This window comes from Vibrio sp. 2130-1 (assembly GCF_033339515.1).
In genome coordinates, this window is record NZ_JAWOUT010000005.1 from 288,101 (window position 1) to 345,771 (window position 57,671).

Consider the following 57,671-nt stretch of genomic DNA (forward strand, 5'->3'; position numbering starts at 1 on the left):
TGCCTCATTCCTAATTCTTAACTACCTTCCAACGAAACCATTAGAAGATGGTCCCAACAGCTTTAAATTTGGGCAGCAATTAGCTCACCTACACCAGTGGGGCGAGCAAAAAGAGTTTGGTTTTGATACCGACAACTATCTCGGTTCGACTCTACAGCCCAACAAATGGCACAAGAAATGGTGTGTATTCTTTGCTGAGCAACGCATAGGATGGCAATTACAGCTCCTTAAAGAAAAAGGCGTCACCTTGGTTGATATCGATGACTTTATCGATGTCGTAAAACAGCGGCTAGCAAACCATGCTCCGGAACCTTCTTTGTTGCATGGCGATTTATGGAATGGAAATGCGGCACTCACTGCATTCGGTCCTATCTGTTACGATCCTGCGTGCTATTGGGGGGACAGGGAGTGCGATATTGCGATGACGGAGCTTTTTGGTGGATTTCAACCAGAATTTTATCAAGGTTACGAATCGGTTATGCCACTTTCTTCAAGCTATGAAGAGCGTAAAGATATCTATAACCTTTACCATGTTCTCAACCATTGTAATTTGTTTGGCGGCCATTACTTGGAACAGGCTCAACTGGTTATTAATAAAATCATTTCTTATTAATTTGGAAGCCACTGCATATTTCAAGATGTAAAATCTCGAGGCACATCACTACAGAAAATCACCCTAAGCTCAAGGTTGAGTTTGGGGTCAAGTTTTGTACTTATTTCGACTCAATTAGCAACAACTCGACCTAATATCAAAGGAGACTTAACTTTGGATTGTGCCTATTTTCCTTGTAGGCAAAGTAAGTAAAGGGCTGTACTTCGTTGATGAATAGTGTGTTTAAAAGCCCTGCGAGATTAGGAGTTGTTGTATGAAAAATTATACCGAAAGGTATGTAAAGTGCCCGCATTGCGGACATTCTATCGGCATTACATTGGATGCAAGCAATGGTGACCAAGAATTTTATGATGATTGCCCAGCTTGTTGCCACGCTATCCACCTAAATATGCGAGTGGATGAGTTACAAGATAAGGTCGAACTATTTATCGATGACAATTACGAATAACAGCTCGAGCATGTGAACATCAGAAATATAAAAACGCTTAAATGAAAAAGGAGCATTAGGCTCCTTTTTCTCATTCTAAAGCTGTTTTGCTGCAAGAACGCGCTCAACAGTATCAACAATTGCTTGAGTCTGAGGATCAAACTCAATATTAACACGCTCCCCTACTTGTCTCACTCCGAAAAGCGTTCGCTGCAAGGTTTCTGGAATTAGGTGTACCGAAAAACGACACGCTTCAACTTCACCAATAGTTAGCGAGCAGCCATCTAAACCAATGTAACCTTTCGCTAATACATATTTCATTGATTCTTGCGGCAGTTGAAACCAAATCGTGCGGTTATTGGGCGTATCGATGATATCGACAATATCTGCCGTCAAACTAATATGACCAGACATGCTATGCCCGCCTATTTCGTCACCAAACTTAGCCGCGCGCTCAATGTTTACGCTATCCCCTTCCACCAGCCGACCTAAATTAGTAAGAGCCAATGTCGCTTGCATTAAATCAAAACTGATAAGGTTGCCTTCGATCTTAGTCACAGTTAGACAACATCCGTTGTGTGCAACGGATGCACCAATTTCTAACCCTTTACAAAGTTCATCGCTTAACTCGACAACGTGCGTTTGAAAGCGTTCTTTTTTATCAATTTTAACGACCTTCGCCGTACCCTGAACTATTCCTGTAAACATTTCTTTTTACCTATTGATTTCATACCAACTGTAGTTGAAGACTAAGCCTTAAACACTGCGCTACAGGCCGGAAATAAAGACCGCAGACGATAAAGCAACGGCTTAATGAACACTGGTTTGTTCTCATGCATGCTTCAACATTACCATGATTCGCTGCTGTTCTCAGTAAAAGCGTATCCTTAGCGTGGAGAGCGTCCAGTCAGTGTTATCGACTATTCGCTACCTAGCTATGGAATATAAACATACAATTGTTTATCATTTGCGCGGAGTTTCTCCGAGGCATTTTTTCACCTTATCGTGACTAAAATCAACCATCAGATCCGTTCACCACATCTTTTGCCCTCGAGTACTCTCATTCTTTCAACTTATTGTTCCGCTCTGGAGTATTTTTCGTGCATCGCTATAAAGAAGAAGCATCAAGTCTTATCAAATTGGCGACCCCGGTATTGATCGCATCTGTCGCTCAAACTGGTATGGGGTTTGTTGATACCGTAATGGCTGGCGGCGTTAGCGCCACCGACATGGCTGCGGTTTCTGTCGCTTCAAGTATTTGGCTACCATCCATTTTGTTTGGGGTGGGTTTATTAATGGCATTGGTCCCTGTTGTCGCACAGTTAAATGGCTCTGGTCGTCGAGTGAAAATCCCGTTTGAAATTCAGCAAGGCGTCGTTTTGGCATTGCTGATCAGTGTGCCGATAATTGCAGTCCTGCTTCAAACCCAGTTTATTCTCGGGCTGATGGATGTTGAAGCACTGATGGCAGAAAAAACGGTGGGATACATTCATGCCGTTATATTAGCAGTACCCGCTTTTTTACTTTTCCAAACGCTTAGAAGCTTTACGGATGGTATGTCATTGACGAAACCGGCAATGGTGATTGGCTTTATCGGTTTGCTGCTCAACATTCCTCTAAACTGGATTTTCGTGTACGGCAAGTTTGGTGCACCTGAATTAGGCGGTGTTGGCTGTGGTGTAGCAACCACGATTGTTTACTGGGTCATGTTTGCCATGCTATTGCTGTATGTGATGACATCAGAGCGATTGAAAAGCATCAACCTATTTGGAGAATGGCACCGCCCACAATGGAAAGCGCAAGTTCGTCTATTCAAGCTCGGCTTTCCTGTTGCAGCAGCGCTGTTTTTTGAAGTGACACTGTTTGCTGTTGTTGCACTGCTCGTTTCACCACTGGGTCCTATCATTGTGGCAGCGCATCAAGTCGCGATTAACTTCTCCTCGTTGGTATTTATGCTACCAATGAGTATTGGTGCAGCAGTAAGCATTCGTGTCGGCCATCGACTTGGTGAAGAAAACGTCGATGGCGCGCGCGTAGCGTCACGAGTCGGCATTATGGTTGGTCTAGCTTTGTCCGTTCTCACAGCGATTTTAACCGTCTTGTCTCGTGAGTGGATCGCCGAGCTTTACACTAGCAACCCAGAGGTAATCACTCTAGCGATGCAACTGCTCGTGTTTGCCGCTGTTTATCAATGTACGGATGCGGTTCAAGTGATCGCAGCTGGTGCATTACGCGGCTATAAAGACATGCGAGCTATCTTCAACCGTACTTTTATTGCTTATTGGATTCTTGGGCTGCCAATTGGTTACGTCCTTGGCCGTACAGACTGGATTGTCGAGCCAATGGGAGCACAAGGCTTCTGGCTTGGTTTTATCATCGGCCTATCTTCAGCGGCCTTTCTGTTAGGCGTCAGAATGCGTTGGATGCATCGCCAAGAGCCAGAAGTGCAATTGAACTTTTCAGTTCAATAAAAAGTAAAAAAAGCCAGCATCCGCTGGCTTTTTTGATCGAATAATCACACGGTTGAGTATACTTATAACAAGATTGCGAAGTGGTTGATTTTGCTCTCTAGACAACGGATACGAAGTTATAAAAAAGGATATTTGTGCGGTCTATTTTATTGTTCTTAATCTTGCTTCTTAATGGTTGTGATAACTGGTTCAATCCAGAGAACGCCATGTTTGATAAGTATCATCAACGTGTAGCCAATGTATTGGAAGCTCCTGCTATTCCAATAGAATTACAGTCTACGGTAACGATTCCTGCGAAACGCGTTTTGTTCGAGCCATTGCCAAGACTATCTATTGGCCTGCTAGAGAGCTATCAATTACGACAGTGCGGACTCTTCAATTTACTTGCTGAGAAAAACTCGCAACTTGGAAAGGTGCAGGATGCCTTTCATGATATTGATTATCAAACTGCCCTTTTAAGAGTCATGCATCGATGTTTATCCGAGTTTCCACTTAGAGATGAAGAACGCGCGACATTGACAGAGCTTTACTCAACCAAGTGGCAACATTTAGACATTCATCTCGACAACTTACTACTCGTAAGTGATGCCATGCAGAAGCAACTAACTGCCTCTGACTGGCTATCTCAAGACACGACGAATGATATTGCTCGCATTAACGATATCTATCGTATTTTCAGCGAAATGTATGATTTACCCCACCGCGCGGTCTCACGTCTACCCGATGTGGAAGTTACGCACTATCAAGAAGAGTTAGAGAAATCTCGTTTACTCGGACGACTTTACTATTCAATGGTAAACACATCCCTTTGGTTAAAAGCGACAACTCAGCTACTTGAGCAGAACCAGAGCAATGTATTGTGCGGGCCGAACAGAGACACCACCCAGTTCCGCTACTTAAGAAATGTCTTTCAATCCATTTACGTTGAAGAAGTGCAACCTTATTTGGCTTATTTAGACAGTACCTATCAACAACTTAATGATGGTGCCACTTTGGTGGAGAACCGTATGCAACTCCATGGTCACCAGTATGGCATCATTGAGGCACATAGGACATTTAGGCAAGAAACCCTAAACCACGTTCAGTTTTGGCAGGGTCTCTTCAAACGATGTGGCGTAACCGTTGGCAACTAGTAAGTGCAGAGCGTTCTATTCCTTCAACCTTTCACGCAAGAATCGAGCAAAACGTGGTTTACCAGTATGTGTAAAACCGTTATATCTAAAAGTAATGGTTGAACCAATTTTCGGAGGCTGGCGACGCACTTCATCGGTAAATCCGCTACCGATGTAAAACTCAATGCCATTTGGTAAGCGAACTAACATTGCTCCCATCATACCTAATAAGCGCCCTGTTCCTGGCTTATAACCCACAACTAACGCTTCATCATCTGCGTATCGTTTTAGTTTAAGCAAATCACTACCGCGTCCAGCCTGATAGCGGCTTGATACCTTCCGCAACATCACCCCTTCACCGTCGGATATTGAAATTTTATCCAACTGTGTAAACAGATGAGCTTCATTTTGAATCGCTCGGTGCTCGACATATTTGATATGAGGCTGGTCGACTTCAAGCACTAAGTCTTTGATGTTGTAATAACGCTTCCGATAATCACCAGCGGAATATGGCATATCAAAGATCATAAAGTCGATATGTCGCCAAGCAGACTCTACAGGAGTTTTATCTAATACCGTTTGCTGAACAAGATGGAAGTTACCTCTCCCAGCCCAAAGTTCACCGTCCAATGGATAGTCAGGTAAAGGTCCTGTAAACCAATCTGGGGCGTAGATTCGATTACCATTTCTCGTCACGAGATGTTGCCCAGTCCAATAAGCGCGAACACCATCAAGTTTTTCGCTATACCAATATTCAGACACATCAATGCCATCCTGATAGCTTTGTGCAAGAGAAACTGGTGGTGCGAGAGAAGTATCCGCTTGAGGCTGTGAAGACGCTGCCATAACAGCCAGCGCAATTAATGTCATTTTTAATGGCATAAGAAGACCTTGTACAAAAAATCGTCTTTATTGAAACGTAAGTCCTCTCGATGACCTATTTATTACTAGTTGTTCTTCGACTCATAACAATCAACATTAGTAATAATTTGCAAAGATAATCATAAACTTTATGACAGGTTTTGCATTTAGTCGTTACACGTTATTCACGTAAGGCGGATGGTTCGTCAATCGAGGTGGAATCTAATTATGATTCCCCCCGCTCTAACGACTTCTTTCGGCTCAACACCTCTTATAAGCAAACCATTTCTGTGTGCGTTTTTGATTCTCAATTTGAGAATCAGTCCTTTCTCAAATTGAACAATATCATTAACAATATTTAACTATTTGATTTTTAATTAATTTCAAATTGGCACGTTACCTGCTCTATATCCAATTAGAAAAACAAACGGAGACAGAGTCATGGAATTACGCAAACTAGAAATCAATCAAGACAAGTTAGCCATTGAGTTTTTTGGTGACTTAGACGCAAGTGGCTGTCGACAAGCACAACATCACATTGATGAGGTAATTCACAACAATCATCACAAAGAAGTCGAAATTAACCTACAGCACGTCCAATTTCTTGATTCTTCAGGGATTGGTGCCATTGTTTACTTATATAAGCGTCTAGTTGAACGTGAAAGAAGCATGAGTATTGAAAACGTATCAGGCCAACCTTTAGAAATCATGAGCTTGCTTCGTATCAACCATGCCATTCCCGTTAACTCAAAAGGACACTAAAAATACCGGTTTAAACGGAGGTTGGCATGGTAAATCTTATACGACGATATGCAGTAAGCGGTCTTGTTGTCGGCATGTTTGGTTGTTCGTCGTTTGACTACCCAGAACACGGGAAAGGTGGCTTGGCGGAAAGCTATCAAGATATCTCGATCGAGAATTATCAGTTTTCCCCAGTGATGCCTGACGAGCCTTTAGGTCCAGAACATGGGTTAAGGTTTGATTGGCAATTGACCAAGTTACATCTAGACGCACTAATCCAAGAGGGCGCGCGCTGGTGTTTTCCTGCGGCAGTTGTTCAGGCCCTTGAAAAACAAAATAGAATTGCGCGCGAGTTAGAAGGTGGGCTTTTACTCGACGCTGCCAACGACCTTGTGATTCAGCGTCGACGCTTAAACCAGCTCGAACAACAACTCGACTACGTACTGAGCCAAACAACTTGCACACCGCCCGATGATATTGAAGCACTACGTAGCGACCTAAACATAGTCTCGGATATCTATGCACTACTTAATATCGACAACCAGTTTGCTGTCGATTCAGCAGAAATCAACCCGAAGTACATGGGACATTTGGCAGAAGCAGCCTACATTTTACGTGACCATCCTAACCTATCTCTTGTAGTAACGGGGCATGCGGATGCAACTGGAACACCCGATTACAACCAGAAACTTGCTCAAGCGCGTGCGGAACAAGTAAAGCGTTACCTAACCGTATTTGGTATCACTTCAGAGAGAGTCACTACCAAATCTGTCGGGGATAACCTGCCACTCTATGAAGGTGAAACATCCGCCGTGCGTTTAACTAATCGTCGAGTAAGCATCGAGGTTATTAGCCCTAATTCAGATAGCGATAGCTCAATAAACCGCAACCCAACGGCAGGAGGCGCGCTATGAACACGATGAAACCATTTATCCTCTTAATGTTGTTGTGTCTGGTCGCGTGGGTACCTTCTTCCATAGCGGATGAGAGCAATACTGTTAAGGTCGGTGATTTAATACAGATTAACTTACCTGGAGAGGCGTCGTTAAACCAAGGGTTTCAGGTTGATCGTCGTGGACGAATTAATTTACCAGAAGTCGGCCCTGTATTAGTGGCCGGCTACAATGAACAACAACTCCAAGACGTGATTATCGACAGGCTAAAGACCGTGTATCGTGACGTTAACAACGCTCGAGTTTTTATTAAACAGCAACAGTTGTTAGTGTCCGTTCAAGGCTACGTGGTCAAACCCGGTGAGTATACCTTACCTTCTGGGTCCAACATTCAAATGTTTGTTTACGAAGCTGGCGGCCTGCGCGCAGGGGCTCAGCTTGATAAAATGATCGTGAAACGTGGAAATAGAAGCATTGAATTTGACTACAAACGCTTCCTTGATACGGGTGACAATAGCCAGCTGCCAAAACTAGAATCACTGGATGTCTTATTTGTTCCCGCTTCCCCACTCGTAGGGAATATTGAGCAAGAGTTTGATGCAGCAAAACTCGCGAATTCAGGTGACAGCGCAGATTCCGCTCGTGCAATCAAAGTCTTTGGTGAAGTCAACGCACCTGGCTCGTTCTCATACAAGCCAAACACCACGCTAGTTGATGTCGTAATGCGAGCTGGCGGCGTGACACGATATGCCAGTGTCGAGCAAATTCGCGTGATAACAAACAATAACCCAACCATGTTTAACCTGAAAAAGTACCTTGATACTGGAGACCAAAGCCTACTGCCGGAGATCCTGCCAGGTGCCACCATCTTTGTCCCAAAACAGGAAGAAGAAATCAAAGCAGGTGCAAATGTGGTTTACGTGATGGGTGAAGTCGCCCATCCTGGGGCATACGAAGGCAAGCAAGGCGCTAGCTTCATGGATATCCTCGCCAACGCTGGCGGGCCCACTCGCTACGCAGAATCTCGCCAAATTCGCGTTATAAAAGCCGATGGCAAAGTCATCAAATTCGATCTTACCGCGCATACAGAAGGACTATCTTCAGCCAGACCACCAAATGTTGGACCAGGAGACGCGATTTTCGTACCGGAGAAAACCGATTTCAATGAGAAGTCTTGGTTAAAAGTAGCACCTAGTCGAGCGGTCGCAGTGATGGGAGAAGTTGTTCGCCCTGGACGCATCGAGTGGTCAGACGAAATGGATTTGATTGATCTGCTTGCACACGTTGGTGGCCCAACTCGACGAGCTGATACCACCAAAATTGAAGTCGCCAATAACGGTCAAATGACACAATTTGACTTAGACCAATACATTCTGGATGGCTCACCAACATCAAGCCTACCTCGAGTTTCCGCTGGTACAGTCGTAAGGGTACATGCATTGCCTGACGACCCATCCGATAATAAGTCGCAATGGGTAAGCCAAAGCTCTGACGCATCGATATACGTTTTCGGGCAAATCAATGCACCTGGGCGCTATCGTTTCACCGAAGATATGCATTTTCTGGATATTTTATCTGCCGCCGATGGACCGACAATGGATGCAGATATTCACAACATCCGTGTCACACACCGAGGCCTAGGTTATGCCAAAGTGAGTAAATTGAATTTATCGATGTACTTTGAAACAGGCGATGAGTCAATTCTGCCCCACGTTCGTCCTGGTGATACCATTTACATTCCAGAAAAAAACAAAAACTGGTTAGATCGTTCAAAAGAGTCCACGGTACGCGTATTAGGTGAAGTAAGAGACCCAGGGCGATACGTATTCAATGACAACATGACTGTGCTTGATCTGTTAGCGGAAGCAGGAGGACCAACTGACAATGCCTACCTTGAAAAGATCAGTGTGGTCAATATGTCTTGCTGCCAGGGCCAAGCCCGAACATTTGATTTGGTGAACTTTAGTAAAACAGCCAACATTTATGAGCTGCCAGTCATTCGCGCAGGCGACACGATTTACATTCCCCATAAAGACGAAAGCTTTGTTGAAAAAGCGAGGGCCGGATTAAGAGATATTTTACAAATCACCACAACCATCGTGTTAATAGGAGCGTTGTAATGACTATTCCTGCAACTCACGCTGAGATTGAGCAAATTTATCTTCAGAGTGAACAGAAAGGCCACAAAACGATTTGTGTTGTGGGTTGTAAATCTGAAGATGGTGTCACTTCCGTGGCGTCATCTCTTGCAGAGCGCTTGGTTTTAGCAGGCCACAATACTTTGTATGTAGACCTTAACTTATTCAAACCCGCTTATCACACTGTTCACGAATTTGATGATGACGAGAAGGTTGGCCATTTGATCACACGAGAGAATACACATCAAACTTTAGTCGGCCTCCCAGCTCCATCTCTCGCCAGTACTCAGTTAGCGTACCGAGACCCAACAACGCTGAAACAAAACATTGCACAATGGTTAACGCAGTACGAGCGCGTCGTGATAGATACATCACCACTTCTTAGTGTCAACCGAAGTAATATTGCGCCTCAAGTGATTGCTGGCGTATGTGATGCTACTTTGTTAGTAGCGCATTATGGCTCTACGACTGCAACCCAGCTCGAGCAAGCCAAAAAGCTACTCGATGCTAGCGATGCGAACTTGATTGGTTCTGTACTGAACATGAAGCACACTCCAAGCCTGAAAGATGAGTTAATCCGCCAAGTTTCCAAGCTGCGTTTCTTACCAAAAAAGTGGAAAGAAAAACTGTCTCAGCAAATTAAAAAAAGCGAACTGTTTATGTTATAGGGAGCGCTATTATGACGATAAATAATACATTGACTATCGAGCAAGAATTAGTGGATGAGCATATTCTTCAGCAAATGATCAAAGATACGTGCGCCGAAATCATCCCTACCTTGATTGATCACTATGTCGAAGAGTCACGCGATCGCATGGAGAAAATAGAGCAAGCATTAAGCACAAAAGACCTTCAAACATTAGAGTTCGAGGTTCACACACTGGGCAGTTCTGCTCTCGCTTTAGGCAATCGAACGCTTTCAAGACAAGCAAGAATGATTGAGAAGTACTGTGTCGAAGGAAAAATACCAAAAGCATTGGAGCTTTGTGAAACACTTCCGCAACTCGCCAATGAATCGTTTGATGCGTTAGAAAAGCGAAAAGCTCAAGGGTTTGAGTAGTATCAGTGTCTTACTCCCTAGCGAAGCATCGCGTTTGATAAAGCGCGATGCCGACATCATCTCAGAAATTTAGGCTCCAAATTCAATCACCCTCGCCAAGCCACACACCTTGAAATTATTTGGGCATAACTTAATCAATTAAAAAGTATGGATTTTTCGCAAATTTCCTACCTTGTGCTAATACTTAAATAACGCTTTTCTCAAATTGAGAATTTTCAGCACTAGAGAGCTATAAACCACTCATAATGCCAAATAGTAGTGCTGACAAAAATCATAAAAAATGAAACAAACTACGTTGGGATGGGACTATGAGACCAAGGGTGTTACTGGTAGAGGACTCTACTTCACTAGCCATACTTTATAAGCAGTATGTGAAAGACGAACCTTATGACATTTTTCATGTCGAGACAGGTCGCGAAGCGATTCAATTTATTGAAAGAAGCAAACCTCAGCTCATCATTCTCGATTTGAAACTGCCCGACATGTCTGGCGAAGACGTGTTGGATTGGATCAACCAGAATGACATTCCTACGTCCGTTATTATTGCTACGGCACACGGCAGCGTCGACTTAGCCGTTAATCTAATTCAAAAAGGTGCGGAAGATTTCTTAGAAAAGCCCATAAACGCTGATCGCCTAAAAACATCAGTCGCATTGCACCTCAAACGCGCCAAATTGGAAGATTTGGTGGAAAATATTCAGTCCAAGTTTGATCGCCACAACTATCACGGATTCATCGGTTCAAGCCTCCCGATGCAGGCGGTATACAAGACCATTGATGCTGTTGCGCCAACTTCTGCCAGTGTGTTTATTGTGGGAGAAAGCGGCACAGGTAAAGAAGTTTGTGCTGAAGCCGTCCACCGCCAGAGCGACCGTAAAGACAAGCCTTTTATTGCAATTAACTGTGGGGCTATTCCACGAGATTTGATGGAAAGTGAGATTTTTGGTCACGTTAAAGGGGCCTTTACTGGAGCAACAACAGATCGAAAAGGTGCGGCGACGCTGGCACATGGTGGTACGCTTTTTCTTGATGAGCTGTGTGAAATGGAACTTGAGATGCAAAAGAAGTTGCTCCGCTTTCTACAAACGGGCACTTACACTCCTCTTGGTGGCACTCGAGAAATGAAAGTGGATGTGAGAATCATTTGTGCCACTAACCGAGATCCATTAACAGAAGTAGAAGAAGGTCGTTTTCGTGAAGACTTATACTACCGTGTGCACGTTATACCTATCGATATGCCTCCATTACGTGAACGAGGAAGTGACATCGTCACGCTTGCCAAGCACTTCTTGACCACTTACGCCAAACAGGACAAAAAGAAATTCTCAACAATCGACAGCGAAGCTCAACATATCATCAAGCATTACGAATGGCCGGGTAATGTAAGGCAACTACAAAACATCATACGTAACATTGTGGTGCTTAATAACGACGAAAAAGTCACGGTGAGCCACCTACCCGCTCAACTCACTAAAAAGTCAAAAGTTACGAAAACAACGACACCTGCGCATGTTGCTCAAGAGTCAGCAAACATTGCACCAATCACACCACCACCTGTTTATACTGAGGAACCTTCACCTTCTGCGGTCGAACCGTCGATTACCGCAGCGGAGCAGCCTGGTACACCGTCCTCTGCTGCTACCTCACCGTACTTTAACTCTGATGGAACCATTCGTCCTATGTGGCAAGTAGAGCGTGAAGCAATTCAAAACGCAATTGCGTACTGTGATGGCAACGTCCTCAACGCCGCTGTCATGCTGGAGTTAAGCCCATCTACGGTTTACCGAAAAAAACAAGCGTGGGAAGCGGATGAAATTAATCTCGAACAATCTTGATAAACCTGCCATTGGTGAAATTTGGATCTTGCTTGATAGCCGTCTATTCGGCGGCATTGAAAGTCACGTTATCGAGCTAGCTCGGGGATTAATCGCCTTTGGAAACAAAGCTCGAGTTGTGCTAACCACTGAGTATTCGCCAGCCGCTCAGATTGTACAGAAGGCAAAAGAAGCCGCGATCCCTGTGAGTTACTTAAACTATTTGTCTGGCGAGCCCAATAAAGCTTTAAAAATTAAACACCTAACAAGCGCCGTCGCCAATCACCAACCCTCAGTGGTTCACTCTCATGGTTATAAAGCGTCGATTTTGTCGCGCTGCGCCAAACTGCTCACCCGTACGTTTCCTCGTTTGATTTCAACTTATCATGCTGGTGAATCGTCCTCAGGGAAACTATGGCTATACGATTGGCTTGATAGAAGCTCAGGCAGCCTATCTGACCATTGCTTTGCTGTCAGTCCAAGTATTCAGCGCAAAGTTTTTTGTTCTTCAGAACTGCTGAATAACTTTGTTTCGATTCCCAACAGTCAACTCAACTATCAGGAGATCGCTTTTGTCGGCCGATTGAGTCAGGAAAAAGGCGCCGATCAATTTATTGAGGTAGCGAGGCTCTGTCCAACATTACAGTTTAGTGTGTACGGTGATGGCCCAGAAAAAGAGTCGCTTAATCAAACTGCCCCTTCAAACGTGACTTTCCTCGGCCATCAAACCGATATGGAAGGTGTTTGGGAAAATATCAGTGTACTTATCATTTCTTCTCGTTATGAGGGTCTTCCAATGGCGGCGCTTGAAGCCATGTCGAGAGGCATTGCCGTGATGAGCTTACGTGTAGGTCGTCTTCCAGATATTATCCAAACGGGTAAAAATGGTTTTATCGTCGAAGACATTCCCTCTCTTGCTAAATGTCTTCATGACTGGATGTCGATTGGTGAGGCGCAACAATCACTCATTCGCCAGAATGCTCGACAAACCATCATTGATGATTTCTCAGCGCAAAGTGTGATTCCCGTATTGCTACAAAAATATCAAATTGAAACGGATCACTAATCCATATTGGTTCTCAATATGAGAATGATGACTTCCAAACATAAATATCATATAAGATTCAATCACATAAACTAATGGCATATTTTGGCATCTCTATTGCAGCTCAGCAGTTAACGCAGATTAATGATGAGACAGAGGTGACTTATGACTACGCCAAAACGCATTCTATATGTTCATTATGGTGATAATTGGATTCGCGGCAGTGAAGTGGTGCTTCTGGATCTCATTTCAGGAATCGACCGCAATAAGTTTGAGCCATTCGTATGGTCAAACTGCCAACCATTAATCGATAAGTGCCAATCGCTCGGAATTGAAGCGGAACATTCAGCCTTCAATTTGGTGGGTGGTTGGAGCGCTCCACGCTGGGATATTAACGGGTGGAATAGCCTTATCAAACAAGGCTCAGCTTTGATCGAAAAGCACAGCATCGACTTGGTACACGTCAATAGCGGCGGCCCTTGTCAATGGATGTGTTTGGCTGCTCGCATGAATCATATACCACTTGTCACGCAACTTCATTGCCATTATACATTGCGCGATCGCTTCTCTCTCGGACTTCACCTCTCTCCAAAATTGATTTGCGTTAGCAAAGATGTTGGACGCGAAATTCTTCAGGACGGCTACCCGCAAAACCAACTTCATGTCGTACACAACGGCGTGTCACTTCAAGGCGTGGATACACCCATCGACATTAAAGATCGCCTCGGAATCCCATCACAGGCCTTTACCTTTCTGTCGGTGGGTTCGCTGATTAAGCGCAAAGGGTTCGACCGCCTTATTCGCGCAATGCGCATGCACAACTACCACCACCACAACCCTCACCTTGTTATTGTTGGTGACGGCGAAGAAAGAGAAGCATTGCAACAGCTTGCCGCGGATCTTGGTATCCAAGAACGAGTGCACTTTGTCGGGGAGCAACACAATGCCGGAGCGTGGATGTGTGGTAATGCAGACGCTTTTATTAGCGGCGCCTATGAAGAGGCCTTTGGTCTCGTGCTCGGGGAAGCGGCTTTAGCTCAACTGCCTATCGTGGCTCCTAAAACGGGAGGCATTCCTGAGTTGTTCGAGCATAATCACTCTGCATTGCTGTACCAGAACAGTGGAATGGCGAGCCTGTTAAACGCGATTCAACAAGTCATGCAAGACGCGGCATTAAGAAACAAGCTGGCGGAAAACGCTTACCTACATGCTAGCCAGAACTTAACGACGACTGCATCTATCAACGCTATTGAACGTATTTACGAAGGTGAACTTAATAACAACGCCATTACACCAATGCCAATGACTCACTGCATGAAGCCTCTTTCACGCTGGTTGAGCATCAATTGAGGAGCCCGGTCATGAAACGTGTATTGATGTTCGACGCCATCCCAATGCAAGGTGGATCCAAAATCGCGAATGCAGAGCTCCTTAAGCAGTGCGATAAGCTGAGCGTGATTGGTTACCTACTCACTACAAATCCAGAGCATTGGGCGTCACTGCTTAGTGATACACCGCGTGTGCAAGTTATAAAAATAAAACCGTCACCATTTAACTCGACTCATGGCCTGACCTACTGGTTGATGAACGCTTACTACTTTCTCCAACTTCTCTACGCGTGCATGAAGCTTCCAAAGATAGATAGCTTTTTGGGCCTATCTTGCCCAAGTAATGATATGCCTTTGTACTTACTACGATTAATTAGCAAAAAGCCTGTGGTACAGATGGTTCATGGCCCTATTGGACGATCGAGATCTGCTGGCTACTGCTTAGTAAAAGCATCGGCAATTTACTACTTGGCAAACACCCGCGAATCAATGGTAGAAGCATTACAGGCCTACCTCAAAACAGAGAAGCCAGCCACCGAACGCTATTGGTGTGGTTTGAATACATCTACGTTTGTTAATGGATTATCGAAAGATCGCTGGCCAAAACAAGCGAATCCGATTTCAAGCCGCGTTTTCTGGGCAGCTAGCTTACTAAAATGGAAGAACATCGATCTTTTGCTTGATGCTTTAACACTTGATGAGTCGAAAAAGATCAAATCCACCGTGTGTTACATCAAACCTAACGTGGCAGGTGTGGAATATTCAACACCGGACTTCAACACACAAGGTGTTGAATGGCATGAATGCCCAAACAACTTAGATGAATTGCGTTCACAGTGTGGTGTGTTTGTTTCCACCAGTCTCAACGAACCTTTTGGGTTATCTATTTTGGAGGCTCTCGCTGCAGGTATGTGTGTCGTCATTCCACATGATGATAGTTATTGGGACCGCGTGTTAACTCACGGCCGAAATTGTATTAAATACACGCCTAACAATGTGGCTTCGTTACACAACGCAATTCGCCTTTTGAATGAATCGCCGTGGATGAAAGTAACGATGGGTATCGAAGCACTCAATGTTTCTCAACTATACACAGCCGAACGTTGTTATTTGCCAATCGCCCAGCACCTTGCTAGCGAAATTGCTACCAACAATGATTGCGCACTCAAGACACCGCGAGACATCAAAGGATATGACCATGTCTAAAGCAATGACCAACATGACGCTATTTGCTATCGCCTTAGTGATCAATAAAAGCATCAGCCTAATCATGCTACCTGTATTGCCCCACTTTCTCTCACCAGAGCAAATGGGCAAGCTTGAGCTTCTAACAACCTTTGGTGTTGTTACGACCTTGTTCGTCAGTTTCGCTTTGCATGAAGCGCTTTATCGATTCGTCGGCGTTGAAAAGGATCAAAATACGCGCACAACCCTACTAAACCAGCTGTACTCACTTGCTTTACTCATCGCTGGCGTCGTCGCTCTTAGCTTGCTCACTATCATTTTAATCGCCCCCATTCCCGCGCCTTTTACGCGAGTCGAATTTGCTATTGTTATGTTTGCCATCGTTCTAGAAGGCAGTATTGCAATCGGCACTGCCTGGTTAAGAACACAAGACGACAAAGCAAGAACTCTGCTTAACGTCATGGTCACTACCACCATTTTTCAGGTCATTTTTATCGTCGCGGCGCTGTCTGTTCATCCCCATGTTATTTCTGTTTTGTGGGGTGGCTTGTTGGCTGCTATTACTCAATTTGTTTGGCTGCACATCGTTAACCGTTACAATGTCACCCTTCCTAAACTGACATTGGCAAAACAATACCTAAACTACTGCCTACCAATGATGATGGCCGGTTTAGTAGCATTTTGTCTCAATGGCGCTGAACGCTGGTTCATTGGTGCCAACACTTCTCTTGCGACGTTAGGGATTTACGCGATAGCGGTAAAATTTGCAGTGGGCATGTGTATTTTAGTGCAGCCATTTGGCATGTGGTGGATGCCACGTCGATTTAACTACTTAGAAGGACGCAAGAACACTGAAGCAGTGCGCATCACACACTTAGGTATGATTTACATTACAGGTTTGAGTGTGGTGGTCGGCACATTAGCAATGGTGATGATCACCTACTTACTGCCAGAAACCTATCATGAGGCGGTACTATTCAGCTTATTCTTGCTACCTATCGCCATGTTAAAAGAATGGAGTGAGTTGATTAACATCTCCATTTTGTACAAGCGTCGTACTCGCTGGCTACTGGGTATAAATGTCGTCTCTGCGTGCGTTGCGATTGCTTTGCTGTTTGGCTTATCTTCTCTGGGTATTTATGGGGTATTCATTGCGCTTTATTACGCACAACTGTGTAAGCTGGGCCTGACTTATGTAGTAGGCCAACAATGTATGACGTTGCCTTTCCACCTAAGTCTGATGGTTTTATTACAGATTATATCCGGTGTGGCACTGTTCCTGCTTCACTCTTCACAATCAATAGGCATCGCCATCGCAATTTGCATTTTGACATGCAGTTTGCTGGCAGGGATAGCCACTCGCTACATGAGTAAAGAGACGCTCAATGCTCTCACTCGATACATAGTGAAACGGCGTGGACAGGTGAAGAGATACTCGTTATGAATGAAACCAAGGTGAGAACAAAACAGTCCATCGCAGCACTGACGATCACTGTCGGTATCGGCCTGCTTTGGGTTGTTATGCCTCATCCCATTTTGATTGTTGCGTTGTGTTTCGCACCACTCGCGTTACTGTTTGTTCTCAATCAAACGTTTTGGCTTGTCACACTGTTCGTTATTTTTTCATTCTTTCGTATTCACGAAGCCTTTCCTGTTATCTATAACTTCAAGATCCCATTACTGTTATCATTGGGGGCACTCGCCGCACTCGCTTTTCACCTTCTTATAAGCCGCCAGATTACAGCTTTTTGGCACCCTTCATTAAAGTGGCTGTGTATATTTTGGGGTCTGGTGATCATCGGAATCATATTCGCTTCCAGTCGTGATATCGCAATAACGGTGTTCAAAAACACCTATTGGAAAATCATCATTATGACGTTGGCCATCACCTGGCTTATTACTAAACCTTCACAGCTCGCACAGATGTCAAAAGCAATTATTTTCGCCGGATTATTGATTGGTCTAGTGGCATTACAAAACGCAGCGAATGGCATTGATTTAGTCGAAGGAACGCGCGTGTCAATAGGACGATCCATAGGTTCAGTACTTGGCGATCCTAACGATTTGGCACTAGTGCTGATGTTTCCCCTTGCCTTTACCGTTAGTCAATTGATGGAGAAGCATTCCCCCAAGCATCTCAGACTCTTTGCCCTTATCACCTGTTTGGTTTTGTTCTTTGCGATCATTGAGACGCAGAGCCGCGGGGGGTTACTAGGTTCACTGTCTGTATTTGCCTACTTTGCTTTTAAACACATCAAAAGCAAAACATTAGTCTTGGTATTAGGCGCTATCGCAGCGATCGTACTCTACGCATTCGCTGGTATTTCAGGACGAGAATCGGGGGGAGCAGCTGAGGATGGTATAGATGCCTCTGCGATGGGGCGACTTTATGCGTGGGAAGCGGCATTTAAAATGGCGCTGCATCACCCGTTGACTGGCGTAGGTCTAGATAACTTTTACTTTAATTACTATTTCTACAGCCCACACTGGGATGGTATCAACCACGCCGTCCATAGTACTTGGTTTGGCGTGTTAGCAGAAACGGGTTTTGTCGGGCTCGCGGTGTTCATTACTTTAATTGTGTCATTGATCCGCACCTCTTTGCATTCCATCTCATTGTTGACACCAAAATCAGATTACACCCTCTCTGTAGGAGCAAACGCCGTGTTAAGTGGGCTTATCGGTACCATCGTATCAGGCACTTTTCTGACTCAAGGTTTCACCTGGCCAATTTACATTCTAGCGGCATTAACAGTTGTCGTTAGCCGAATTGTTCAAAGTGACTGTCAAAATGAGAAATCCTAGTTTCAAACATAAACAAAACCCATAACTCACTGTTTTAAAATGGCTAATTCCTTGGCACGCATTGTGATTACTCACTTAATTAGTAATCAAATAACCAAGACTCAAGGAGAGCCACATGACGGACATCGTAGTATTTGGAGAAGATTTTGGTGGGCTACCCTCTTCCACTCAGCATATTGTCAAGCAACTAGCAGCGAACCATCGAATCCTTTGGGTGAACTCCATTGGCCTTCGTCAACCTAAGCTGGATTCTAAAGACATACAGCGTGCGTTAAACAAACTCACTCGTGTATTTCATAACGTAGGCTCACACAAGCCAACATTGGACTCTGAAACAAACCCAAACATTCACATCATCAACTTGCTCACCATTCCTGCCCCTAGTTCTGCATTAGCAAGAAAAGTGGCCGCTAAGATGATGAAACACCAACTCAACAAACAATTACAAGCTCTTGGTTTTGATAAGCCTGTATTTTGGACGTCGCTCCCGACTGCTGCCGATCTTTGTGCAGAAATGAACCCACGTGGACTGATTTACTATTGTGGCGATGACTTTAGCGCTTTAGCTGGTGTTGACCACGACACGGTGGCCAAGCACGAACGTACTCTTGTTAATGCGGCCAGCGTTATCTTTACGGCAAGCGAAACACTCTCCACCAAATTTCCATCTGGTAAAACCGTCACTTTGCCTCACGGTGTCGACGTTAGTCTGTTTTCTGAGCCAGCACCTAAGGCTGAAGATTTTCCTAATAATGGTCGCAAAGTGCTGGGCTTTTATGGCAGTTTGTCTGAATGGTTAGACTACGACTTAATTGCCCAAGTCGCAGACCAAGCGCCTGACTGGGATCTCGTGTTCATCGGCCCTAACGAGTTCAGTGATAATCCACTTCCACAAAGATGCAACGTATACTACCTGGGCCCGAGAGCGCATCACACTCTGCCAAGCTACTCCCAACACTGGGATGCCAGTTGGTTGCCCTTTGTTGATAACGCTCAAATCAAGGCATGTAATCCGCTTAAACTTCTTGAGTACTTGGCAACAGGAACCCCTGTTATCAGCACACCGTTTCCTGCATTAATGCCCTACAAACATATGCTTCATGTGGTTCAAAATGTCGAAGACGTGCGTGCCAGTCTCGATCACCTCCTACCGCCACCGACAGATTCAAAGTCATTTGTTCAACAGCAAAGCTGGGAAGCAAGAGCCAACCAAGTTGATAAATTGGTGAGGGCGCTATGAACGATTTAAGAGAAAACCTCAGCGTACTGTTACATGGAGCTTGGAGACGTCGCTACATGATCGTTATTCCTATGCTTGTCTTGCCTGTGCTGGGTTTCATCGTAAGTAAACTGGTTCCGACGACTTATGTTGCTCATACCAGCATGCTTATTCAAGAGACAGCGAAAATGAACCCGTTCCTTCAAGACCTTGCCGTCTCAACAATGCTTAAAGACCGATTGAGCGCACTCAGTACTCTGCTAAAAAGCCGACACGTTTTGTATTCTGTCGCAAAAGAACAATCGCTGATCAATGACGAGATGAGTGCAAAAGAGCAAGAGTTCATCATAAAAGATCTTGCGTCGCGCCTGTCTGTTCAGCCACTCGGTAAAGACTTCATTCAAATTCAATTGCAAAGTGGTAAATCAGAAGGAATGGAGTCGATGCTGCTCTCTGTCAGAGAGCATTTTGTCGAACAGCTTTTGGCTCCTGAGCGTTCTTCGATTAAAGATTCGAGTCATTTTTTGACTATCCATATCAACAAACGCAGGGAAGAACTAGACAAGGCTGAACAAGCTTTTGCAGAGTATAAAAATACTTACTCAGACGCGACACCCGAAATGCAAGCTCAAAGCCTTACTCGCCTTGCTAGCCTCAAACAAACGCTAGCCGAAAAGGAGGCGGAGCTTGCTGGTGTTTCACGAAGTCTAGGCAGTTTGGATCAACAACTATCCAAAACGAACCCGGTTATCGGTAAACTGGAAGAGCAAATCATCGACATTCGTAGTGAACTTACCCTGCTTCGCGCTAAATACACAGAGGCGCATAGTTTAGTGCAAGGTAAGTTGCGAGAATTAAACCGGTTGGAGCAGGAACGCTCGGTACTCTTGAACTCTAAACAACCAGAACTAAACAGTGCTCAACTATGGGATATCGCGAGCAATACCACAGTAAACAGTCTTGGCGAAGCACAGCCTCTACTTGTCTCCCAACTACATCAATTACAAATGATGCGCGGACGTTTTGAAGCACTTACGGAAGAAACCAACAGCTTGCGAGACATGATCCAAGAATTAGAGCGAAATGCGCACCAATTTGGGAGCACAGCAACAGAAATCAACCGCTTAGCTCGTGACGTCGCAGTGAAGAGAGAAATGTATGATGAACTCGTCGAACGCTATGAGATGGCCCAACTAACGGGTTCTTTGGGAGAGTTTGAAGAGAATAAGCGCGTAAAAATCATTGATGAACCGTTCACGCCAACGATTCCAACTAACTTACCTAGTTTTGTATTTGTCATTTTAGGATTTATTGGTGGCGCTGGTTTAGGCATTGGATTAGCGACGATACTAGAGTTAGCCGATAACTCTATCCGCTCTAAAAGAGCATTAGAAAAACACCTTGGTGTTCCTGTCATCACCACTTTACCTAACGTAGTGTACGGAAACTAACCGCCATAAGAACTCATTTACAAGCACTCGGTCGGCGAGTGCTTTTCTTTTACTACTGCCTTATACAGCCTCATAGCATGTCCACTAATATGAATCTCAAATTGAGAATAAACATAGAACTTCACACGAGCTGAAATTAACCTATTGTTTTTAAGTGTTTAATTTCTTGGCACGCTGTCTGCAATTCCTAAATAAACAAAGAACTCAACGAGGGTTTGAAAATGGAATTCAGACAAAAACACAATAACACTAAGCACAGCAAAAAAGTGATATTACACGTCGTGCAACACTTAGCTCCTGGCGGTTTAGAAACGCTCGTGCTAGAAATGCTTCGTTTTGCGCCGCCAAACCATTCCGTTTTTGTCGTGAGCTTAGAAGGAAGCAAAGAACATGCACTACAAGGCTGGCAAAAACTGTTGCCCTACCAAGGCCAACTACACTTTCTTAATAAAAGACCTGGATTCAGCGGGAAGACCATCGCTACGCTGACTTCAATGATAAAAAGAATGCGACCAGACGTGGTCCACACCCATCATATCGGCCCACTTCTGTACGGTGGTATTGCTGCACGTTTAGCGCACGTACCTGTAGTAATTCATACCGAGCACGACGCATGGCACCTTAATAACAAAAAATCAGCTCAACTACAGTCCCTTTTGCTAACGATGATTCGCCCGCAAGTGGTTGCCGATGCTAACTTTGTCGCCCATCAAATACAGACTAAGTTAAAGTATCGCAAAGTTTGTACTATCCATAACGGGATTGACTGTCAGAAGTTTAAAAGCGGTGACCAAACGGCAACAAGACACTTGTTTGAACTTCCAACCGACAAAATCGTGATTGGCGTTGCCGGGCGTCTAGAAGCAGTTAAAGGCCATAAAGTGCTTATCGAAGCCTTCTCTCATCTTACGCCAAACACACACCTAGCCATTGCTGGAGATGGTTCTCAGCGAGCTCAATTGGAAGCACAAGTTAGAACGTTAAAACTTGAAGATCGAGTAACCTTTTTAGGTTTGGTGGACGATATGCCCAGCTTTTACCAAAGCCTAGATTTGTTTTGCTTACCATCACTTCAAGAGGGCTTTCCTCTCTCAACCCTCGAGGCTCAAGCATGTGACATTCCTTGCGTCGCGACGGATGTTGGCGGCGTGAAAGAGACGCTCTGCCCGAACAACAGCACACTGGTTGAAGCAAATCGCGTGTTTTCGTTGGCCGAAGCGTTATCACAGCAACTGGAATCATCACACCATTCTCCTCGAACTTTTATTCTCAAACACTTTGATATCAGAGACATGGTGAGTCGCTACTCACGTTTGGCCAAGGAGGCTAGCTATGAATGATTTACTTTGGATTATAGGGTTTGGTTTATCCGCGTTTTTGATTGTCTATCATCACGTTGGGTATCCACTGCTCCTTAAGTGGCTTCCTTTAAAACAGCAAGACGAAACCAAAGCACCATTTGTAGAGCGAGCTTACAAAGCCTCCAAAGCAGATAACCAGCTACCCTCTATTACTGTCATCGTGCCCGCCTACAATGAAGAACAATGGATAGCAGAGAAGATCCGTAACCTTGCGAGCCTAGATTACCCGAGGGATAAATTAAGAGTAGTGATCGCATGTGATGGCTGCACAGATAACACAGCCGAGATTGCTCAAGCGACAATTCAAGAAGCAATCTGCTCTGATACTCTGTTCATTATTAATGATCACCAAGTCAATCGCGGTAAAGTTGCCCTACTCAACGAAGAAATGCGTCATGTTAGCTCGGACATTACCGCACTGAGTGACACGTCGGCATTGATTTCTTGCGATTCTCTGTTGCTAGCTAGTCAGCATTATCAAAATGAGAACGTTGGAGTGGTTAACGCAACATATCAAATAATGAGCACTGATAACCAAGGTGAAGCGGCGTATTGGCAATACCAGTCTCGAGTAAAGCACCAAGAATCCTTGTTAGGTTCAACGATTGGTTCCCACGGTGCGTTTTACACTTTCAGAACTCACTTATTTGAACCACTGGAAGTTAGCACCATTAATGACGACTTTATTCTCCCTATGAGAATCGTTTTGCGAGGCTATAGCGCTATTTACGAGCCAAACATGCTGGCGCTTGAGCTCGAACAAAGCTCAGATGACGCAGATTTCAAACGACGCCTAAGAATTTCAGCAGGTAACATGCAGCAGCTCATGCAATTAAAGAAATTACTGCTACCTCGCTATCGTGGCACTGCCTTTGCATTTCTATCGGGAAAGGTCCTGCGCTTAGCAACACCCTATTTGATGATTGTTTGCTTTATTTGCTCACTACTACTGGCACACAATCCGCTGTTTCAAGTAATGCTGTTCGCACAAGTTGGTATTTATAGCATCGCGCTTATCACTTACTTGATGCCAGCACTTAACACAATTAAACCTTTTAAGCTGATTAGTTACATCGTCATTGGTCATCTCGCCAACTTTATCGGCGGTATGAAATATTTACTCGGAATGGAAAATGGACGTTGGAAACGCGTCAACCAATAAGGAAAGCATCATGAAAAACTCACGCTACGATTCAAATGTATGCCACGCGAAAAGAACGTTTGATGTACTGGTTGCAATACTTATTTTGGTCGTCACTGCACCACTTTTCCCATTTATCGCGCTAGCGATCAAAACCACATCGAAAGGCCCTGTGATTTATCGCCAATTGCGAGTAGGACGCTGCACACCAGAAAAAATGGATCTTTTTCAAATCATGAAGTTTCGCACCATGTATATTGATGCAGAGCAACGCTCTGGCGCAGTATGGGCAACTGAAAATGATCCCCGCATCACGCCAGTAGGACGCTTTTTACGCAAAACACGTTTAGATGAACTACCTCAACTGTTTAATGTGTTGAGAGGTGAAATGTCGATGATTGGGCCGCGCCCAGAACGCCCAGCTTTCTACCAGAAATTGGAAGATGAAATCCCCTACTTTGTAGAGCGCACATATGGCGTGTTACCGGGTATCACAGGCTTAGCTCAGGTTAACCAAGGCTATGATGCATGCATTGAAGATGTAAGACGCAAAGTTGGGTTTGACCACAGTTACGCACTAAGCTTAGGTTCGTTTTACTCTTGGATTTCAATGGACCTTTCAATCATGAGCAAAACATTCGTTGTGATGATTGACGGACGAGGTCAATAACTTCCGGTTCTGGTAACGGTCACTCTTGCCACTGGCGGCGCATCTTTTCTATCGTCGCTGGTGGCACGTCATGAATGCTTTGATACGCTCCGTGACACACTTTAATTTCCACCTCGATGCGCTTCTTCATGCAGTAGTCCATGTAACGCTTCATCTCCCAATGTCGAACAAACGTATTGCTCACAATCACGACTCTCCCTTTGTTCAACCACTTTCTAGTTTGCTGAAAACACCACTCATGCGCTTGAGGTAATTGAACCGGTTCAAAGTGATAATCACCTTCATCATTTTCAAAATACATGTCAGCTTCAAAATGCTTAGCACCAAGCTCTATCGCTAGTTGTTTTGCTAAGGTTGTTTTACCTGAACCCGGAAGTCCACGAATAAGAATGAGTTTAGCCAGTGACATAATGCAGTTTAATGAGGTGGGAATAAGCCTAAACTGTAACGAAATTATTGGAAAAGAAAAGTAGAAATAAAAAATGCCGAGCACATTAGGCTCGGCATTTAAACTCAATCATGGATCGTGTTGTATTTATTTGTAAGCTGGCAGTTCTGTTCTTAACCCTTTCACCAAACTTACGCACATCAACAGCAGAACAAAAGTAAACGGTAACCCTGTTGCAACAACGCCTGATTGCAATGCTTGCAAGGCTTCTTTACCACCAACCCAAAGCATTACGGCTGCAATTGCGCCTTCAATACACGCCCAGAAAATGCGTTGCGGTACTGGTGCATCAATCTTACCACCGGCGGTAATACTATCGATAACCAGCGAGCCAGAGTCTGACGATGTAATAAAGAATACCAGAATCAGCACGATAGAAAGCATTGAAATCACTGAGCTATACGGAAGCGCATCGTAAACATGGAACAGAGTCAATGAAATATCAGTTAGGCCATTTGCACCTAGCTCACCAACTTTATTCACCACTTGGTCAAGCGCGATACCACCAAACACAGACATCCAAATCAAAGTAACAACTGTAGGAATAACGATGACTGCGAATAAGAATTCTCGAACCGTACGACCTTTAGACACACGCGCGATAAACATACCAACAAACGGTGACCAAGATACCCACCAAGCCCAGTAGAATACCGTCCAGCCGTGCATCCAAGTTTCATCTTCACGACCGTGAGGGTTACTCAATGGAATAATATTTTCAATGTAAGCCATTGTTGTGTCGCGTAGCGAGCTCCACGCCGTATCAAACGTGATTACGGTAATGAAAATAAGCAGCGCAAACGCAACCACCATATTGACGTTACTCAGTAGCTTAACACCACCATCAATACCACGAATCACTGATAACACCGCGATAAAGGTAACGAAGGTGATCACAATCATTTGTGTACCAATGCCGCCTTCTAGCCCAAAGACATGGTTAATACCACTGGTCGCCTGCTGAGCACCTAGACCTAGCGACGTTGCAAGACCAAATAGCGTCGACAAAACGGCAAGGATATCAATAACGTGACCTAACCAACCCCATGCACGGTCACCAAAAATTGGATAGAACGCCGCGCGCAATGAAAGTGGTAAACCTTTGTTAAAGGCAAAAAACGCTAATGCTAGTGCAACGAGTGCGTAAATACTCCAACCATGTACACCCCAGTGGAACATGGTGGCACCCATCGCGAGAGATTTCGCTTCTTCTGTGTATGGCACTGCGTTCAGTGGCATTCCCCACCAATCAGTGAAGTACGCGGTCGGCTCCGCCACACTCCAGAACAGAAGACCAATACCCATACCCGCGGCGAAAAGCATCGACAACCAAGAAACGGTTGAGTGATCCGGCGTTGCTTCTTTGCCTCCTAAGCGGATTTTACCTAGCGGAGAAAAAAGAAGAGCAACGGCGAACAATAAGAAGAAGTTTGTCGACCACATAAAAAACGCATCAAACTGTTCGATAATTCCGTTTTTTAGACCGTTTAATACGTCACGAGCAGTGGTTGGCTCAACAAGAAGAAGTGAAATCAGACAGAAAACAACGAGCCCCGCACTAATGCCAAAAACCGGATTATGTATATCGAATCCCCACTTTTGAACGTTATCCTGTCCAACCTGATAATCGGTTGTATCAATACTATATTTTTTAAATGCATTATCCATAAATACAAATTTAACGTGAATTTGAAACGCCCCTCAGGTGAGAAGAACTCCAATACCGCCCTCCATTAATTTGAACTCTAAAGTTTTAAGGCGGGACGAATTTTAGCAGCAATCACATATTTTTGCAAAAAGTCGTGATTTATTGCATTTTAAGCTCAATTCGAGACAGGTGAAGGGGAAATAATATCAACACAAAAATTATGAGGTCTAACGATTGATTTTGTCGTAGGTTGTAGACTAGAAAAGGCACAAGAAATACTTAAGTTCATAGCCAGTCACTGCGCAAATAGAGAAGACCTGCGATGATTTGGTTTCACAATTAACGACGAAACCAAATCAGCAAACCTTTCATCCAGCGAGCGTTATAAGAAATGGAAGGTGATGTTCCCTGTTACGCTGCTAACGGTATCGCTATCGCCTTCAATATCCACGCCAAACGCTTGATAACTAGCGCCCACAGACACATTGTCAAGCAAGAAGTATTCGGCACCAACACCATACATGTAAGAGACGCCATCATCTTTGTCTAAGTTTCTAAGTCCACCGTCATAATCAACGTTGAATGCATTGATGCCGCCTTTTGCGTAAACGTGTAACGGGCCGAAGTCGATACTAGGTTTCGCCGCTAAATAGAATGAATCAAAATCAGCACTACCCCTGCTGCCACTCAAAGATAAATCCACTTTGCCGTGATTAAAGTAGCCTGCTTCAATGCCAATGAACGGCAAAATACCAGTACCGACATGAATACCGTAGGTTGTATCATTTTCGCTGTCGATATCGGACTGACCAATTTGGCCACCAGCGTAAATCCAAGAGTCAGCCATTGCTGACGTTGAGCACAACGTTAGAGCGAATAACGAGAGTGTTTTTTTCATACTATCCCTTCCTGATCGATTCCTAAGCGAAACATTACGCAAACATGCGCATTTAATCGCCACTATATATTGGAAAGCATAGGCATTTTAAGACTCTAAAAGTGAATAATTTATGTTCAACTTTTGTTTTGTGACTTCCAGACAAAAAAACACCGACATAAAGCCGGTGTGTTTCATATGGTGTTAGAAAGCTTGACGCTTATAGGAAATGTAGTGTTGCGTTAACAGAGAACGTGCTGATATCGTCTTTACCAGCAGTGTAGTTCATGTAGCTAGCACCAACAGACATCGGGCCAAAAATGAAGTACTCAGCACCCACACCGTACATTAGGTCCAAATCGTCATCGTCTTTGCCGCCTTTCACTTTTTTGTCCCACTGATGGAAACCACCTTTTGCGTACACGTGTAGCGGACCGAAGTCGATGCTTGGCTTAAGTGCTGCGTAGTAAGAAGTTAGCTTAGTGTCTTGACCATTTACGTTAAATTCACCGTGTTGTGTTACACCAGCTTCAACACCAATGATAGGTAGAATGCCTGTACCAACGTGAACAGAGTATGATGTGTCTGTCTCACCTTTGTAGTCAGACTGACCTACTGTTGCACCACCGTAAATCCAAGAATCCGCCATTGCCGCAGAAGATGCGCCAAGTAGCGCCACTGCTAATAGAGTTTTTTTCATCATCTACCTTTACTCTTTATTATTCCCACGTCTGCATAACTCAGTCGTTGGTACTACAAATAAAGGGAGGCGAACTATTGCCTCCCAGAACTAAAAAATAATGCTTATTGAGTTACTAGCAATTAGTGTACCAGCAACTTCTTAAGCGATAATTACAAACCTGACACTATTTTACTGGTTGATTAGCAAGCATCAATCGCGTTTTTGACTCGTTTATCAGAAACAGGATAAGGAGTGCCTAATTGTTGAGCAAAATAACTCACGCGAAGCTCTTCAATCATCCAACGCACTTCTTTTACATTTTCAGGAATGGCCACACCTTTCGGGATCTTGTTCAGCAACTCTTTATAGTCTTGAGTCACAGATTCAATCTTCAGCATATGTAAACGATCTTTGTTTGGATCGATTGGCAACTTCTCCATACGACGCTCTATCGCGCGCATGTAGCGAAGAATATCCGGCAAGCGTTTCCAGCCACATTCCGTTGCAAAGCCTTTGAAGATCAAGCCTTCAATTTGTGCTTTGATATCGGACAGAGCAAACGCCATTGTGAAGTCGATCTTGCCTTTTAGCTTCTTATTGATGCTAAACGCCGTGGTCAGAATAGTCTCAACCTGTTGAGCAATCTCTACAACGGTGTCACCCAATTCAGCACGAACTTGTTCTTTCAACGCTTCGAACTTCTCTGGCTCCCAAACTAAACCACCCTGCTCTTCAATAAGCTTATCGACACCACAGGCAATGCAGTCATCTATCAGATCAAGCACTTTGCCGTATGGATTAAAGTACAGACCCAGCTTCGATTTGTTCGGTAAGTTGGCGTGCAAATATTTAATTGGCGACGGTACGTTCAATAAAATTAGGCGACGCTGACCAGCACGCATTGCCGTTATCTGCTCGTACTCCGTTTCGTAGAGTTTGATTTCAACGCTGTCTTTGGTATCAACAAGCGCCGGATACGCTTTTACATCGTAGCCGCCACGTTTTTGTTGATACACTTTCGGCAATTCTCCAAAACTCCACGTATGCAGACCTTGCTGTTCGATATCGTCATCCGCAACTTTGGAAAGCGTTTCTTGAACTTTGTCTTTCAAACTTTCTTTCAGTTCATGAAGGTCTTTGTTTTCCTTCAGTTTACGATTTCGGTGATCAACCGCACGAAACGTGACTTTCAAGTGCTCAGGTACTTGTTCCAAGTTCCAGTCTTCACGCAGCACTTCTACGCCCGTCATGCGTCGCAACTCTTTCTCCAATGAATCTAACAGCGGCGCTTCCATTGGCGTAACGCGCGCTAAGAATGCATCGGCATAGTTCGGCGCAGGCACAAAGTTCTTACGAATTGTCTTTGGCAACGATTTAATCAAGCTAACCACAAGCTCATGGCGTAAACCTGGGATCTGCCAGTCAAAGCCCGCTGGTTCAACTTGGTTTAAAATCGGCAACGGCAAATGCAATGTGACACCGTCACTTTCATCGCCTGGTTCAAATTGGTAACTCAATTTGAGCTTCAAACCATTTTGATGCCAGAAGTTCGGGTAATCCAAATCGGTCACATGGCTAGCATCACCCTTGAACAGCATCTCTTTTTCAAAGTTCAGCAGTTCCGGATTTTCTTTAGATGCCTTTTTCCACCACGTATCGAAATGCTTACCAGACACCACTTCGGTGCCAACGCGTTGGTCATAGAAATCAAACAGCTCATCATCATCCACTAAGATGTCTCGACGACGAGATTTATGCTCAAGCTCTTCCACTTCTTGTAAAAGCTTACGGTTTTGCTTAAAGAACGCGTGTTTGGTTTCCCATTCACCCTCAACCAATGCACTACGAATGAAGATTTCGCGACTTACGGTCGAATCGATACTGCCGTAGTTGACCAAGCGTTTCGGTACGATTGGTACGCCGTAAAGCATCACTTTTTCGTGCGCCATCACCGCAGCACGTTTCTTCGACCAATGTGGTTCGCTGTAACTGCGTTTAATAAGGTGTTTAGCTAACGGCTCAATCCATTCTGGCTGAACCTTTGCGATGATACGACCCCAAAGTTTTGAGGTTTCCACCAACTCAGCCGACATGATCCACTTAGGCTGTTTCTTGAATAGACCTGATGCAGGGAAGATATGGAAACGAGCATTACGCGCGCCTTGATATTCATTCTTTTCTTGGTCTTTCATGCCGATGTGCGACAGCAAACCAACCAAAATGGCACTGTGTACGCCATGGTAAGAAGCGGGCTCGTCGTTAAGCTTGAACTCCATCTCACGCATCGACTGATGAATTTGGAAGTACACATCTTGCCACTCGCGAACGCGCAAGTAGTTCAAATAGTCTTGCTTACACTGTTTGCGGAACTGATTGCTAGACAAGGCTTTTTGCTGCTTTTGGATGTATTCCCACAAATTCACAAATGTCAGGAAGTCCGACTCTTCATGGAAGAAGCGACGATGTTTATCGTCTGACGATTGTTGTTTGTCTGAAGGACGTTCGCGTGGATCTTGAATCGACAAGGCAGCTGCGATGATCATCACTTCTTTAAGCGCACCATATTTTGGCGCTTCCAATACCATACGCGCCAAGCGCGGATCGATTGGCAAACGCGCTAATTGGCGACCAATGGAAGTCAGGCGTTTTTTCGGATCTTTTACCTCAGAGTTAATCGCACCAAGCTCTTCCAGCAAACGCACGCCGTCTTGGATGTTACGTTTATCCGGTGCTTCCACAAACGGAAACGCTTGAATATCACCCAAACCAAGTGCCGTCATTTGCAAGATAACCGACGCTAGATTGGTACGTAGGATTTCAGGATCAGTAAACTCTGGGCGTGACTCAAAATCTTCCTCTGAGTACAGACGAATACAGATACCCTCTTCCACACGACCACAACGACCTTTACGCTGGTTCGCACTCGCCTGAGAAACTGGCTCGATTGGAAGACGCTGAACCTTAGTACGGTAACTGTATCGACTGATACGCGCCGTACCCGGGTCGATAACGTACTTAATGCCCGGAACAGTTAGCGAGGTTTCTGCCACGTTGGTTGCCAGTACAATTCGGCGACCAGTGTGAGGTTGGAAAATCTTATTCTGCTCACCTGCCGACAAACGCGCGTAAAGCGGCACAATTTCCGTGCTCTTCAGATTACGTTTGGACAATGCATCTGCGGTATCACGGATTTCACGTTCACCGTTCATGAAAATCAGGATGTCACCTAAACCTTCATCGCACAGTTCATCTACCGCTTCGAAGATGCCTTCAAGCTGGTCACGATCATTGTCGTCATCACCGCTTAGTGGGCGGTAACGTGTTTCTACTGGGTAAGTACGACCCGATACTTCTATGATTGGTGCATTGTTGAAGTGTTTTGAGAAGCGTTCTGGGTCGATGGTTGCCGACGTGATGATCACTTTCAAATCAGGACGACGTGGCAGCAACTCTCTCAAGTAACCCAAGATGAAATCGATGTTGAGGCTGCGCTCGTGCGCTTCATCGATAATGATGGTGTCGTATTGATTCAAGAAACGGTCATGCTGAATTTCAGCCAACAAGATACCGTCCGTCATCAATTTGATTTGGGTATTTTCAGAGATCTGATCGTTGAATCGAACCTTGTAACCAACAAACTCACCAAGCTTGGTTTCCATCTCTTCGGCAATACGGTTAGCAACCGAACGCGCTGCAAGACGACGAGGCTGAGTATGACCAATCAGACCAAATTTACCGCGACCAAGCTCAGCACAGATTTTTGGTAGCTGAGTGGTTTTACCAGAACCGGTTTCACCCGCGACGATAACCACTTGGTTTTCTTCGATCGCTTTCGCAATATCGTCGCGTTTTTGGCTTACAGGCAGGATTTCTGGGTATTCAATCGTTGGTTTGTAGTTGCTGCGCTGCTCTGCAACCATCATGGATTTTGCGATGTCTAATGCGATTTCGTCGAACACAGCATTACGCGCTGCGTCCTTCTTAATTTTGCTTGCACCAGAAATACGTTTACTCAAGCGGAAACGGTCGCGCATCATGCACTGATTCAGCGCTTTACGCAGAGATGCCGCGCTATTCACTTGAGCCTGAGGTGTTTGAGCTTGTTTCGCTGTCGCTTTTTGCGCACCATTTGACGGTGTCGCTTGCTCTTCAGCTAGATTCTTTTTTGGGGGCTGTGACGAAGTCAAAGCGTTTCCTATTCTTTTCAACACAAAAACTGCGCGGATTGTATCACACAAGATCTGTAACAAGATAACCGAAAGCTCATTCAATTTTTTCGAACATGTTCAGCGAATCGCTAGGCTTTTGAACTCACTTACGTTGCTTATAATGGCTCCCATAGTCGAAAGCACTTATTTAAGGAATAACCATTATGTCTCGTGTACTAGCTCTAAAATCAAGCATCCTTGGCGATTACTCTCAATCAAACAAATTGGTTGAAGACTTCATCAAAAATGTAGACCAAGACAAGCTTACTGTTCGTGATTTGGCTGCAAACCCGCTACCTGTTTTGGACTTCGCCGTTGCGACTGCACTGCGCGCTACGGAAGATCTTTCACAAGAACAGCAAGCGGTGGTCGACTTGTCTGACACCCTTATTGAAGAAGTAAAGGCCGCAGACACTTTGGTTATTGCCGCTCCAATGTACAACTTTACCATCCCGACTCAGCTTAAAAACTGGATTGATTTGATTGCTCGTGCAGGCGTGACATTCAAATACACAGAAAACGGCGTTCAAGGTTTGATTGAAGGTAAAAAGGCGATTGTAATAACGACTCGTGGTGGTATTCATAAAGATTCACCAACTGACAACGTTACGCCATACCTACGCACTGTACTGGGTTTTGTAGGAATCACTGATGTAGAATTTGTTTACGCAGAAGCGCTAAACATGGGTGAAGATGCAGCTGCAAAAGGCATTTCAGAAGCGCAAAGCCAACTTGCAACAATGGCGTAAGTTAGAATAAACCAGAATACAAAAGGGATTGGTTCGCGCCAATCCCTTTTTAGATCAAGATGCCTTGATCGTATTTATAGGGTCGCTTACATCGTCAAAAACGATTCACTTTCTCCAAGTTACGTATTGCATCGAGGTAGACTTTTTCTAAAGACCGCTCAGCTTCGCATATCATGTTCTCGATCATCGCATTAAACGCGACATCGCTACGGATTTCTATATTGTCTCCCGCCTTAACGTCAAGAGAGTTGACGTACAACACCAACCATTCATCTCCCTCCAAATGCCCTTCTCCGTGAATGGCAAAAAAGCGTTTGGCAAATTCAGCGTTGGTACAATTTATCGCTTCAATTTGAAGATTGAATGAGGAGTCGATACTCATGGTGCTCATGCCATCCGATTCATCAGATGCATCACAAACAGCCTTAACTCTGGCACGATATACGAAATTTCTCGTTGAAAGCAGCATAGTATTATTCATCATTACTCATAATGGGCGATAAATAAGTCAGTTGCAAATCCGACTTATATGCATCTCGCGATGCGCTAAAACTCGAACTGGAAATAAATAGTATTGTAGTTACTCCCACCTTTAATTCGCCCAAACTGGGAAGCGCTTTCAAAAATCGCCGAGCGGTGATGCAATGAATAGCCCACCCACATATTGTTCCAGCTCTTTTGGTTGAAGAGATCGCCTACATTGACATCAAACGAGAAATCTAAGTAGTTGAGCAACTTGCTTGGTGTATAACCCTTGTCTTCCATTTCTGTGCCTTCAATATAGGTAATGCTATCAATGTATGACACACCTTCCGCTACACCAAATCGCCAAGTCGTAGGCCAATTAACCGTATAATAAGCCTTAATCGCCATGACGTATTCTGTGCTCGCAGACTGAACACTGGACGACCAGTGATGAACCAACCCTGGCGTTAAATAAATATCAAGAGGAAAACCAAACAGCTCATCCGTTAATGGATGCCCATAAAACAATGAAGTAAGTTGATTGTCGTATGGGTCTTTTTCTCTCTCAAAGCTAAATATTTCACCGATGTTCGAAGGCGTCGCCCAACCATGCGCAATACGTAGATATGCTTTATTGCTCAGTGTCGGTTTCGGAGCTTTGCTTTTATCGTTGAAAAAGCCAAAACCGACAAACACTTCTCCCTGATATCGATCTTCTACAAGCTGACTGTTGTAGGCGTTATCATCTAAGCGAGTAACACTCGTCTCACCCAATAAATACAAATTTGAAGTTACATGGTAACGCGCTTTAATACCAAGATTGGTGTCAAGCCCAGCTCCAATTCTCTCGCCAGTAATATCCTTAAAGGAATAATATTCACTATTGAAATCAGCGTCTTTGTATCGAATCGTAATCGATGGCTCTAATTCCCAATCCCCAAATACATAATTGGCAGCAAGGCGGTAATTAGAGTGAAACTGGAGTTCGTCGTCCGTCATCAACTCTACTTCTGCGCGCCAATTGTCGTTAATGCTATAACGCACTTGCCCACCGAAATCGACTCTGTCCCCTTCATTAGCATTTTGTAGTGACATGGGAATATCGACAAATCTCAATCGCATGAGTGCGCTCGCACGCCAGTCGGAATCACTCTCGTTATACAAAAAAGCGCCACCTTCAATGCCATTGATATACACATGTTCGTTTTCAAAGAACATCATTGGTACAAATGTACTCACCGTAGAGTCATTATCGGCGGTATAAAACGGAATCGATGCTGTGCGATACATCGTAGCAATCCCCCACATTTGTTCTTCTGCACCATGCGCAGAAGAAACTGCCGCAGCCAAAGGTAAAACGAGTGTTGTTAGAATTAATCTCTTCATGAGTTCGAAAAATGTTGGTTGAGAAGCAGGCAAACATCAATGATTTGCCATTAAAAGCTTATGTTCTGCTGATGATAGCCGTTACAATGGCAAATGTTGTCATCCTCGTGACAGTTTGAGTCCCAAGATCATATTAATATTGCACGACTAGGTGAGCTTGTTTGCGAATATTTTACCATTACAACAAGCGCTTAAACTCTAGCTTAGTTCTAAATCAAACATAATGAAGTAAAAAGTGAAAGCATCAGAACTCATCTCTACCTTGAATCATTTACCCGCAGATACAGACCCAGACATTGTGATGGGAGAAGCATGGCTGCCAGAGAGGTTGATAGGGACTCAACTCGATGGTGACATGTTGTTTTTGCACTTTGATAATGCACCAGAAGATGGTCAAGGTGACGAAGAAGGGCGTGGCTTCGTCGAACACGAAATCGACCTAATTAGAACTCGGCTTCAGCAAATTTTGGATGAAGACAGTAATAACGCGTCAAAAGCCGATGCGATGCTTGGTTTGTTCCTTATGGGACATGAACTTAGTAGCTCGCAAGTTATCGAAATATTAGAAGAAGAAGCTGACACATAAGGAGCCGTTTTGCCAGCATTGATGAACACGACTGAAATTTCTTCACTTCCTCTTGTCGTTGCAGGTCCGATCCTACGTAAAGTGACCGCAACTGAAATCAATATTTGGCTAGTCACCACCCAACGCTTGGAGGGTATGGTGCAAATTACGGATGAAAATGCCTCCATCCTTTATCAAGCCCCTTTAAGTGAACAAAAAGAACAGCTTCAAATCGGCCTCAATGCGTGGTGTTGCTTACTTAAATTAGAAGGCGAGTTTCCAACCCATCAAGCGTTACGCTATCAAATAAAAACGCAATATGGCTTAGTGACGGAACTGCTCCCTCACCTAACTTATGAGCGAGATAATACGCCAAACTTGGGTATTGAGTTCATCGTTAGTGAAAAAGCGGATTATCTCTTACATGGCTCTTGCCGTAATCCCCATCACTTCAGTGATGATACATTGGTCGCTGCGGATCATAAAATCGCGTCTCAATCCATTGAAGAAAGACCAGATATGCTCATCATGAGTGGTGATCAAATCTATGCAGACCATGTTGCAGGCCCCACTCTCGATGCCATTGAGCAAGTCATAGCTTTATTGGGTTTGCCAGGCGAAGAATTCGATCAAGCTCCGATAAAAAATACCAATGACCTCTACCAACACCCTGCTTGCTATTATGGTCGAGATAAATTGTTGCCTCATTATGTGAGTGATGACAGTTTACTAAGTAAGTTTTTTCCACACCGAGGGACACCAATATTCAGCGCCAAAGAGTGTGAGAATCACCTAATAAGCTTTGCTGAGTGCTTTGCAATGTACTTATTGGTTTGGTCTCCGACCTTGTGGAAGCTTGTTCGAACGGATCGTTTATTAGAAAACGAATTTACTGTCGGCGGAGAAGTTCTTGAACCCAAATGGCAGCAGCAATGGCGCGAAGAAAAAAAACAAATTGATAAATTCGTCGCAGGTCTGGACAAGGTTCAACGCTTACTCGCTCACATTCCAACCTATATGATTTTTGATGATCACGATGTCACCGACGATTGGAATCTCACCATAGGCTGGGAACAAGCCGCATACAGCAACACGTTTGCAAAACGCATTATCGGTAATAGCTTGATTGCTTACTGGCTTTGCCAAGGTTGGGGAAATGCGCCAGAAAAATTCAATGATGAATTTATGAGCCTCGCTCAACGCTTTATCGATGAGCGAACCTCGCAAACCCAAGATGCATTTATTCAATATTTGTATCGCTTTGAGAATTGGCACTACACCATTCCTACGACACCAAAAGTTGTCGTGCTAGATACACGAACCAGACGCTGGCGTTCTGAGTCTAAAATGAACAAACCTTCTGGCTTAATGGACTGGGAAGCGATGATTGAGTTCCACCAAGAGCTAGTGCACCAAGACAAAGTTGTTATTGTTTCTGCTGCGCCAATGTTTGGTGTGAAATTTATCGAAGCACTACAACGTGTGGTGACCATGCTTGGTAAACCATTGATGGTTGATGCTGAAAACTGGATGGCTCACCCCGGAAGTGCGAATACTCTTATTAGTATTTTCACACACACAAAGACACCAACTAACTTTGTTATTCTCTCTGGCGACGTACACTACTCTTTTGCATACGATATTAAGCTCCGCTATCGAAAAAACAGTCCGAATATCTATCAAATCACCTGTAGTGGAATTAAAAATCAGTTCCCTACACAACTGCTCAATATTTGTGATGGCCTAGATAGACTGCTATACAGCCCTCGCTCACCTTTAAACTGGTTCACAAAACGTAAACGACTCAAGATTTACAAACGCGCACCAAGTACACACAACTTTTATCGCTTGGTTAACCATAGTGCCATTGGTGAGCTACGCCTTGATGATGAAGGCAAACCAAGTCAAATTAGTATTCTGACGAGTGATGGTGACGAAGTTCATTTTCCACCCACACGTGCTGAAAGCTGAGTATCTATCCCCAAATGACTTGCCCTTTGCAAGAGGCAAGTCACCGTGAACTAACTCAGGAGTTTAGGTTTTTTGGGGAGAAAGTGGCCGTTCTTAAATGTCAACGGCGTGCTAAATTTGGTATCGCACCTTGAGATCTTCCGTATTTATTACCATGTTAACCAAATAAACAATAGCTCGGTGTTCATTATGTTTAATTCTCTCACATCATTATTTAAACAACTCATTGATGGCTCTGATTTAAGCCAAACCAACACACTTTCCCCTAACATGGCTATCGCGTGTTTGCTTTGTGAAGTTTCTGGCGCAGACCATAGTGTCGATGATAGAGAACAAGAAACAAAGCGCTCTTTATTGATGAAACTGCTTTCGTTAAATGAAGAAGAATCAAATACTTTGTTAGAGCAAGCGCAACAGAAAATAAAAGATTCCGCTTCGCTGTACGACTTTACCTCTCAACTAAGAGAACTGACTCAAGAAACTCGTTACAACTTAATCAAAAGCATGTGGGAAGTCGCTTACGCAGACGGCGAAATTGACCCGCTAGAAGACGCGGTGATCCGTAAAACAGCAGAGCTACTCTATGTTGATCACAGCGAGTTCATTCGAGCGAAGTTACAGTCTCAGTAAAGTGACGAGATGAGTATATAAGTCGCTGGCTAACTCTAAGCTACCCCTAGAATGACAACAGATATCGCTTCTGTAGCCATAAAAAAACGCGCACTCTGCGCGTTTTTCAATAAGCCAACGACATTGTTATTAAAATACTGGTCAAGGTATGTGTTTAGCTCTTTCCACACTAAACAGACTGCATGACAAAACAACAATGGTTGGATGATTATTTAATTACAAGCTAGCTAGGTTCGAATAACTAAAACATGGTCAAAGCAAGCTTAGCTAAGTTGTATGCATCTACATAGCCAGAGTGTTGACGCCCTTCCCAGTCTATTCCTTTTGCTTCTTGAGCGGCTCGATGGCCTATACGTTTATCTTTAAGACGATTTTGAATACGGTAGAGTGTCGCTAAGTTGATGAACTCTGTGAACGGTGCTTCAATACCTTTTTGCTTACACTCTTCTAGAAGAATGAGGTCATCTCGCCCCCAAGATGCAAAGATTTTGTTGCGACCACCGAAGTTCTTAACCATGGATTTAAGCACTTCTTCTAGTGGGCGTCCTTGTTTTTCAATCTTACGTGGTGTGATGCCCGTTAACTCAGCGCAGAACAGAGACACTTCATCGTGTTCTGGTTTCACGTAGTATTGAGCACGCTTGACTATCTCACCTTTAGACAAATCTATTTCAGCTAACCCCACTTCGATAATTTCACCCGTGCTGCCGACGCCATTTTCGTTCCAGCAACACATTTCTAAATCGAAGCATACAATACGGTTATGGTTCATAGTTTGCCTTGGTTCCTAACATAAAAATTTAAAGCGTGCGATTCTATCGTAACACGGCGTAAAACTCGAATTTGTGCGCCCATTTAATCGCCGATCGACACATTATTACGGCCGTTTTTTTTACTCAAATAGAGTTGACTATCCATTTTGTGATACAAGCTCTCAGGATCTTCTTCTTTATGGATAACCGCACCGATACTCAACGTACAGATGATTGACGCATCACCATAATCAAAAGCCGTACTTGCCACAACACTCCGTAATTTTTCTAGGTAAGCTTCTAGCACTGCTCTATCAATGACTTTAGAAATAATACAAAACTCGTCACCACCAGCTCGGTAAAACTTATCTCCCGGTTTTAAATTAGCACTGACCAGCTTAGTAACATGTTGTAACGCTTCATCTCCACCTAAATGGCCGTGTTTGTCATTAATCACTTTGAAGTGGTCGATATCAAAACCAACCAAGGCGAAGTTAACACCTTTGTTTATCTGATTAAGCAAATGATCGTTGAATGCTCGGCGATTCAGTAGTTGAGTTAGAGGGTCTCGCTCTGCCATTCTTTTTAATTCAACGGTTTTGAGCTCCAACATGACCGCTAAGCGCTCTTTTTCTCGAGACTGTAAATTCACAATCCAACTGATCAAAAAGGCGATTACCAATCCGGCTAGCGTCGTGCCCGCTAAAATAGAACGCTCCCAAGCTGAGACTGCGTCAGAAAGCTTAAAGTCAATACGCCATTCACGGTTAGGCAGTTGAATGGTTCGGCTTATAACGGTTCCTCGAATGTTATCCCAGCTAGCACTTTGAAAGAGAACAGGGTCATCTGCTGCGTCGAATCCCAAGTCTTCTACGCGCACCGACATATCGAGCTCCGTCGCGGTTTTCGTAATCAAATCCTCAAAGTAAACCGTACTTCGGATAACGCCGGTCACTACTCCTAATAAATATTTGTTCTCGAAGTCGAACACTGGATGGAACACCAGCAACCCAGTCTTAGGTATGGACTTGTCATAACCATCTTGCAGTAAGCGAACTTTATCCGAGACATTCGCTCGCCCATTTTCGGAAATATCATCCAAGATTAAATCGAAGCGTTTGCGCGAAAAATAGAAACCCAATAGAGAAAGGTTTTCCGGTGTTCTTGGGTAGATATCCGACGCGATAAAAATTGGCTCATTGTGTTCAAAAATGTACCCGTAGGTTTTGGGACCATCTTTAGGAACGGTAAACGGTTGGAAGTTTGGAAATTTTTGACGGGTCTTTAAAATATGTTCATCAAGATCTTCGAATTCGACCTTTTGCATCCATTGAAGTCCAATGAGACTTCGCGAGCTATTAATCACTTGTTCCGCATACATGGGAAACGATGGCCAATAGCTTCGCTCAATCGAATGGAAAAAGTTTGCGCCCGCACCAATGAACTTTAGATCATTCTCGACGTTTGCTTTAAGTGATTCTGCTTGTCGGTCGGCTAAAGTATCAAACGTCGTCTGTGTATACCGTTGCTGCATTGTATAAGCAGCACCTACTACACCAGCAGTGACACATAAAGTCGCCAAAAAAGCTAAAATAGAGTCTGAATGTCGTTTTATAAAGCTCTTATGAGCGGTGCTTTGTGTCATATCGTAATTTTTGATACTTCCGTAAGTTAAACTTCGGGATCTATTGAAATACTGCGTTAGCAACGCACAAACATCAAGCAACAACCTATATTGGGGAGTCTGATCGTCGATTTTTCACGCTGTTCGTACGGTATAGTCACGAATTATTACAGCCTTAAGCCTTGAATATGCTACCATCCGTCATCATTTTAATGTCTAAACTTGGTGCAAGATCGCAAAGACGATCGTTTTAGTGAACAAATATGAGCCAATACTGAGCACCAATAAATCAATAGAAAGAGAAAAAACGTCATGAACATTGATTTGAACCTAATTCCTCAAACGTTCGATATGCTTCACGCTGGCCTAACCGCATCGAGCGTTTTGCTTCTTCTAGTTGCAGTGTCGCGCAAATCAAAAGTGGTCGAGAAAGTGGTAGAAAAACCAGTCGAGAAAATCGTCGAGGTTGAGAAACCAGTTGAGAAGATCGTTGAAGTAGAAAAAGTAGTAGAAGTAGAGAAAGTCGTAGAGCGTGTTGTAGAAGTTGAATCAAAACTTGCAACAGCATCAACGGACTCTGCAATGCAGCTGCTTTCTATCATGCAACAAGAAGCTCGTCTGATTGACTTCTTAAAAGAAGACCTAACGTCATTCTCTGATGAAGAAGTAGGCGCAGCCGCTCGCGTAATCCACACTGGTGGTCAGAAAGTACTGAACGACTACGTGACGCTAGCGCACGTTCGTAACGAAGACGAAGAAACTCGCATTACGGTTGAAGAAGGCTTCAACCCACAAGAAATCCGCCTAACTGGCAACGTAACAGGCAGCGCGCCATTTAACGGCACGCTAGTTCACAAAGGTTGGAAGGCAACATCAATGACGTTGCCTAAACTGGCTGAGAACTACGACGCATCTGTGATCGCTCCAGCTGAGGTTGAGCTGTAATGGAACACATGAACCAAGAAAACCATTCTCAAGAAGTGTCTGTTGAAACTCAACAGACGCCTAAATTCAGTGTTGGTATCGACTTAGGTACAACACACTGTGTGATGTCTTTTGTTGATACTCACGACGAAGACGCTCGCGTTGAAGTGATGCCTATCCCGCAGTTGACTGCGCCGGGTACGGTAGAGACTCGCAGCCAATTAGGCTCTTTCCTTTACCAACCACACGAACACGAAATGAACCCGCAATCACGCGTTCTTCCGTGGTCGAGCGAGCCAAAAGCTCTAGTTGGTGCAATTGCACGTAACCTAGGTTCAAAAACACCAATTCGTCTTGTTGCAAGTGCGAAATCTTGGCTTTGCCACGCAGGTGTGAACCGTCGTGATGCTTTCCTGCCAGCAGGTAGCCCAGAAGAAGTGGAAAAAGTATCCCCTCTTCGTGCGACAGAGCTTTACCTAGAGCACCTAAAAGACGCTTGGAATCACGCGAACCCAAATCACAACCTTGCCGATCAAGACGTAACCATTACGGTTCCTGCTTCTTTTGATCCTGCTGCTCGCGATCTAACTGCAGAAGCAGCACGCAACGTTGGTTTTGTGCACCTAACACTTCTAGAAGAGCCACAAGCTGCACTTTACAACTGGATCGATAACAGCAACGACAAATGGCGCGACGAAGTTGAAGTTGGCGACATCGTGCTTGTGGTCGATATCGGTGGTGGTACAACCGACCTTTCTTTGGTTGAAGTAACTGAAGACGACGGCAACCTAACTCTGAACCGTATTGCGGTAGGTGAACACATCCTACTTGGCGGTGACAACATGGACCTTGCACTTGCGTACCGCTTGAAGATGAAGCTAGCGCAAGAAGGCAAAGAGCTACAGCCATGGCAAGTTCAGGCAATGACGCACGCATGTCGTGACGCTAAAGAAGCGCTATTGAACGACAGCGAGCTTCAGTCAGTGCCAATCGTGGTACCAAGCCGTGGTTCTAAACTGCTTGGCGCAACGCTAAAAACAGAACTGACTCAAGAAGAAGTACAACAAACACTGGTTGACGGCTTCTTCCCTCAAGTTGCGATTACGGACCACCCTGTTCAACGTAGCCGTGGTGCACTAACGCAAATGGGTCTGCCTTACGCACAAGATGCGGGCATTACTCGTCACATTGCAGCGTTCTTGTCTAAGCAAGCTAATGCCCTTTCTACTTCAGGAAATGGCGCAGAAGCAGCAGCTCAAGATTTCAACCCATTCGCTAACATGCCTGGTATGCCAGGTTCGGATGCAGCGCAGTCAGCTGACTTCATCAAGCCAACAGCAATCCTATTCAACGGTGGTGTTCTGAAATCGAAACTTCTAGCAACTCGTCTAGAAGACACGATCAACGAATGGCTACTAGAAGCAGATGCTGAAATGGCGAAACGCCTAACAGGTGTGGATCTAGACCTTGCGGTTGCTAGCGGTGCGGCTTACTACGGCTCTGTGCGTCGTGGTCAAGGTGTTCGTATCCGTGGCGGTATTGCTTCAGCGTACTACGTGGGTATCGAGAGTGCGATGCCTGCGATTCCGGGCATGGCGCCTCCAATGGAAGCACTGTGTGTTGCACCATTTGGTATGGAAGAAGGTTCAAGCGTTGACGTACCAAGCCAAGAGTTTGGTTTGATCATCGGTCAGCCAGTTAACTTCCAGTTCTTCGGCTCAACGGTTCGTCGTGATGACCTAGCAGGTACTCACCTAGACTACTGGGCACCAGAAGAGCTTGAAGAGCTTCCAGAAATCCAAGTAACTCTGCCTGTATCTGAAGGTCGCCGTGAAGGTGAAGTGGTTCCTGTAACCCTAGCCTCTCGCGTCACAGAACTTGGTACGCTTTACTTAGAAGCCATTGCCGCTGATAACGGTCAAAAATGGCATGTTGAGTTCGATGTGCGCGAAGACGCGAAAAGCAACTCAAACGAAGAAGAATAAATAGAAATCAAACGGCATCCAATCGGGTGCCGTTTTTAAATACACGAAGGTTTGTATGGCATCTCCTCGTTTTCTTGTTGGTATTGACCTTGGCACCACAAACACTGTGGTGGCGTATTGTGAAATCACCGACAACCTTGAACAATCCGAAGTATCCCTATTCGACATAGACCAATTGATTGGTCCGGGTGAAGTGGTTCGTAAACCATTGCTGCCCTCTTTCCGCTATCACCCTGCAGTTGGTCAAATCTCCCCTTCTGACCTAACACTTCCTTGGGAAAACGAACCTGTCTCTGGCGACATTAGTAATGTGATCGTGGGTGAATGGGCTCGTGAATTAGGCGCTAAGGTGGAAGGACGTCAGGTATCCAGTGCTAAAAGCTGGCTATCGCACCAAGCAGTGGATCGTAGTTCAGACATTCTTCCTTGGGCTGGTGCGCAAGACGTAGATAAAGTCTCACCCGTTATTGCCAGCGCAAGCTACCTCAACCACATTCGTCAAGCATGGAACTACCGTCACCCTAGCAATAAGCTAGAAGACCAAGATGTGGTTGTGACCGTTCCAGCGTCGTTCGATGAAACCGCTCGTAAACTCACGCTTGAAGCCGCTGAGTTGGCAGGTTTGAAAAAAATCGTCCTGCTCGAAGAACCACAAGCCGTATGTTACGACTGGTACGCACGCCACCAGCAAACCGCAGCTGACGAATTAAAAGATCTGCCACTAATCCTTGTTTGCGATGTGGGTGGTGGTACAACAGACTTAAGCCTGATAGAAGCTAAGTTCACCAATAGCGACTTAGCACTTGATCGTATTGGCGTTGGTGAACACTTAATGCTAGGGGGTGATAACCTCGACTTAGCGTTAGCGCACCTTGCTGAAAGTCGCTTCAGTCAAAACAAAAAACTCACTGCAGCAAGCCTAACTAAGCTGATTCAGCAAACTCGCAAGGCGAAAGAAAGCCTACTTTCAGCAAGTGCACCTGAAGAAGTGAAGATCACCATGCTGGGTAGCGGCTCGAAACTTCTTGGCGGAACAAAGAGTATTGGGCTGAGCAAACAAGAAGTGCACCAAATCGCTTTAGATGGCTTCTTCCCGCTTTCTGATTTCAGTGAAGTACCAGACAAGCGCCGCAGCGCCGTCGTCGAGTTTGGTCTTCCATACGTTGCTGACCCAGCTGTGAGCAAACACGTTGCCGAGTTCTTAACTCAGCACCAACAAGTTGCTCGTGCCGCTCTTGGCATTGAAGACGACAAACAAAATGCCATTCCAGTCGGTTTGCTACTCAACGGTGGTGTGTTCAACAGTGAACTTGTGACTGAACGAGTCACTACCCTACTGTCCGATTGGCGAGGCGCTCCGGTTACGGTATTAGATAACCCACATCCAGATTGGTCTGTTGCACTGGGTGCCGTTGCGTTTGGTAAAGCGCGTCGTGGTGCACAGCTAAAAATTGGTGGTGGCGCAGCGCGTTCTTACTTCTTGCACCTTCAAGAGAAGAACAAGATGGGCAAAGCGCTCTGTTTGCTTGCAAAAGGTACAGAAGAAGGACACGAGATCCGCTTAAGTGGTCGTCGCTTCTCACTTACCCTAGGTGAGCCCGTTCGCTTTAACCTGCTGACTTCTACCCACGACACCTTAACCAATAACACTGCCATTCAAAACGGTGTGATGGTGGACGTTGATCCTGACTTATTTGCTCCTCTGCCGCCTTATATCACCACCCTTGAAGGTGAAGGTGCCGAACTGCAAGCCAACCAGAAAGAGCGCGTAGAAGTGCAACTGGCGTGTCAGTTGACCGAAGTCGGTACGCTTAAGATGGAATGTGTCAGCGCAGAAGACGAGAGCAAACGTTGGGAGCTGGAGTTCGAAGTTCGTAACAAGCAAACCGATGACAGCGAGCAAGTTAAGCTTCACCCTAAACTGAATGAATGTAAGGAGCTGATCGCTCGCCTTTACAGCGGTAATAAGAAAAGCGCGGAAAGCAAAGAGATCAAAACCTTAGCCAAAGATCTTGAGAAGAAACTGGGCAAACGTGACGAGTGGGATTTCACTACCCTACGTCAACTGTTTGATACCTTTGCGCAAGGTCGTAAGCGTCGCCGTCGTTCTGAACAACACGAGAAAAACTGGCTTCGTTTGGCGGGCTTTGCACTGCGTCCGGGCTTTGGCGATCCAACAGACTCTTGGCGTATTGAGCAAGTTTGGGGACTGTATCAACAAAATATTCAGTTCAAAAACCATCAAGGTTGGACAGACTGGTGGGTATTCTGGCGACGTATCGCGGGCGGTCTAAGCCAAGAACAACAAGAAACCATTTTGGCAGACATCGCAAAATATCTGCATCCCGGCGCGATGAAAAACCCACAATCCGCCAAAGCGGCACAAGACATGGGTTACGAATCCATGGTGCGTCTTTCAGCCTCTCTAGAGCATCTAGAAGTGGAAGATAAAGTTCTATTGGCAACGTGGTTCTTGAGTAAAGCGATCAACCAAAACCAGTTTGAACAAGCACACTGGTGGGCAATGGGTCGCTTGGCATCACGTACGCCTTTATATGGCAGTCAGCATAACGTCGTTCCTCGTGAACAAGCGGAACAGTGGCTGCCTAAACTGTTAGAGCAGAACTGGCAGAAAGAGCCAATGATCGCGTTTGCAGCCGTAATGATTTGTCGTAAAACAGGCGACCGACTATTTGATATCTCAGACGACTACCGTGAGCAGGTACTGGCTAAGTTGAAGCAAAGTAAAGTGCCTGAATCATGGGTATCATTGGTTGAAGAAGTCAAAGAGCTATCTGAGAGTGAATCGAAACGTATCTTCGGTGATGCACTGCCAAGCGGTTTGACGCTGGTAAACAACTAAGCTCCCATGCTCATAAACGCAACAAAGCCCTTCTCGTGAAGGGCTTTGTTTTATCTGATTCTAATAGCTCACGAAAAACGACTCGTTAGTTCATTTCCGTATTGATTACCACATCACGCGTTTCATTATCCATATCACTGATGCCGACCACTGAGATTTCACGGTCAGATAAATTCTCAATCATGCTGTCTTCCAACCCACCGTCCGTCATCCACGCATAGAATTTTTCCGCAATACGATCCGAACCTTCTCCGACAAACGTTAATGTGACCTTCTTCATTTGTGACACTCCATCAATTTACGATTCAGCCACTTAAGCGTAGTATGTTTCGCAAATATCGACATAAACTAGGACTAACTTCTTTTATGAGTATCGAAAAATTTGACGCGATTTATCAGCGTGCTGCAGAGCGTAAAGGTGGTGAAGATCAACTTGAAGCGCTTTTGTCTCATCCACTAAGCAAAGAGGAACTGGCTGCGATTCCCGATGACCGTTGGCTGGCCGCTTTTTCAATGAAGGTATTCCAAAGTGGGATTTCGTGGAGCGTGGTTCGCAACAAGTGGCCGAACTTCGAAGAAGTATTCTTCGGATTTAAGATTGAGCCGCTGTTGATGCTGTCAGACGAGCAATGGGAAACCAAAGCAACCGACAAACGCATCATTCGCCACCTCACTAAAGTCATGTCGATTCCTGCCAACGCACGTATGATCCACGAAGCAAAAATCGAATATGGCTCGTTTGGCAAAATGGTTGCCGATTGGCCGCAAGAGAAAATCACCGACCTGTGGGCGTATTTGAAGAAACGCGGTAATCGCCTAGGCGGAAATACAGGCCCTTACACACTGCGTCAAATGGGCGTTGATACCTTCATCTTGTCTAGCGACGTTGAAGCTTACCTGCGTAATTGCAAGATCATTGAAGGTGGCAAAGATACGAAAAAATCGCTCGATGCAACCAACAAAGCGTTTGTTCAATGGCAGCAAGAAAGTGGCAGAAGCCTGTCTGAGATCAGCCAAATCATTGCGTTCAGCACCGGCGATAATCGCATTTAATCCAGACTGAACACAAAATAAAAAAACGGCGCACCAAATATTGTATTTAGTGCGCCGTTTTTATGTTCATTGGTTCAAGTACACACTTACTTTGAAGCCAGTGATTCCCACTCAGTCAGTAGCTGCATAATACGGTGAGAGTCTTCCCATGTTGCACAAGGGTTTTCTAACGAGGTACGCCCTGCTTCAACCGCTTGGCGAATATTGCGCACTTGATAGAAGAAAGCGTCCCCTGCAGCCGGTACAGACACTTCACGCTTCGACGTCTCGTAAATTTCCACACTAAACTGGTTATCTTGCGTTGGTAGCCATGGGTTTGAATCTAGCGTAATACAGCCTTTGCTACCCAGGATGGTGAACTGGTGTTTCAATCCATGATCTTCGGCAGTATGTACGCTCACCGTTTGTTGCTCACCAAATTGCATCATCAAACTCGATTCACAGATATTCCCATCGTTACCTTGTCGACCAATCGCTGTCATTGAACGGTTCTCAAAGGTTTGCTGACCCAACATGGTTTTCACAACCAAATGCACCAATGACATTGGGTAACAACCTAAATTATACAAAGCACCTTTACTGTCTGGATTAACAAACTGCGCAATCGATGCAATATAAGACGTATGGATGGAGCGAAGTTCACCAACCTCTCCCGATTTAAGCACCGAAACCAACTCGCTGATCAACGGGTGATGCAAGTACATCAAACCTTCAGCAAAGAATACCTGGTGCGTTTCGACTGCTTTTAGTGCCAACTCGGTTTTTTCCATATCTACCGACAGTGACTTTTCACACAGGATCGCTTTTCCCTGCTCTGCCGCTTTAACGATAAAGTCATGATGAAGGTGATTTGGCAATGCGATGTAAATAATGTCGACTTGCTCATCGGCAATCAACGCATCGTAATCGTTGAACGTATTCTCGATGCCATATTGCTCAGCGAATGTCTTTAAGTTCTGCTCCGAACGCCCAGCAACAGCGTACAGTTCACTCTTGTCATCGCCTTGGATTGCCTCAGCCATGACACCTGAGATAAAGCTTGTGCCTAAAATGCCCCATTTCATGTTCACGTCTCCTATTGAGCTTGGGTTTCGAATGCTTGGACTAACTCTGCCATTTCAGCTGCAATGAACGCTTGTGTATGCGACATAGCAAAATGCGCTTCAATCGCGGTGCGGTTTTCATATCGCTCCCAAATAATCACACGTTGTGGATCTTTAGAATCGTAGGTCGCATTCGCTTGCAAGCACCCCGCTTCGCTTTGCATATCAAGGCAAAATTGTTCAATGGCTTCAACCACTTGTTGTCTTGGCTTATCGGCATTCATTTTCAGTTCGGCGGTAACAAAAATCGTCTCGCTCATGATGGATCTCTTTCTCCATTCTTAATCATACGCCCACTGTAATTAACCTCATTTGATTGATAAACTCTGCTTTAGTTATTTCTTTATCAACTCTGGGTGTGCAATGGATAAATTAACAAGCATGAAAGTTTTCGCTTACGTGGTCGAACACGGCAGCTTTCGTAATGCAGCACACCACTTTGATATTTCACCGACCATGGTTGGCAAGCACATGAGCTTTCTTGAGCAAAGCTTAGGTACGCAGCTGATTCATCGCACCACGCGCAAACAGTCCTTGACCGAAGCTGGCAGACTCTACTATCAAGAGTGCCACCGCATTATTGAAGACATCACCAACGCAGAGAACCTAATCCAGACGCTGATCAACCGCCCAACTGGAACAGTAAAAGTTAACTGCCCAGTTACCTATGGTAAAAAGGTGATTGCGCCCATCGTGGCTGACTTCTTAGCAGAATTTCCCGAACTGAACGTTGAGTTAATGTTGGATAACAGTTTGATTGACCCATATCGAAGCGAAGCAGACGTGATTATTCGTATTGGTGAGTTGGTCGATTCATCGTTAGTTGCAAGAAAACTCGGGCAATACGACATGACTTACTGCGCCTCACCCTCTTATCTTAAGCTGCATGCCCCTATCCAATCGCTTGATGACCTTGAACATCATCATTGTTTGGGATTTCAGTACCACCAAGGGGAAAGCCAACAGGTGGTGAACATGCCATCTAATACCTTTGGAAACAGCAACACCCGATTAACGTCTAATAATGGTGATGTGCTTAAGTTTGCCGCGTTAAAAGGCTCTGGTGTTCTTCTTCAACCAAAGATCTTAGTTGAACAGGAAATTCAATCTGGTGCCTTGGTAGAAATTCTCCAGCAACATACTCCCAAGCCAAAACCGATCCACCTGCTTTACCGTTCAAAACAGCTTTCCCTTAAAAACCGCACCTTGGTTGATTTTGTTCTTTCGCATGTGAATCCGTAACACCACCTCATAAAGCGGCGACAATTTAACCACTCAATCAACTTTTATTGTCGATATGACAAATATTATTTCTTGTTAATTGTCTTTATTTTTCAGGCCGTTAGTATAGAACGCTCATTTAGTGAACACTATTTGTTGATTCCCATCAATTGCATTGCTCTGACAAAGTGACTAGGATTGCCGCCTTTCCTGAGTGAACTATCAAAATAACATCGAGAAATTTCATCAAATTTCTCTTCCTGTTCGTGTGCAATCACAACATTTACACTCATTTCAAATTGCATAAGCACATTCCTTTGCTTATGAAAACGACATTGATTTCTCAACGCTTTTAGTCACGTATGTGGCTTTTTGGCTTGAGAGAGATTTTTATTCAAGGTAGGTCACAAGGACGCTACCCCTTGACTGCATTTACTGGAGGATAAGATGCCTAAAGGTCTAATGCTGACTGACTTAGCCATCGCTGGCTTACTATTGATTTTGGCAAAAGTCATTCGCGTTCACGCGCCATTACTACAGCGTATGTACATTCCATCGGCGGTTCTCGCAGGATTATTCGGTCTAATTTTTGGACCAGCCCTGTTAGACGTACTTCCTTGGACCGATACGTTTACCGCTAACGCAAGCCTATTAACTGCTGCACTTTTTTCTGCGTTAGGTCTGGCAACGTATGTTCCATCACCTAAAACCGTCGCACAGCGTGCTGGCTCATTGTGGGCGTTTAACCAAATCGCTTCTGTTTCTCAGTGGTTGTTTGCGGCAATGTTTGGTCTAGTTCTCACAACCTTCTTCTGGCCAGAGATTAATCCTGGCTTTGGTGTGACAATGTCTGCGGGTTTTATGGGCGGACATGGCTCTGCATCTGTTGTTGGTGAAATCTTCACGGGGCTTGGCTGGGAAGATGGCTTCACACTTGGCTTAACGTTCGCAACCGTGGGTATTTTCATCTCGATTTCTGTCGGCATGCTCATGCTGCAATTCGCATTGAAGATGGGTTGGATTCGTAGCTTTACGACCTTCGACAGCATGGACGAACACGAACGCAAAGGCCTTGTTAAGCCTGATGATCAAGAACCGGTAATGAAAGACACCATGTCTTCCCTGTCGGTTGATTCTTTTGCGATTCACGCGGCGTTGGTTGTAGTGGTAACAGCTTTCTCGTATGTAGCGGCTAACTACTTATCTTCTTTCCACGATAAGGTACAAATCCCTACGTTCGTAACTGGCTTCCTTGGCGGCATGCTCGTGCGAATCGTCGCGAAACAAACGAAAGCTTCACGCTATCTTTGTGACGGTGCATTCAAACACGCTGCGGGCATCAGTACCGATTATTTGATTATCTTTGGTATCTCAGCCATCAAGATTACCGTCCTAGCCCAGTATTTAATGCCGATGGTAGCGCTTGCAATCGGCGGTATCGCCTTCACACTATGGCTAATCTTCTGGGTTGCCCCACGTATCATGGGAGAAGATTGGTTCGAGAAAGGCATTTTCTCTTGGGGTTGGTTGACCGGTACGGTAGCTATGGGCATTGCTCTACTTCGTATTGTTGATCCAAAGATGCGTAGCAAGGTACTTGATGATTACGCCATCGCTTATGTCCCAGGCTCAATCACTGACATCTTCATCATCTCTTTGATGCCAATCGCAATGTATAACGGCATGCACTGGCAAGCGCTTGGTGTAGGATTAGGTTACATCGCAATTGTCTTATTTATTTGGCGATTCATTTTTAAACGTAACAGCAGTGCTCTGACACACGAATCTTAGTCGCTTTACTCGGGAGGATTTTATCCTCTCGAGTTCATTCCTTGGTTTTTATCAAAATCACTCCCCCACCACGAAAATAAGCAACTTGTTTTATATTTGAGATTTGCAATCCCGATCTCTTATTACCATTCTTTTTTAATACTTGACCTGAAAGTTTCTATATCAGAATAGCCGCCTATTCGTTTCTAAACATGGAGAAAGGCTGTGCGTCGCTCTCAAGGATTTACTCTTATTGAACTCATTGTGTGCATCATCATTCTTGGTATTGTAAGCGTCGTTGCATTTCCTAAATTTCTTGGCTTACAAAAAGATGCCAGAGTGGCGGTTCTATATGGAGCCAGAGAAGCACTCATGACCGCCAACAACTTTGTCTACACCAAAGCAGTGATTCAATCTCAAGAGACAGTTGATGGCGGCATACAATATAACATTGATCTAGATAATGACGGCCATAACGACCTAATTGGTTACTTTGGATTTATCAAAAATGTTATTCCAGCAAAAGAGCTAGCAGGCTTTGATCCGCAACTCACTATTAACACTTGGTATGGGGTAGATAGCCCAGACGAGCCCTACTTCCTTATTGGTTTTGCAAACAAGCCTGTTGGTCCAGAACATATGTGTTATGTCGAAGTTTACTACCCAGAAACTCCTGGTGGCCAAGTGAAATACAAAATACAAACTGACGATTGCTAATTCCCATAGAGAGTGGCAGTAACACTTTTACTTTTGGTGTCTTCATCGTTATTGCAAGGTAATGGCTCCAAAACCACCATTAACAACTATTTCACATAATGTCGTCGCACAGTTAGCTCATAGAGATAAAACCAGTAATTTGCGCCGACACATGGCTATAATTGAAACAATCTATCGTTTTTAAACCCGCCTATAACTTGTGCTTGTAAACTCATCATTTCGCTCAATAATAGTTCTATAACAAATTCAATAATTTAAAGCGGGAGGCGTAATGAGAATATTCTGGCAGCTACGTTGGTATTTCCAACAAAAGTGGAGGCACTATGTCGGATCCATTCTGCTTTTCGCTGTGATATCAGCACTACAGCTTGTTCCGCCCAAAGCAGTTGGCATCATAGTTGATGGCGTCGTAGACAACACTTTAGATACAAATACGCTGATTCTATGGCTCTCAGGGTTAACTGTACTGATCTTTACTATTTATGGGTGTCGCATCTTATGGCGAATTTGGCTTTTCGGCGCAAGCTGGGAGCTCGGGACCATTCTACGTAACCGTCTATATAGGCATTTATCGACACAGCCACCTCGTTTTTTTGAACGTTACAAGACGGGGGATCTGATGGCTCGTGGCACTAATGATGTGCGTAATATCGTTATGACAGCCGGCGAAGGGGTTTTAACCGCCGCAGACTCTTTGATCACTGGTATTGCGGTTTTAATCATTATGGTAACGCAAGTAAGCTGGAAGCTCACCGTAATGGCGCTTCTTCCAATGCCATTTCTTGCCATCATCATCTTCTTTATTGTGCGTATCCTACATCAACGCTTTCGTGTCGCTCAGGAAGCCTTTTCTACCATGTCAGACATGACACAAGAGTCACTTAATGGCGTGCGAATGCTGCGTGCTTTCGGATTAGAAAACCAAGAGCAGCAACGTTTTGAAGAGGTTGTGGATGATACTGGCGAAAAGAACATCGCTGTCGCAAGAGTCGATGCTAGATTTGACCCGGCAATTCAGTTAACCATCGGTCTTTCTTTCCTTCTTAGTGTCGCTGCTGGTGCTTACCTTGTTGATAAAGGTGAGATCACGCTTGGTGATCTGACCGCATTTACGATGTATTTAGGGTTGATGATATGGCCGATGCTGGCATTCGCATTCCTATTTAACATTTTAGAAAGAGGCTCTGCTGCATGGAATCGATTACAAGAGATCTTTGATGAAAAGCCAGAAATTATCAGTGGCAATAAGCCAATAGAAAATAAACCACTTCCGTTAAAAATTGATATCGCCGATTTCCATTGGTCTAGTGATTTACCGCCCGCTTTGACGGAAGTAAACATCGAACTGGAACCCGGAAAAATGTTGGGAGTTGCAGGGCCGGTAGGAAGCGGAAAATCGACCCTGTTAACACTACTTTTGCGTCAACATGATTTAGAAAACGGCTCAATTAAATTCGGTGATGTCGAGATCAAGGATGCCCTACTTCCACAGTGGCGAAACCGCTTTGCTGTCGTTAACCAAAGTCCGTTTCTATTCTCCAAATCTATCTTCGACAATATTGCCTTAGGCAACCCTAATGCAGAGAAAGAAGAAGTCTATAGAGCAGCAAAGTTAGCCTGTATACATGACGATATTGAAAAGTTTCCTGAAGGCTATCAAACAGAAGTTGGTGAAAAAGGCATTACACTCTCCGGCGGGCAAAAACAACGTATTGCGATAGCACGCGCTATGCTGCTGAATGCTCAAGTGTTGGTTTTGGACGATGCACTTTCCGCTGTTGATGGACGGACCGAACATCAAATCCTTAAGAATTTGGAAACATACTACCGTAATCAAGCCCTAATCGTTATTGCGCACCGCCTCACCGCTTTGGAAGCAGCAGACGAGATCATTGTATTGAATCACGGACACATTACTGAACGTGGGCAACATAGCGCTTTATTAGCGCATCAAGGCTGGTACGCCGAGATGTTCGAGTATCAGAAACTAGAGCAGGCGATGGAGGAATAATGAATGAACCAGACCAGCACGTTTAAACGGTTAATGTCTTACCCATTATCTCAACCAAAGCCAATGATTAAAGGACTCGCCTTGCTGTTTATTGCTGCGTTAGCCAGCGCCGGCGGCCCTTGGTTGATTCAATATTTCATTGATGAGCACATCGCTAAAGGTGACTATTCACAAAATGTTCTGATTTCGCTAGCAGTAGGTTATATCGCTTTTCAGATCGTATCGGCAACATTCCAGTATTTTCAGTCATTGCAATTTAGCATTGTCGCGGCTAACACGATCAAAGCGATTCGTAAGCAAGTATTTTCTGGCGTGATTAAGCAGCCGTTATCTGCGTTTGATTACACTCCTGCTGGAAAATTGGTGTCGCGAATCACCAACGATACGGAATCTTTACAGCAATTTTATGAGCTTTTGATCGCGACCGTGGTGAAAAACGTGGTCATGATTGTCGTAATGCTTGGAGTTATGTTTTTCATGAGTTGGAAGCTCACACTCGTTGTGCTTGTATTGCTGCCGATCGTCATCGGCTTTATGTACTTGTTTAAGCAGCTAAGTACAGAAAGCTACCGAAAGATGCGTGACCTATTGACCAATATAAATGCGAATCTGAGTGAATCCATTCAAGGGATGAGTGTCATCCAATTAATGCAACAAGAAGAGCGTTTTAATAAACAGTTCAACGAGCTAACCGCAGAGCATCTGGTGGCATCTAAACGAGTGATTCGGCTAAACGGCTATCTGCTAAGACCATTAATGGACTTACTCGCTGGTCTTGCGTTGCTTTGCTTGGTTGCGATCTTTGGTTTTAATGGTATTGAGTTGATTGGTGTGGGGGTACTGTATGCATTTATCAGTTATCTTGCGCGAGTTACTGAACCACTAATTGAGATGACTCAGCAACTTGCTCTACTTCAGCAGGCGTTAGTATCAAGCGAACGTGTTTTTGAATTGATTGATGCGAAAGAACAAACTTACGGGGGCGATCATCAACCATTAAGGTCAGGTGCTATCGAACTTAAAGACCTCACATTTAGCTACGATGGTAAACAGGACGTCCTAAAAGACATTTCGTTGAAGGCCAACCACCAAGACTTTATCGCGCTTGTCGGGCATACAGGAAGCGGTAAAAGCACATTAGCGTCACTGTTAATGGGCTTTTATCCAACGCAATGTGGTGAACTGCTCATAGATGGTCGTCCACTTAAAACATTAGGGAAAGACGTACTTCGCAAAGATGTGGCAATGGTTCAACAAGATCCACATATTCTCCCTGCTTCAGTCAGAGAAAACATCTCTCTCAGTCGGGCGGTTGATGACAATCAAATATGGGATGCGTTAGACAAGGTAGGTTTGGCAGAACAAATTCATCGTTACCCTAACGGGCTAGACACGCAGTTAGGTCAAGGCGAAACTAATTTATCTGCGGGTCAGAAACAGCTTTTGGCGTTAGCACGTGTGCTTGTGGTAAAACCTAAGATATTGATATTAGATGAAGCAACCGCAAATATTGACTCAGGAACAGAGGCTTTAATCCAAAAGAGCTTGGCGGTACTCAGACAAGACATGACGCTCGTTGTTATTGCTCATCGGCTTTCAACTATCCTAGATGCAGACCAAATCATTGTTCTTCATCATGGGGAGTTAGTTGAGAAAGGCACACACAAAGCACTCTTAACGCAAAATGGTCGTTATGCTCAAATGTATCAGTTACAGCAAGCAAACCGACATCTACAACAGATTGAAGAAGACACCAAGCAACTCGAAGAAGCGGTGTGATTTTATGCCCGTGCCTTCTTTTTATTTAGTTGGTATGGGCATAATTGGTGTAACTTCAAAATTTAGCCTTGTTAGCTTCCAATTTCTTCATAATGTGAACTAATTTTCTATTTCTTACCTATTATTGACATAACCCCTCGCTATATCACGCAAGGTCGTTGTAAAATCGTACGGTACTTAAGTCTACTGCCTGTGGCATTGGGCTGAATTCCGCTTTCTAATTATGCACATTAATCTCATGACACAAGTCCATGGACAAAGATAAGTTTACTAACATCTATCGCTTGCCTGGTTCGATTCAAATTCGTATCGGTAAATGGCAAAAGACGTTCCGCGGCACCTCTGATTTAGTTTTACATCAGGCGCTAATGGAGCGTAATAAGCAATTTAAGAAGCCAGACTTTTTACCTAAAGGCTGGTGTGTCACTCCTATTGATGAAAACGACATTACCATTACGCATCACGGTAAATATATCCAAACCGTTATGCGCACAATGCTGGACAGAAAGGTCTCATACAAGCGACTGTTCCTATCTCGGATGAGTCTCGAAGATGGTGAAAAAGTGCTCCACAATTACAAGCTGGAGTGGGTAAGAAAACATAACCAGATCGCCAAAAAGTACAATCAAATTAAAAAGAAACAATATATGAACTTTGCAAGAGAAGAAGAGGAAACCCTCTACCCTTCGATTCCAAAGGGTGAGTTTGACAAAACATTATGGAACAAACTTGTCGTATCATCGTTTGGTCCGCAGAAAAAGTACAAAAACCCGCACTTTGTCCGTAAAGCCGATTTCTAAATAAACACCCCTAAAGTTAGGGGTGTTTATTTATACGTTAACTCACCAGTCGTAAGTTAAACTTGCAATAACATTTTGTCGGTCGCCATACCAACAAAAGCCATCACATGTCGCTATGTACTTTTTATCCGCGATGTTTTTAGCTGCGACTTGTAACTTGTAATCGCCGATTCGATAACTGACCGTCGCATCCATTAAGAAATAACTTGGTACTTTTAGTCCCTCTTCATTGTCTCCGTATGACTCACCTGTATAGCGCGCGCCTAAGCCAACAGCAAAGCCATCAAGAGGTCCATCAAAGAAACGATAATGTGCCCAAGCTGATGATACGGTATTCGCCACTTGGGAAGGTGTTTTGCCAACCCATGCCTTATTGATGTCTTCTTTTATCTCTGCATCAACGTACGCAATGTTCCCGATCAATGTTAAGGATGGTGTCACATTAGCTACAGCTTCAAACTCAACGCCGTTATTTTCTATTTTTCCTATTTGCGTTAATTCACTCAAGTAGATACGAGCCAAGTTTTCTTTTGTTGCCCGATACGTTGCAATATTGAAATAACCATCAAATGAATCCGGTTGGTATTTCATACCGATTTCAAATTGATCACCGCTTTCAGGCTTCGCTGGCTTACCATTGCTGTCTTCTTGAATAATTGGATCAAAGTACTGAGAGTAACTAAAGTATGGCGTGAAGCCAGAATCAGAAATATAAGCCGTTCCCACGCTAAACGTCCACTCTCCATTATCGACTTTCGTGCGAGCACCCGTGGTAACATTATGTACTTCATTACTTGTATCGTCGTAACGTGCGCCCAATAACATCGCCCATTTATCGTTGATCAGCATATGATCTTGAAAGTAGACGCCGAGCTGCTGATTATCGATTTTCGTTCTTTGCTTATCGGTTTCGCTCAATGGTTGTAGCGTATTCGGATCGAGTAACATTATGTTATCCGAATAAGTAGGATTAAATACATTAAACCTAGGATCGGGCAAAGCTCCCATTGGTGTGTTTAATAATGCATTACCATTAGCAACGATAGGGTCATTGGCAAAATCTTTACCATCGATACTGATCATTTGAAAATCTATGCCCAACATC

General features: G+C 44.5%; 50 protein-coding genes (2 of these 50 running past the window's edge). 34 read left to right on the top strand and 16 right to left on the bottom strand.

All coding sequences use genetic code 11. The annotated features are described in order from the left end of the window. Together R7Q09_RS09875 and R7Q09_RS09880 are read left to right on the top strand one after the other, a co-directional pair. Positions 1–613, top strand: partial view of a fructosamine kinase family protein gene (locus tag R7Q09_RS09875; protein WP_005377623.1) — the 3' portion only. It extends 254 nt beyond the left edge of the window; only the last 613 of its 867 coding nucleotides appear in the window; the start codon falls outside the window, past its left edge; the stop codon is at positions 611–613. A gap of 253 nt (positions 614–866) precedes the next feature. Next, positions 867–1,061, top strand: coding sequence for a CPXCG motif-containing cysteine-rich protein (locus tag R7Q09_RS09880; protein ID WP_017634925.1), 195 nt, complete (start codon positions 867–869; stop codon positions 1,059–1,061). A gap of 75 nt (positions 1,062–1,136) precedes the next feature. Here R7Q09_RS09880 and R7Q09_RS09885 read toward each other — a convergent pair whose 3' ends face one another. Beyond that, positions 1,137–1,748 (bottom strand): riboflavin synthase, encoded by a 612-nt coding sequence (locus R7Q09_RS09885; protein WP_005377625.1) that lies wholly within the window; start codon positions 1,746–1,748, stop codon positions 1,137–1,139. 392 nt (positions 1,749–2,140) lie between these two features. On the opposite strand from R7Q09_RS09885, the gene R7Q09_RS09890 reads away from it, so the two are divergent. Both R7Q09_RS09890 and R7Q09_RS09895 read left to right on the top strand, forming a co-directional pair. After that, positions 2,141–3,511, top strand: a complete 1,371-nt coding sequence (locus R7Q09_RS09890; RefSeq protein ID WP_318070737.1) for an MATE family efflux transporter — start codon at positions 2,141–2,143, stop codon at positions 3,509–3,511. A gap of 134 nt (positions 3,512–3,645) precedes the next feature. Further along, entirely contained in the window at positions 3,646–4,644 is a 999-nt protein-coding gene (locus R7Q09_RS09895) for a DUF3080 domain-containing protein (RefSeq protein ID WP_318070736.1), read from the top strand. Positions 4,645–4,659: 15 nt separating this feature from the next. On the opposite strand, the gene R7Q09_RS09900 is transcribed toward R7Q09_RS09895, so the two are convergent. Then, positions 4,660–5,505 carry a DNA ligase gene (locus R7Q09_RS09900; protein WP_017634928.1) on the bottom strand — a complete coding sequence of 282 codons (846 nt, stop codon included), beginning with the start codon at positions 5,503–5,505 and terminating at the stop codon, positions 4,660–4,662. A 420-nt stretch (positions 5,506–5,925) separates the two neighbouring features. Here R7Q09_RS09900 and R7Q09_RS09905 point away from each other — a divergent pair, with 420 nt between their 5' ends. The 16 genes from R7Q09_RS09905 to R7Q09_RS09980 all read left to right on the top strand — a co-directional run bounded on the left by R7Q09_RS09905 (position 5,926) and on the right by R7Q09_RS09980 (position 24,335). Continuing rightward, the gene (locus tag R7Q09_RS09905; protein ID WP_017634929.1) at positions 5,926–6,246 is read left to right on the top strand and encodes an STAS domain-containing protein; all 321 of its coding nucleotides are present in this window, start codon (positions 5,926–5,928) and stop codon (positions 6,244–6,246) included. Between the two features lie 26 nt (positions 6,247–6,272). Next, positions 6,273–7,139, top strand: a complete 867-nt coding sequence (locus R7Q09_RS09910; protein WP_065274524.1) for an OmpA family protein — start codon at positions 6,273–6,275, stop codon at positions 7,137–7,139. Next, complete coding sequence (locus tag R7Q09_RS09915; protein ID WP_154204599.1) at positions 7,136–9,238, top strand: SLBB domain-containing protein; 2,103 nt, start codon at positions 7,136–7,138, stop codon at positions 9,236–9,238. Before R7Q09_RS09910 ends, R7Q09_RS09915 begins: the two co-directional genes overlap by 4 nt. Next, positions 9,238–9,924: an AAA family ATPase gene (locus R7Q09_RS09920; protein WP_005377635.1), complete on the top strand. Its 687-nt coding sequence runs from the start codon at positions 9,238–9,240 to the stop codon at positions 9,922–9,924. Before R7Q09_RS09915 ends, R7Q09_RS09920 begins: the two co-directional genes overlap by 1 nt. A gap of 11 nt (positions 9,925–9,935) precedes the next feature. Continuing rightward, on the top strand, positions 9,936–10,316 hold the full coding sequence (locus R7Q09_RS09925) for an Hpt domain-containing protein (protein ID WP_005377636.1): 381 nt from the start codon (positions 9,936–9,938) through the stop codon (positions 10,314–10,316). Positions 10,317–10,624: 308 nt separating this feature from the next. After that, the gene (locus tag R7Q09_RS09930; RefSeq protein ID WP_193837380.1) at positions 10,625–12,151 is read left to right on the top strand and encodes a sigma-54-dependent transcriptional regulator; all 1,527 of its coding nucleotides are present in this window, start codon (positions 10,625–10,627) and stop codon (positions 12,149–12,151) included. After that, positions 12,126–13,196, top strand: a complete 1,071-nt coding sequence (locus tag R7Q09_RS09935; RefSeq protein WP_193837381.1) for a glycosyltransferase family 4 protein — start codon at positions 12,126–12,128, stop codon at positions 13,194–13,196. Before R7Q09_RS09930 ends, R7Q09_RS09935 begins: the two co-directional genes overlap by 26 nt. A 144-nt stretch (positions 13,197–13,340) precedes the next feature. Then, on the top strand, positions 13,341–14,525 hold the full coding sequence (locus tag R7Q09_RS09940; protein ID WP_318070735.1) for a glycosyltransferase: 1,185 nt from the start codon (positions 13,341–13,343) through the stop codon (positions 14,523–14,525). An 11-nt stretch (positions 14,526–14,536) separates the two neighbouring features. Continuing rightward, complete coding sequence (locus R7Q09_RS09945; protein WP_213960874.1) at positions 14,537–15,709, top strand: glycosyltransferase; 1,173 nt, start codon at positions 14,537–14,539, stop codon at positions 15,707–15,709. Beyond that, positions 15,702–17,132, top strand: a complete 1,431-nt coding sequence (locus R7Q09_RS09950) for a lipopolysaccharide biosynthesis protein (protein ID WP_258641739.1) — start codon at positions 15,702–15,704, stop codon at positions 17,130–17,132. Before R7Q09_RS09945 ends, R7Q09_RS09950 begins: the two co-directional genes overlap by 8 nt. After that, positions 17,129–18,493 (top strand): O-antigen ligase family protein, encoded by a 1,365-nt coding sequence (locus R7Q09_RS09955; RefSeq protein WP_162497020.1) that lies wholly within the window; start codon positions 17,129–17,131, stop codon positions 18,491–18,493. The genes R7Q09_RS09950 and R7Q09_RS09955 overlap by 4 nt, the downstream gene beginning before the upstream one ends. 115 nt (positions 18,494–18,608) lie before the next feature. Further along, the gene (locus R7Q09_RS09960; RefSeq protein ID WP_262653737.1) at positions 18,609–19,733 is read left to right on the top strand and encodes a glycosyltransferase; all 1,125 of its coding nucleotides are present in this window, start codon (positions 18,609–18,611) and stop codon (positions 19,731–19,733) included. Beyond that, positions 19,730–21,163, top strand: a complete 1,434-nt coding sequence (locus R7Q09_RS09965; RefSeq protein WP_005377649.1) for a GumC family protein — start codon at positions 19,730–19,732, stop codon at positions 21,161–21,163. The genes R7Q09_RS09960 and R7Q09_RS09965 overlap by 4 nt, the downstream gene beginning before the upstream one ends. Positions 21,164–21,384: 221 nt before the next feature. After that, positions 21,385–22,503, top strand: coding sequence for a glycosyltransferase (locus tag R7Q09_RS09970; RefSeq protein WP_206958007.1), 1,119 nt, complete (start codon positions 21,385–21,387; stop codon positions 22,501–22,503). After that, positions 22,496–23,686, top strand: a complete 1,191-nt coding sequence (locus tag R7Q09_RS09975; RefSeq protein ID WP_047102240.1) for a glycosyltransferase family 2 protein — start codon at positions 22,496–22,498, stop codon at positions 23,684–23,686. The genes R7Q09_RS09970 and R7Q09_RS09975 overlap by 8 nt, the downstream gene beginning before the upstream one ends. A gap of 10 nt (positions 23,687–23,696) precedes the next feature. Continuing rightward, the gene (locus tag R7Q09_RS09980) at positions 23,697–24,335 is read left to right on the top strand and encodes a sugar transferase (protein WP_206958010.1); all 639 of its coding nucleotides are present in this window, start codon (positions 23,697–23,699) and stop codon (positions 24,333–24,335) included. Between the two features lie 19 nt (positions 24,336–24,354). On the opposite strand, the gene R7Q09_RS09985 is transcribed toward R7Q09_RS09980, so the two are convergent. From R7Q09_RS09985 to hrpA, 5 genes are all read right to left on the bottom strand, one after another. Further along, on the bottom strand, positions 24,355–24,744 hold the full coding sequence (locus tag R7Q09_RS09985; RefSeq protein ID WP_005377656.1) for an ATP-binding protein: 390 nt from the start codon (positions 24,742–24,744) through the stop codon (positions 24,355–24,357). 126 nt (positions 24,745–24,870) lie between these two features. Beyond that, the gene (locus R7Q09_RS09990) at positions 24,871–26,451 is read right to left on the bottom strand and encodes a BCCT family transporter (protein WP_318070734.1); all 1,581 of its coding nucleotides are present in this window, start codon (positions 26,449–26,451) and stop codon (positions 24,871–24,873) included. Between the two features lie 362 nt (positions 26,452–26,813). Further along, on the bottom strand, positions 26,814–27,329 hold the full coding sequence (locus R7Q09_RS09995) for an outer membrane beta-barrel protein (RefSeq protein WP_005377661.1): 516 nt from the start codon (positions 27,327–27,329) through the stop codon (positions 26,814–26,816). Between the two features lie 199 nt (positions 27,330–27,528). Then, on the bottom strand, positions 27,529–28,008 hold the full coding sequence (locus tag R7Q09_RS10000; RefSeq protein ID WP_021033871.1) for an outer membrane beta-barrel protein: 480 nt from the start codon (positions 28,006–28,008) through the stop codon (positions 27,529–27,531). A gap of 182 nt (positions 28,009–28,190) precedes the next feature. Beyond that, the gene (hrpA, locus tag R7Q09_RS10005; protein ID WP_318070733.1) at positions 28,191–32,177 is read right to left on the bottom strand and encodes an ATP-dependent RNA helicase HrpA; all 3,987 of its coding nucleotides are present in this window, start codon (positions 32,175–32,177) and stop codon (positions 28,191–28,193) included. A gap of 185 nt (positions 32,178–32,362) precedes the next feature. Here hrpA and R7Q09_RS10010 point away from each other — a divergent pair, with 185 nt between their 5' ends. Beyond that, positions 32,363–32,947 carry an FMN-dependent NADH-azoreductase gene (locus R7Q09_RS10010; RefSeq protein ID WP_025766683.1) on the top strand — a complete coding sequence of 195 codons (585 nt, stop codon included), beginning with the start codon at positions 32,363–32,365 and terminating at the stop codon, positions 32,945–32,947. Positions 32,948–33,041: 94 nt separating this feature from the next. Here R7Q09_RS10010 and R7Q09_RS10015 read toward each other — a convergent pair whose 3' ends face one another. After that, positions 33,042–33,431, bottom strand: a complete 390-nt coding sequence (locus R7Q09_RS10015; RefSeq protein ID WP_250154250.1) for a hypothetical protein — start codon at positions 33,429–33,431, stop codon at positions 33,042–33,044. Between the two features lie 62 nt (positions 33,432–33,493). After that, positions 33,494–34,798, bottom strand: a complete 1,305-nt coding sequence (locus R7Q09_RS10020) for a MipA/OmpV family protein (protein ID WP_318070732.1) — start codon at positions 34,796–34,798, stop codon at positions 33,494–33,496. 235 nt (positions 34,799–35,033) lie between these two features. On the opposite strand from R7Q09_RS10020, the gene R7Q09_RS10025 reads away from it, so the two are divergent. From R7Q09_RS10025 to R7Q09_RS10035, 3 genes are all read left to right on the top strand, one after another. Further along, a complete protein-coding gene (locus tag R7Q09_RS10025; protein WP_017634942.1) occupies positions 35,034–35,384 on the top strand; it encodes a hypothetical protein in 351 nt (116 codons plus the stop codon). A 9-nt stretch (positions 35,385–35,393) separates the two neighbouring features. Next, the gene (locus R7Q09_RS10030) at positions 35,394–37,334 is read left to right on the top strand and encodes an alkaline phosphatase D family protein (RefSeq protein WP_318070731.1); all 1,941 of its coding nucleotides are present in this window, start codon (positions 35,394–35,396) and stop codon (positions 37,332–37,334) included. A 189-nt stretch (positions 37,335–37,523) separates the two neighbouring features. After that, positions 37,524–37,964, top strand: a complete 441-nt coding sequence (locus R7Q09_RS10035) for a TerB family tellurite resistance protein (protein WP_017820644.1) — start codon at positions 37,524–37,526, stop codon at positions 37,962–37,964. A 241-nt stretch (positions 37,965–38,205) separates the two neighbouring features. Here R7Q09_RS10035 and R7Q09_RS10040 read toward each other — a convergent pair whose 3' ends face one another. Both R7Q09_RS10040 and R7Q09_RS10045 read right to left on the bottom strand, forming a co-directional pair. After that, positions 38,206–38,736, bottom strand: a complete 531-nt coding sequence (locus tag R7Q09_RS10040; RefSeq protein WP_005377684.1) for a 3'-5' exonuclease — start codon at positions 38,734–38,736, stop codon at positions 38,206–38,208. A gap of 83 nt (positions 38,737–38,819) precedes the next feature. Continuing rightward, positions 38,820–40,361: a sensor domain-containing diguanylate cyclase gene (locus R7Q09_RS10045; RefSeq protein WP_005377686.1), complete on the bottom strand. Its 1,542-nt coding sequence runs from the start codon at positions 40,359–40,361 to the stop codon at positions 38,820–38,822. Positions 40,362–40,652: 291 nt separating this feature from the next. Between R7Q09_RS10045 and R7Q09_RS10050 the strand changes: the two genes are divergently transcribed. The 3 genes from R7Q09_RS10050 to R7Q09_RS10060 are packed head-to-tail and all read left to right on the top strand — an operon-like array spanning position 40,653 to position 46,112. Further along, positions 40,653–41,285 (top strand): DUF2760 domain-containing protein, encoded by a 633-nt coding sequence (locus R7Q09_RS10050; RefSeq protein ID WP_017634945.1) that lies wholly within the window; start codon positions 40,653–40,655, stop codon positions 41,283–41,285. Further along, a complete protein-coding gene (locus R7Q09_RS10055) occupies positions 41,285–43,249 on the top strand; it encodes an Hsp70 family protein (RefSeq protein WP_253656894.1) in 1,965 nt (654 codons plus the stop codon). Before R7Q09_RS10050 ends, R7Q09_RS10055 begins: the two co-directional genes overlap by 1 nt. 55 nt (positions 43,250–43,304) lie before the next feature. Further along, a complete protein-coding gene (locus R7Q09_RS10060) occupies positions 43,305–46,112 on the top strand; it encodes an Hsp70 family protein (RefSeq protein ID WP_318070730.1) in 2,808 nt (935 codons plus the stop codon). An 85-nt stretch (positions 46,113–46,197) separates the two neighbouring features. Here the strand turns inward: R7Q09_RS10060 and R7Q09_RS10065 are convergent, their stop codons facing one another. Beyond that, on the bottom strand, positions 46,198–46,392 hold the full coding sequence (locus tag R7Q09_RS10065) for a hypothetical protein (protein ID WP_005377692.1): 195 nt from the start codon (positions 46,390–46,392) through the stop codon (positions 46,198–46,200). An 86-nt stretch (positions 46,393–46,478) separates the two neighbouring features. Between R7Q09_RS10065 and R7Q09_RS10070 the strand changes: the two genes are divergently transcribed. Beyond that, on the top strand, positions 46,479–47,165 hold the full coding sequence (locus R7Q09_RS10070; protein WP_005377694.1) for a DNA-3-methyladenine glycosylase I: 687 nt from the start codon (positions 46,479–46,481) through the stop codon (positions 47,163–47,165). Between the two features lie 86 nt (positions 47,166–47,251). Here the strand turns inward: R7Q09_RS10070 and R7Q09_RS10075 are convergent, their stop codons facing one another. Together R7Q09_RS10075 and R7Q09_RS10080 are read right to left on the bottom strand one after the other, a co-directional pair. Beyond that, positions 47,252–48,229: a Gfo/Idh/MocA family protein gene (locus R7Q09_RS10075; RefSeq protein WP_262644202.1), complete on the bottom strand. Its 978-nt coding sequence runs from the start codon at positions 48,227–48,229 to the stop codon at positions 47,252–47,254. An 11-nt stretch (positions 48,230–48,240) separates the two neighbouring features. Beyond that, positions 48,241–48,528: a putative quinol monooxygenase gene (locus R7Q09_RS10080; RefSeq protein WP_318070729.1), complete on the bottom strand. Its 288-nt coding sequence runs from the start codon at positions 48,526–48,528 to the stop codon at positions 48,241–48,243. 103 nt (positions 48,529–48,631) lie between these two features. Between R7Q09_RS10080 and R7Q09_RS10085 the strand changes: the two genes are divergently transcribed. After that, positions 48,632–49,510 carry a LysR family transcriptional regulator gene (locus R7Q09_RS10085; RefSeq protein WP_054579469.1) on the top strand — a complete coding sequence of 293 codons (879 nt, stop codon included), beginning with the start codon at positions 48,632–48,634 and terminating at the stop codon, positions 49,508–49,510. A 128-nt stretch (positions 49,511–49,638) separates the two neighbouring features. Here R7Q09_RS10085 and R7Q09_RS10090 read toward each other — a convergent pair whose 3' ends face one another. Continuing rightward, positions 49,639–49,794, bottom strand: coding sequence for a hypothetical protein (locus R7Q09_RS10090; RefSeq protein ID WP_154204611.1), 156 nt, complete (start codon positions 49,792–49,794; stop codon positions 49,639–49,641). A gap of 142 nt (positions 49,795–49,936) precedes the next feature. On the opposite strand from R7Q09_RS10090, the gene R7Q09_RS10095 reads away from it, so the two are divergent. From R7Q09_RS10095 to R7Q09_RS10115, 5 genes are all read left to right on the top strand, one after another. Beyond that, entirely contained in the window at positions 49,937–51,280 is a 1,344-nt protein-coding gene (locus R7Q09_RS10095; protein ID WP_318070728.1) for a sodium/glutamate symporter, read from the top strand. Positions 51,281–51,484: 204 nt separating this feature from the next. Beyond that, positions 51,485–51,976, top strand: a complete 492-nt coding sequence (locus tag R7Q09_RS10100) for a type II secretion system protein (RefSeq protein ID WP_005377704.1) — start codon at positions 51,485–51,487, stop codon at positions 51,974–51,976. Between the two features lie 271 nt (positions 51,977–52,247). After that, the gene (locus R7Q09_RS10105; RefSeq protein WP_318070727.1) at positions 52,248–53,987 is read left to right on the top strand and encodes an ABC transporter transmembrane domain-containing protein; all 1,740 of its coding nucleotides are present in this window, start codon (positions 52,248–52,250) and stop codon (positions 53,985–53,987) included. A gap of 3 nt (positions 53,988–53,990) precedes the next feature. Further along, positions 53,991–55,766: an ABC transporter transmembrane domain-containing protein gene (locus R7Q09_RS10110; RefSeq protein WP_318070726.1), complete on the top strand. Its 1,776-nt coding sequence runs from the start codon at positions 53,991–53,993 to the stop codon at positions 55,764–55,766. Between the two features lie 251 nt (positions 55,767–56,017). Next, on the top strand, positions 56,018–56,566 hold the full coding sequence (locus R7Q09_RS10115) for a hypothetical protein (protein ID WP_005377712.1): 549 nt from the start codon (positions 56,018–56,020) through the stop codon (positions 56,564–56,566). Positions 56,567–56,608: 42 nt separating this feature from the next. On the opposite strand, the gene R7Q09_RS10120 is transcribed toward R7Q09_RS10115, so the two are convergent. Further along, positions 56,609–57,671: the end of a TonB-dependent siderophore receptor gene (locus R7Q09_RS10120; protein WP_258639178.1), read on the bottom strand. Its footprint extends 1,160 nt past the window's final position; the window shows 1,063 of its 2,223 coding nt (coding positions 1,161–2,223); the start codon falls outside the window, past its right edge — the gene reads right to left on this strand; its stop codon occupies positions 56,609–56,611.

Bases quoted from the DNA above. Each gene is read 5' to 3' on its own strand.
- R7Q09_RS09880 (WP_017634925.1), top strand. From the start codon at position 867: ATGAAAAATTATACCGAAAGGTATGTAAAGTGCCCGCATTGCGGACAT.
- R7Q09_RS09885 (WP_005377625.1), bottom strand. From the start codon at position 1,748: ATGTTTACAGGAATAGTTCAGGGTACGGCGAAGGTCGTTAAAATTGAT.
- R7Q09_RS09900 (WP_017634928.1), bottom strand. From the start codon at position 5,505: ATGCCATTAAAAATGACATTAATTGCGCTGGCTGTTATGGCAGCGTCT.
- R7Q09_RS09905 (WP_017634929.1), top strand. From the start codon at position 5,926: ATGGAATTACGCAAACTAGAAATCAATCAAGACAAGTTAGCCATTGAG.
- R7Q09_RS09910 (WP_065274524.1), top strand. From the start codon at position 6,273: ATGGTAAATCTTATACGACGATATGCAGTAAGCGGTCTTGTTGTCGGC.
- R7Q09_RS09915 (WP_154204599.1), top strand. From the start codon at position 7,136: ATGAACACGATGAAACCATTTATCCTCTTAATGTTGTTGTGTCTGGTC.
- R7Q09_RS09920 (WP_005377635.1), top strand. From the start codon at position 9,238: ATGACTATTCCTGCAACTCACGCTGAGATTGAGCAAATTTATCTTCAG.
- R7Q09_RS09925 (WP_005377636.1), top strand. From the start codon at position 9,936: ATGACGATAAATAATACATTGACTATCGAGCAAGAATTAGTGGATGAG.
- R7Q09_RS09930 (WP_193837380.1), top strand. From the start codon at position 10,625: ATGAGACCAAGGGTGTTACTGGTAGAGGACTCTACTTCACTAGCCATA.
- R7Q09_RS09935 (WP_193837381.1), top strand. From the start codon at position 12,126: ATGAAATTAATCTCGAACAATCTTGATAAACCTGCCATTGGTGAAATT.
- R7Q09_RS09940 (WP_318070735.1), top strand. From the start codon at position 13,341: ATGACTACGCCAAAACGCATTCTATATGTTCATTATGGTGATAATTGG.
- R7Q09_RS09945 (WP_213960874.1), top strand. From the start codon at position 14,537: ATGAAACGTGTATTGATGTTCGACGCCATCCCAATGCAAGGTGGATCC.
- R7Q09_RS09950 (WP_258641739.1), top strand. From the start codon at position 15,702: ATGTCTAAAGCAATGACCAACATGACGCTATTTGCTATCGCCTTAGTG.
- R7Q09_RS09955 (WP_162497020.1), top strand. From the start codon at position 17,129: ATGAATGAAACCAAGGTGAGAACAAAACAGTCCATCGCAGCACTGACG.
- R7Q09_RS09960 (WP_262653737.1), top strand. From the start codon at position 18,609: ATGACGGACATCGTAGTATTTGGAGAAGATTTTGGTGGGCTACCCTCT.
- R7Q09_RS09965 (WP_005377649.1), top strand. From the start codon at position 19,730: ATGAACGATTTAAGAGAAAACCTCAGCGTACTGTTACATGGAGCTTGG.
- R7Q09_RS09970 (WP_206958007.1), top strand. From the start codon at position 21,385: ATGGAATTCAGACAAAAACACAATAACACTAAGCACAGCAAAAAAGTG.
- R7Q09_RS09975 (WP_047102240.1), top strand. From the start codon at position 22,496: ATGAATGATTTACTTTGGATTATAGGGTTTGGTTTATCCGCGTTTTTG.
- R7Q09_RS09980 (WP_206958010.1), top strand. From the start codon at position 23,697: ATGAAAAACTCACGCTACGATTCAAATGTATGCCACGCGAAAAGAACG.
- R7Q09_RS09985 (WP_005377656.1), bottom strand. From the start codon at position 24,744: ATGTCACTGGCTAAACTCATTCTTATTCGTGGACTTCCGGGTTCAGGT.
- R7Q09_RS09990 (WP_318070734.1), bottom strand. From the start codon at position 26,451: ATGGATAATGCATTTAAAAAATATAGTATTGATACAACCGATTATCAG.
- R7Q09_RS09995 (WP_005377661.1), bottom strand. From the start codon at position 27,329: ATGAAAAAAACACTCTCGTTATTCGCTCTAACGTTGTGCTCAACGTCA.
- R7Q09_RS10000 (WP_021033871.1), bottom strand. From the start codon at position 28,008: ATGAAAAAAACTCTATTAGCAGTGGCGCTACTTGGCGCATCTTCTGCG.
- R7Q09_RS10010 (WP_025766683.1), top strand. From the start codon at position 32,363: ATGTCTCGTGTACTAGCTCTAAAATCAAGCATCCTTGGCGATTACTCT.
- R7Q09_RS10015 (WP_250154250.1), bottom strand. From the start codon at position 33,431: ATGATGAATAATACTATGCTGCTTTCAACGAGAAATTTCGTATATCGT.
- R7Q09_RS10020 (WP_318070732.1), bottom strand. From the start codon at position 34,798: ATGAAGAGATTAATTCTAACAACACTCGTTTTACCTTTGGCTGCGGCA.
- R7Q09_RS10035 (WP_017820644.1), top strand. From the start codon at position 37,524: ATGTTTAATTCTCTCACATCATTATTTAAACAACTCATTGATGGCTCT.
- R7Q09_RS10040 (WP_005377684.1), bottom strand. From the start codon at position 38,736: ATGAACCATAACCGTATTGTATGCTTCGATTTAGAAATGTGTTGCTGG.
- R7Q09_RS10045 (WP_005377686.1), bottom strand. From the start codon at position 40,361: ATGACACAAAGCACCGCTCATAAGAGCTTTATAAAACGACATTCAGAC.
- R7Q09_RS10050 (WP_017634945.1), top strand. From the start codon at position 40,653: ATGAACATTGATTTGAACCTAATTCCTCAAACGTTCGATATGCTTCAC.
- R7Q09_RS10055 (WP_253656894.1), top strand. From the start codon at position 41,285: ATGGAACACATGAACCAAGAAAACCATTCTCAAGAAGTGTCTGTTGAA.
- R7Q09_RS10060 (WP_318070730.1), top strand. From the start codon at position 43,305: ATGGCATCTCCTCGTTTTCTTGTTGGTATTGACCTTGGCACCACAAAC.
- R7Q09_RS10065 (WP_005377692.1), bottom strand. From the start codon at position 46,392: ATGAAGAAGGTCACATTAACGTTTGTCGGAGAAGGTTCGGATCGTATT.
- R7Q09_RS10070 (WP_005377694.1), top strand. From the start codon at position 46,479: ATGAGTATCGAAAAATTTGACGCGATTTATCAGCGTGCTGCAGAGCGT.
- R7Q09_RS10075 (WP_262644202.1), bottom strand. From the start codon at position 48,229: ATGAAATGGGGCATTTTAGGCACAAGCTTTATCTCAGGTGTCATGGCT.
- R7Q09_RS10080 (WP_318070729.1), bottom strand. From the start codon at position 48,528: ATGAGCGAGACGATTTTTGTTACCGCCGAACTGAAAATGAATGCCGAT.
- R7Q09_RS10085 (WP_054579469.1), top strand. From the start codon at position 48,632: ATGGATAAATTAACAAGCATGAAAGTTTTCGCTTACGTGGTCGAACAC.
- R7Q09_RS10090 (WP_154204611.1), bottom strand. From the start codon at position 49,794: ATGCAATTTGAAATGAGTGTAAATGTTGTGATTGCACACGAACAGGAA.
- R7Q09_RS10095 (WP_318070728.1), top strand. From the start codon at position 49,937: ATGCCTAAAGGTCTAATGCTGACTGACTTAGCCATCGCTGGCTTACTA.
- R7Q09_RS10105 (WP_318070727.1), top strand. From the start codon at position 52,248: ATGAGAATATTCTGGCAGCTACGTTGGTATTTCCAACAAAAGTGGAGG.
- R7Q09_RS10110 (WP_318070726.1), top strand. From the start codon at position 53,991: ATGAACCAGACCAGCACGTTTAAACGGTTAATGTCTTACCCATTATCT.
- R7Q09_RS10115 (WP_005377712.1), top strand. From the start codon at position 56,018: ATGGACAAAGATAAGTTTACTAACATCTATCGCTTGCCTGGTTCGATT.